A 57,413-nucleotide genomic window follows, 5' to 3' on the forward strand; every position below is an offset into this window, starting at 1 on the left:
TGTAACCGTCAACCTGCAACTGAACGCCGGCGATACCGAAGCCGACGACCTGGGCGCGGTACGCGTGACCCTGGCCGATGGCACCACCGTGGTAACCGCCAACGCTGACGGCAGCTACACCATCCCGGCTGGCCAGACCCAGCTGCTGGTGACCGTGCCGACCGAACAGAACACCACCTACGAAGGCGACGAAGCCTTCAGCCTGACCGTCAGCGGCGGCGAAGGCAGCGTGGGCAGCGACACCGGTAGTGCTGTGATTGTCGACTTGGCGGATCTGCCGAAAGTAAGCAGTGTTGTTGGCGACAGCGTAACCGAGGGTCAGAGCAACACCTTCACCGTTACCCTGAGCAACGACAGCACTACTGCAACCAGCGTCAGCCTGACCCTGGCCGGCGACAGCGCCACCAAGAACGTGGACTTTGAAGGCCAGAGCGTAACGGTAGTGATCGCTGGCAAGGAGCAGACCGTAGCGGTAGCCGCGGACGGCACCTTCAGCGTCTCGCTACCGGCGGGCGAGACCAGCTTCCAGGTGAAGGTGGCAACTACCAACGACAGTGCGCTGGAAAGTAGCGAGCAATACACCCTGCGTGCCGAAGCCAATGCGGTTGGCAAGACTGGCACTGCCACTATCGTTGATAACGACATGGCCGTTTCGGTGGCCAGCGGCCTCGTGGATGAGGATGGCCTGGCAGGTGGTAATGCCCAGCTGCCGGCCGATGCGGATGCCGGCCCGGTGAGCGTCAGCAAGTCGCTGGTGGTGACTGATGGTGATGGCAATGCCGTTAGCGGCGCGCACCTGACTCTGACCACGATCAGCGGCCCGCTGCAGTTGCAGACTGCCGCCGGCGAGCCGGTAGATATCGTGTCGGATGGCAATGGTGGTTTCCGTGGGGTGGCCGGTAACGAAACCGTGTTTACCCTGACGGTAGACAACACGACTTCGCCTGCCAGCTACAGCTTTACCCTGCTGCAACCGGTGAATCACGGCGTGGATGGCGATGCCAGCCAGGTGAGCAGCCAGGATGCGTTGTCGTTCGAGATCGGCTACACCGTGACCGCGGATGGCCATGAGCAGGCCAGCGGTAGCTTTGAAGTGACCGTGCGTGATGATGTACCGACCATGACGACTGCCGATGCAGTTGCCGTGACCCAGCAGTCGATTCCGGTGGTGCTGAACGGTACCGTTGATTTCACCGGTGCCAATGGCAACTTCTCTACCCTGGAAGTCAGCGGCGTGAAGGTAACCGCTATCGGCTTTACCGGCACCGAGTCGGTTGCGCTGGGCGCGGCTGATGTCAATCGCGGTAGCGAAGGTATCGGTGTCAAGAGCAGTGGTAACAACGGTTTCGCGCTGGATAACGAAGTGGATTACCGTTTTGCCGGCACTGGCGCCAGCGCGGAAGGTGTTTCCGAGCAGCTGGTGATTGACCTGAACGGCAAGGTGGCCTACGGCGCCAGCATGGACTTCGCCAAGATGTACGGTGGTGAGGCAGAAACCGGCGTGGCCTACTTCTATCGCAATGGCGTGCTGATCGCGACGCAGACCTTCAGCTCCGATGCCAGCAGTGGTGACTTTGCGGCCAACTTCAAGGTGCAAGAAGGTGGCTTCGACAAGATCGTACTGGCTGCTACCGGTAACGGTAATGGTGCCGGTTCCGAGGACAACAGCGACTTCACGCTCAAGTCGATCACCTTCTTTGGCTCCGAGACGCAGCAGGCAATCGCGACTGCCAGCGGCACCCTGGCGGTGGATTGGGGTGCAGATGGCAAGGGCGCGCTGGAGTTGGTGGGCGGTGAAGCCGGCCTGCGCACCGCATCCGGCAGCCTGATCACCATCAGCAGCGATGGCAGCAACCACCTGATTGGTATGGATGCCGATGGCAAGCTGGTATTTGAAGTGCAGCTGACCCCGGCTACCGGCAAGTGGGAGTTCTTCCAGTACCAGAAAGTGCAGACTCCGGCAGGCGATGGCGACATCGACTTCACCGTGAAAGCAAGCGATGCCGATGGTGACTACATTGGCGGCGGTTTCTCCGTGAAGCCGGTAGTGGCGGTGGCGCTGGTAAGCAGCACCACGGCGGATGATGACGAAGTGCGCTTCAACATCGATGCCAACGCCGGCAACAATGTGTCGCACACGGCGGATATCCAGGACGTGGCGCACGATGCCAAGGTCGAGGTGGCGGGCATGACCTCGGGCTACGACTACAGCTGGGACAGCAGCAGCAAGACGCTGACTGCCAAGCTGGCCGGTGTGACGGTATTCACCGTGACCGTGAACGCCGATAACACCAGCTACAGCTTCACCCAGTACCAGGCACTGGCACACTTGCCGGCGGCACAGGGCGAAGCGGACAGCACCTCGCTGCAATTCCAGCTGCGAGTGGATGGTGCCAGCAGTGGCCCGGCGTTCTCGGTGGTGGTGACTGACGATGCACCGGTGGTAAGCAGCGCACTGAATCTGACCCTGGACAACGCGCCGGATCAGTCCATGAGTGGCGCCGCACCGTTCTCGGTGTCGATGGATGCCACCGATTTCCGCTGGACTACCGCTGCGACCGATACTACCAGCCTGCCCAAGCTGTATGCCGATGGCCAGGTAGTGCAGTACGACCTGAACAGTGGCAGCGACAGCTTCAAGGGCTACATCGTTGAAAACGGTGTGCGCAAGGATGTGATCTCGCTGAGCTTCAATCTGCAGACCGGTAGCTACCAGCTGCAGACTTCCGGTGCCATGTTTGGTAAGGAGTCGACCAGCACCAACTTTGTTGGTACCACCGGTGGTAACCAGTACTCGGTACTGATTTATGGCGATAGCAACAATAACGGTAAAGTTAATGCCGGCGAGCTGCCGCTGGTAGAAGCGGTTGCCCGCACCGGCACTGCCGGTACGCTGACCAAGGTGAACTACTCGTCCGAAGGGCTGGGGGTTGCTGGCGGCCAGGGCAACTGGATTGAGGCTTCGGGGAAAGAGCAGCTGATCCTGAACTTCCGTACCGATGCCAGCAGCGCTACCTTCAGCCTCGAGTCTCAGGGGGGTAGTAGTGCAACTATCAGCTGGATTGCTTACCGTGATGGCGTGGAAGTTGGCCGTGGCACCAACATTACCTTTGATGCTGGCGGTAGCAACGAATACCCGCTGACTATCTCCACCAGCCAGTCTTTCGACCAGATCGTGTTTAACACCACGTCCGGCTCCTGGCGTCCGGAGATCAAGTCGATTACCACTATCGACTACAGCTCTTCGGCCACCCTGAACCTGGGCTATGTGCTGGAAGACGCTGACAAGGACACCGCAACTGGTTCGGTTGCTATCAGCCTGACTGGCAGCACCGCCACCGAGATTCTGGGCCGTGATGGTGATGACCTGATCAGCGTGCAGTCTGATGGCAAGACTGTTGATCTGCAGCTTGGTGCCTACGGGCAAGTTGTTTCTGCCCAGACGACCCAAGTTAGCGCTAGCGTCGATCAGGTGATCGATAGCGGTGCCGGCAATGATTATGTTGAGTCTGGCAGCGGCAACGACGTCATCTACCTGGGTGACTCGGGTAGCAGTCTGCATCCGGTGACCGGCCAGGCGCCGACGCTGGCGGATATCAATGCCACCAAGCTGATGGCGCTGGATGTAGGTAATCTGCTGAATTCGAGTGACACCCTGCGCACCTCTGCGCTTGAAACCAGCAGCAACAGTTCCAGCAGTGTTACCCAGTGGGCGGATGTTGCCCATGGTGGTGCCGGTAATGACAAGATCTACGGCGAAGCCGGTAGCGATCTGATCTACGGTGGCTCTGGCAATGACAAGCTGTATGGTGGCGCCGGCAATGACGGCCTGCGTGGTGGTTTGGGTGACGACCTGCTGGTAGGTGGTCAGGGCAATGATGTGCTGCGTGGGGATGACGGTATCGACACCTTCCGCTGGCAGCTGGGTGACCAGGGTACCGTGGCCAATCCGGCACAGGACGTCATCAAGGACTTCCAGCTCAAGACCCCTTCGTTCAGTGGCGATGTGCTGGATCTGCAGGATCTGCTGCAGGGTGAGAACAGCAGCAATCTGGGCAACTACCTGCATTTCATTGCGGACCCGGCCAACAGCAACAACACCGTGGTGCAGATCAACAGCAGCGGCACTGGCAGCGGCTATGATCAGACCATCACGTTGCAGAACGTGCAGCTGAGTGCACTGGGCTCTGGTGATGCCGACATCATCAACAAGCTGCTGAGCAACGGCAATCTGAAGACCGATCTGTAACAGCGGGCATACTGTCAGTGTGCTCAAGGGCCGGGGTTTCCCCGGCCCTTTTTTCGTCTGCAGGGCAATAAATCGGTCGCGAAGATTGGGCTTGCGGCCAACCTCACTTACACTGGAACGGCAATTGCTAATTTCAGACCATCACCTGATGGAGGAATGTTGTGGATAAGCGACCGGTACGGGATTCCATGCTGCTGGATTCTCACTTTCAGCCCATTTACAGCCTGGCGCATCGCCGGACTGTCGGCATGGAAGCATTGTTGCGGGCAACGGAGGCCGGCCAGGCATTGAGCCCGCTGCAAGTGTACGAGCGCTATATCCGTCGCGATGAGCGGGTGGCGCTGGATCTGGCGGTGTGCGAGGCGCATTGCCGTCGCTATGCCGACATGCCACAGCAGCAGCCACGCTGGCTGTTCCTGAATGTGGACGCCATGACGCTGTCGGATGCCAAACAGGCCTGCGAGCTGGGGCGCATCATCTCCGATTCGGGCATTGCGCCGCAGCGGGTGGTGCTGGAGGTGCTGGAGCAGGCCATCGAGCTGGATGCCCGCCTGATCGAGGGCGTGGCGACATTGCGCGAGCAGGGCTGTTTGCTGGCGATAGACGATTTCGGTGTCGGCCATTCCAATCTGGACCGGGTGTGCAGCCTGGAGCCGGACTTCGTGAAGTTCGATCGCAATCTGCTGCGCAGCGCGGTAACGCAGCAGCGCACCCGCAATCTGCTGTCGCGTTTGGTGCGCCTGATGCACGAAATCGGTGCACTGGTGGTGGTGGAGGGGGTGGAAACCGATTCCGATGTGGTGGTGGCGCTGGATTCCGGTTGTGATCTGGTGCAGGGCTTCTACGTGGCCCGCCCGTCGGCGGTACCGGATGCGGATACGCTGATCACGCCGCGCCTGGATGCCAAGTGGGACGAGCTGATGAACCGCGAGATGCTGCGGCGCAAGCTGAACCGCCGGCAGCTGGAGCTGTCGCGCCAGGCCTTCGTGCAGACCGCCATCGCGCTGATGCAGGGTAGCGAATTCCGCTTTGCCGCCCAGCCGATGATGGCGCTGCCGGACGTGATCCGCTGCTTCCTGCTGGACGACGAGGGGCGCCAGAAAGGGCCGAACCTCAATGTGCGCCAGCTCAGCGAGGCGGACACGCTGCGCTTCGCGCCGATCGAGGACACCACCGGCGCGGTGTGGTCGCGGCGCAGTTACTTCCAGCACGCCATTGATCAACCAGGTGTGCTGTACATGAGCGAGCCATACCTGTCGATGACCGATACCCGCACCTGTGTCACGCTGTCGATGTCGATCGAGATCGACGAGGCGATGCATGTGCTGTGTGCCGATGTGCTGCTGCCGCGCTGAGCGGCGGTGGTTCCGTTGCACCTTGTTGTAGGGAAAGCCCTGTAGCCCGGATAAGCCGCAGGCGCATCCGGGGAAGCGAACATGAAGCCACTCCGGATATTCGGGCATCAGAAACAAAAAACCGGGCCAGGCCCGGTTTTTTGCTTGTGTCCGCCGGTTTACGGCGTAGTGCTGATGGTTTCGAACAGGGTCACCACCTGCAGCACGCCGGAGGTGCTGGCGGCCACCTTGGCGGCAGCATCGCCCTCTGCCTGGGTCACCAGGCCCAGCAGGTAGACCACGCCTCGCTCGGTTACCACCTTGATGGCATTGGGCGGGTAGCCGTTGCCTTCCAGCAGGCGGGTGCGCACCTTGGTGGTGAGCCAGGTATCGCCGTTGCGCTGCGGCAGGCTGGAAGCGGGGGCGATGACCAGGTGGTTGTAGATGCGGCGCACATTGGGCATGCCGCGCAGCTGCAGTTCGATGGCGCTGCGCTGGGCTTCGTCGGCGGCCTCGCCGGTGAGCAGTACCGCGCGGTTATAGCTGGTGACGTTGACATGGGCGGACGGGTAGCGCTCGCCGATTACCTGCGCGGCTTTCAGTTCGATACCCTGGTCGTCCACATAGGTGCCACTGGTGCGGCGATCGGTGGCGACCATGGCGCCGGCGGCCACGCCACCGGCTACCAGCGGAAAGCAGGCCGTCAGGTTGGCCGCAGCCAGGGTGGCCAGCAGCAGGGCAGTTACGCGTTGTTTCATCATTCACCTCCCAACAGCATGTAATCGATGGCGTCGCACAGTGCGTGCAGCAGCAGCAGGTGCACTTCCTGCACGCGGGCGGCGCGGGTAACGGGGACATTCAGGTGCAGGTCTTCCGGCGACAGGATCTCGGCCACCTGGCCACCATCGTTGCCGGTGAGGGCAATCACGTTCATGCCGCGCTCGTGGGCGGCGTAGATGGCCTCGATGATGTTGGCGGAGTTGCCGCTGCTGCTGATCACCAGCAGCAGGTCGTTGTGGTGGCCAAGTGCCCGTACCTGCTTGGAGAAGATCAGGTCGAATTCGTAATCGTTCCCCACCGCCGTCAGCGACGGGCTGTCGGACGACAGCGCGATGGCGGCCAGGCCGGGGCGTTCCTTCTCGAAATGCCCCAGCATCATGGTGACGAAGTGGTGGGCATCTGCCGCCGCGCCGCCATTGCCGCAGGCCAGAATCTTGCCCTCGTTCATCAGGCTGGCCACCATGCGTTCCGCTGCCACGGCAATGGCGGGCGACAGCTCGTCCATTACCAGCTGCAGGGTGGCGATACTTTCCCGGAAATGTCCGCCAGCGCGGTCAATCAGGTCCATGCTTGTTCCTCGAATCCTGCTGGCCGTTACGGCTCAGCTGATGATGTTTTTCAGCCAGCTTGCCGGCGCGTCGCCGTCGAACAGCACGGCGTCGAAACGGCAGGGGGCGTTGCTGCGCTGCTGGCTCAGGTACAGGTTGGCCGCAGCGGTGAGTTTCTGGCATTTGGCGTGGCTGATGCTGGCGGCGGCACCGCCAAAGCGGCTGTCGCGCCGCGCACGCACTTCCACGAATACCAGGGTGGCGCCATCGCGCATGATCAGATCGATTTCGCCGACGCGGCAATGCCAGTTGCTACATACCAGCTGCAAGCCTTGTTGCTGCAGCCAGCGGGCGGCCTGCTGCTCGAAGGCACTGCCGGTGTTGCGGCTCACTGGGTGCCGCCTACCACGCTGCTGGGCAGATCGCGCTGTACCTGCCAGCCCTTGCCCAGGCGCAGGTCGCCAGTGGCGCCGCCAAGCTTGATCTGTGCCGGTGCCTTGCCGCTGGCCAGGGCGCTTGCCAGACGATAGGCATCCACCCCCAGCGCATACAGCCGTTCTGTAGCGCGGGTCAGGTTGCCGCTGGGGCGGGCAATGCCACGGGTTTCCGGGTGTTCCGGCATCAGGAACCACGGCATGTCCACGAAACGCACGCCTTGCAGGCTGGGCACCGGTTGCTGGGTGTTGACCAGCGATACCGCATAGCTGGCCAGGCTAGCCGGCAGCAGGGCGCGGTTTGCCGCTGCCTCCTTGCTGTCCAGTGCCAGGATCACGGCATCGGCGCCGGACAGCGCGGCGTTCAGCTGCTCCGGGTCCGGATTGCTGACATCCACCTCGCGCAGCGGTTTGCCGCCGCGGGCAGGCCAGGCCTCGGTAAACGCCGTGCGCAGGCGCTGCGATAGCGGTTCGGCATTGAACAGCAGTACCGGTTGCTGACGGCCATCATCCTGCAGCAGACGCACTACCGGTGGCGCCTCGGTTTCCACTGCCAGGCTCAGGCTCCACACCTTGCTGCCGGCAGGAGGGGCTTGCTCCAGCGTATTCAGCACCAGTGCCGGCAATTTGCTGTGCTGCGCCAGTCGCGCCGCGCCCTGGCGTGTCATCGGGCCTACGATAAAGCTGGCACCGGCCGATTGCAGCTGCTGGTAGCCGGCCTCGATGGCGGCATCGTCTGTCAGGCTGGCTACGCTGATCTGTGTATTACTGTCCAGGTTGGCCGCGGCGGCGGCGTCGAAGCCGGCTTTCAGCACCTGTGCCGCTTCCTTCAATTGCGGAGAATCCAGTGGCAGCAGCAGCCCCAAATGCACGGCCTTGCCGCTGCGGTTGCTGGCTTGTGGCATGGCGGGAGTGGCCACGGCGGTAGTGGTGGCCGGCTTGCTGCCGGGGGGCGGCTGCAACTGCTGCTGATTTTGCTGCAGGATGTAGCCGGAGGGTTGGGCAATCGCTACACTGGCCGCCAATAAAACGGCAGTGCCGGAAACCCATGGAGCCAATACGTGCAGACAGCGCTTGATCACTTGATGAATTCTGCTCGGGAAACGTTTATCAACGGGGCATTATATGTGGTGGCCACGCCCATTGGAAATCTGGCGGATGTGACCGTGCGCGCCCTGGCCGGGTTCCACGCGGCGGACATTATCCTGGCCGAAGACACCCGGGTGACCGGCAGTTTATTGACCGCGTACGGTATCCATAAAAAGCTGATCAGCCTGCGCGAACACAACGAGCGCGAGATGGCAGCCAGCGTGCTGCGCTGGCTGGAAGAAGGCAAGATCGTACTGCAGGTGTCCGATGCCGGCACGCCGGGTATCTCCGACCCCGGTACGCGCCTGGCCGAAGCGGTATGGGCTGCCGGCCTGCGCGTGGTGCCTGTGGTGGGCGCCTCGGCCGTGGTTGGCGCCATGTCCGCCGCCGGGCTGGAAACCGGGCAGTTCCACTTTCACGGCTTTCTGCCGCCCAAGAGCGGCGCACGCTGCAAAACCCTGCAGCAATGGCAGCAGGCCGAGTACGCCGTGGTGTGCTACGAAGCGCCGCATCGCATTCTGGAGTGCGTGGAAGACATCGTGGCCACGCTGGGAGCCGAGCGCCAACTGGTGCTGGCGCGCGAACTCACCAAGACCTTCGAAACCTTCCTGCGTCTGCCCGCCGCCGAGTTGGCCGCACGCATCCGTGCCGACAGCAACCAGCAGCGCGGCGAATGCGTGCTGATCATTGATGCCGCACCGCGCATAACACAGGCAGACGACGCACTGCCGGCTCCGGCGCTGGCGCTGCTGGCCCAGCTGGCAGAGCTGCTGCCCACCAAGCAGGCTGCGGCCGTTGTCGCCAGTCATTACGACTTGAACAAGAAGCAGCTGTACGATGCTGCGCTGCAGCTGAAGGCCAAGGAATAAGGTTTACAGCGCCATGGCGGCCCGATTATAATCCGCAGCCTTGATGCAAATGTCGCCCGGGTGGCGAAATTGGTAGACGCAGGGGACTCAAAATCCCCCGCCGCAAGGCGTGCCGGTTCGAGTCCGGCCCCGGGCACCACGACAATGCATCAGGAAGTCCAAGACAGTCCATCAAACCCGCACAGCGCAAGGCTCTGCGGGTTTTTTGTTGTCCGGTTGGTATTGCTCGCCGCTGGCAAATGCGACAGCTTGCAGCTACCTTGCAAGCGTTGTTACTCCGGTTTGTTTCCATGTTCATCGACACCCACCTGCATCTCGATGCTGCCGAATTCGACCCCGACCGTGCCGCCCTGTGGCAACAGGCGCGGCAGGCTGGCGTCTCGCAAGCGATTGTGCCGGCGGTGTCTGCGGCCAACTTTGCCGCGGTTGGCCGCATGCGCAGCGAGTTTGGCGTGGCGGTGGCCTATGGTCTGCACCCGATGTACCTGGCCGAGCACCAGGACGAGCATCTGCTATTGCTGGCGGAATGGCTGGAGCGCGAGCGGCCGGTGGCGGTGGGGGAGTGCGGGCTGGATCTGTTCGTGCCGGGCCTGGACCCGGTGCGACAGCAGGCGCTGTTGCTGGCGCAGCTCAAGCTGGCTCGGCGCTTTGATCTGCCGGTGATCCTGCATGTGCGGCGCGCGCAGGATCAGGTGCTGAAATGCCTGCGGCAGGTGAAAGTGCGTGGTGGGGTGGCGCATGCTTTCAATGGCAGCGAGCAACAGGCACAGGCATTTATCGACCTGGGCTTTTGCCTCGGCTTTGGCGGGGCAATGACCTATCAGGGTTCACAGCGCATCCGCCGCCTGGCGGCCAGCCTGCCGCTGTCGGCGCTGGTGCTGGAGACCGACGGGCCGGACATTCCGCCGCAATGGGCGCAAGGCGTGCCGAATCAACCCGTCAATCTGGCGCGCATTGCCGCGGAACTGGCGGCATTGCGCGGCATGCCGCTGGAAGACATCGCTCACGCCACGACTGCCAATGCGCGGCGTATCTTTCCCGGGCTGTAGCTCGTCAAGCTTGCCAGCTAGCATGACAAAGCCCCTTCGCAGAGCGAAAGGGCTTTGAGGGTTGCCGCAGCGCGCCGGTAGACCGGCGCATCCGTGCTGGCGCTTACTTCTTGACGGCTTTTTTCGCCGGCTTTTTCACTGGCAGCGGGGCTGCTGGTGCCGAGCTGTCCTGGATCACCACCACTACGCGGCGGTGGGTCGGATCGGTCGGTGCCAGGTTGGGCAGCAGGCGGGTGCTGCCGTAGCCTTCGCTATCCATGCGGCTGGCGGCAATGCCCTTGCTTACCAGGTAGTCACGCACAGATTGGGCGCGGCGCTTGGACAGGTCCAGGTTGTGGTTGAAGCTGCCGGTGGTGTCGGTGTGACCCTCCACGCGGTAGCGCTTGTTGGCCAGCTCCGGTGCGCTCAGGGTAGCTGCCAGCTGGTCGAGTGCCGGCAGGCTTTCCGGACGCAGCTTGGCGGAATCCAGGTCAAACTGCACCTGTACGCGTACGGTCATGTCCTTCTGTACCGGCTGCGGCTGGGTGTTGGCCACTACGGTGCGCGAACCGATCTTGTCCTTGTCCAGGGTCATCGGCGCGGTGTAGTCGGTCGGGCAGCTCGGGTAGGTCAGGTCGTCCACCTGGTTCAGCGCGCTGTCCTGCGGCACGATCTGCAGTGCCTGCAGCAGGCGGCCGGATTCACCCAGTACGCGGTAGATGGCCAGTTGCTGGTTCATCTCGCCATTCAGCTGCTCGCGGCGGGCATCGAACAGTTCGTTTTCGCTGTCCAGCAAGTCAAGCAGGGTACGCTGGCCGATATCGAACTGCGCACGGTAGGCATCGCGTGCCTTTTCGGTGGACAGTGCGTGCTGGCGCAGGGCATCCAGCTGGCTGGTGATCTTCACCACGTCGTTGTTGGCGATGCTCACTTGCTGGCGCATGTCGCGGCAGGCCTTCACGCCCAGCGCTTCGGCTTCGCCCTTGCGCTCGGTGGCTGCCAGCAGACGGGCACGGTCGGCACCGCCACGCAGCAGGTTCATGCTGAATACCAGGTCGACAGCGGTATCGCGGTACTTGTTGTCGGTGTTCTGGTAGTTGGAGGTTTCCACGTGGGTGGCACGCAGGTCGACGCGCGGCGAGAAGGCGCCCTTGCGCACGTTGATGTCATGCTCGGACGCGCGGTAGAACGAGCGTGCGGCCAACAGGGTCGGGTTGTTCTTGTCGGCCAGCGGAATCAGCTCGTTGCTGTTCGGCACCAGCGACATGTCCAGCGCCGGCAGCACCAGTTCCTGCGGCGGACGGCTGCCCATGATGCGCTCGTAGCGGGCGGACACATCGTGCAGGTTGGACATCTCGTTGATCAGGTTGGATTCGGCCAGGCTCATGCGGCCGTTGATCTGCTCCAGGTCCACGCGACGGCCCACGCCCTGCGATACGCGCTGCAGGATCTGCTCGTAGATGCCCTTGTGTACCGCGTAGTTTTCCTGGGCGATTTCCACCAGTTTGCTGTAACGCACCACGTCGATGAAGGCGCGAACCGCTTCCAGGCCCTGGGCTTCGGCGGCGGCAAGGTATTCGTAGTAGCGGGCGCGTGCGGTGTAGTCCAGCTGCTTGAGCTGGTTCACGGTCTGGAAGCCCTGGAACAGGTTCTGGTTCAGGGTGGCTTCGTAACCATGGCGGTTGAAGCTGGAGGTGGTGGCGGTGGTGCTGTTGATCGGGTCACGCAGGTTTTCGTGGCCGGTGGTATAGCTCACGTCGATCGTCGGGAAAAAGTCTGCCCGGGCGATACCTTTTTCTTCCGCGCTGGCGCGGAAGTTGTACCATTTCATGCCGATTTCCGGGTTGCTCTTCACGGTTTCGACTACGGCATTCTTCAGGTCAAGGCCGTAGGAAACAGCAGGAATGGACATGGCCAGTAATGCCATGAGCGTATACCCATGCAGATATTTACGACGGAAGTTCATGATAGCCTCGCAATTGCCTTCAGATTGTGAAGTGTTTGGTTCGAAGTATTTTAAATATAACCTATAGTATGTGAATTCTCGGAACTGCCCATGGCAGTGTCAAGTAAAAAGATAGGACGCTGTTGTTACTACAACGGTATTTTCCACAGGCCCGCCCCCGTATGCTTGGTATAGAAGCTATTCGCCGGTTTGCTGCGACTTTTATCGCGAACGTCCTGCCCCGCTGCCTGCTACTGGCTGGCAGCGGGGTAGTGGTGTTGCTGGCGGGGATGGTGCTGGCCAGTGTCAGCGCGGATCGCGCAGAGCAGCTGTATGGCCCGCAAGTGTTGCGTATTTATCGCGACTGGCAGCAGCTGGTACTGCGTCTGGGGCGTGAAGGGACGGAGGACGGCAGGATCCGCGAGGTGAATCAGTTCCTGAACCAGCGGCTGCGCTACATGGAGGACAGCATGCTGTGGCGGCAGGAGGACTACTGGGCCACGCCGCTGGAATCCATGAGCCGGGGCGCCGGCGACTGCGAGGATTACGCCATAGCCAAGTACTTCACCCTGCGCGAACTGGGGGTGGCGCCGCAGAAGCTGCGCATGGTCTATGTCAAGGCACGTATCGGCGGCCCGTCCAGCACCATTACCCAGGCGCATATGGTGCTGGCCTATTACGCCACGCCCACGGCCGAGCCGCTGGTGCTGGATAGCCTGGTCACCAGCATCCTGCCGGCCTCGCAGCGTAATGATCTGCAGCCGGTATTCAGCTTCAACGCCGATGGCATCTGGGTGGGTAACAGCACGGCGCCGAATGCCAATGTCGACCGGTTGACCCGCTGGCGGCAGCTTATCGATAAAATGAAATCCGAAGGCTTTATAAATTGAGAGCGCCAATATGAAACGCGTTTCCCTGATACAGCAGCTATGGTTCCTGGTGGTGGCGGCGGTGGTGCTGGCAGCGGCCGGTAGCCTGGCGGCCAACCTGTACAACGCCCGCGACTACCTGGAACAGCAACTGGCGGCGCAGAGTGCCGATGCGGCCAACTCGCTGGCGCTGCTCATCACCCAGAACCAGGCCGACAAGGCCATGGGCGAGACATTGATCAATGCCGCCTTCGACCAGGGGCACTTCCGCCGCATCACCTGGCTGGATCCGGAAGGCAAGCCCAAGATCCAGCGCATCAACGCCGCCCAGTTCGGCGGTGCGCCGGACTGGTTCCGCCAGGTGCTGCCGCTCAGCTCCACCCCGGCACGCGCCATGATCAGCAGCGGCTGGATGCAGGCCGGGCTCATCGAAGTGGAGAGCGAGGCCGGTTACGCCTATGCCTCGCTGTGGCAGGGGGCGCTGACGGTATCGTTCTGGGTGCTGATGGCCGGCATCGTGGTGGGGCTGATCGGCTCCCTGGGCGTCAATACCATCCGCCGCCAGCTGCTGGCGGTAGTGGACCAGGCCAAGGCCATCACCCAGCGGCGCTTTGTCACCATCCCCGAGCCGGAAGGCCCGGAAATGGGGCGTCTGGCACAGGCAATGAACGCCATGGTGACGCGGGTGAAGCTGATGTTCGAGGAAGAGGCGGCGCGGCTGGAGGAAATGCGCCAGCAGATCAACTTCGACAAGGTAACGGCGCTGGCCAACCGCGATTACTTCATGGGCCGGCTGGGTGCCACCCTGGGCGAGCCGGATGTGGCGCAGGAAATGCTGGTGCTGATCCGCATTGGCGGCCTGGCGGAGCTGAACGCCCAGCTGGGGCGCCCGCTTACCGATGAAATGCTGGCACAGTTTGGTCAGGCGCTGCGCAACCCACGGCGCTTCGGCGACGACAGCATTGCCGCCCGCCTGAATGGTGCCGATTTCACCCTGCTGGCCCTGCAAAGCCATGTCGATGCCGACAAGATAAGCACCCTGCACGACGAGTTGGCCGCACAGCTGAGCAGCTTTGCCGGCCAGCCGGTACTGCTGGCCATGGCCGCCACCGATCTGCGCCAGGGCGACAGCGTGCGCGACGTGATGTCACGGCTGGATGCCGCGCTGGCGCTGGCCGAGGTCAACGGCGGTCGCCGGGTGGAGGTGGCTACCAGCAATGTCAGCAAGCAACCGGCGCTGACCGCGGAACGCTGGGGCGGCTTGCTGGATCAGGCGGTAGCCGAGCGCGGCTTCAAGCTGGTGCGCTTCGCGGTGCGCAATGCCCAGGGTGGCATGCTGCACGAAGAAGCTCCCCTGCGTTTGCGCCAGGGCGAAGAGTGGCTGCCTGCCGGCCAGTTCCTGCCGATGGCTATCCGTACCCGCCGCGTGGCGGGGCTGGACCTGGCAGCGGTGGCCATGGCGCTGCAGCAGCTGGCGGATGATCCGGGCTGCGCCGGGCTGGGGGTGAACCTGGCGGCGGAATCGCTGGATGACGACAGCTTCATTACGCAACTGGCGGCGCTGATACGCGGCCAGCGTCAGGCTGCTGGCCGCCTGTGGATGGAAATGGCCGAGGCTGGCGTGATGCCACGCTTCGAGCGCTTCCGTGCGCTGTGCCTGGCGCTGGAAGATCTGCCCTGCAAGATCGGTATCGAGCACTTTGGCCGCCAGTTCAGCCTGATCGGCCAGCTGCATGACCTGGGTATCGATTACCTGAAGGTGGATGGCAGTTTCGTGCAGCAGATCGAGCAGCACAGCGGCAACCAGAGCTTCCTCAAGGGCGTGTGCAATATTGGCCACAACATCGGCCTGGGCGTGATTGCCGAAGGGGTGAAAACAGAAGCAGAGGCTAGCATGCTGTTCTCGCTGGGCTTTGATGCGGTTACCGGGCCGGGCGTGAAATAAGGGTTTTAGCGAGTGGATTGGGTAAAGCAGTACTGAATCCGCTGCGCGGATGATGATTTAGGTGCCGGTTCCGCCCGGCGAGCAGGTTAAGGGGGCCACCTCGGCCCCCTTAACGATCCCCGGCTCCGGCTGGCTCTATCTGGGGCTGCTCGAAACCCCGTGCAGAAAGGCACGCCCCAGGCGCCGCCGAACTCGCCGCGCGCGAACGTCGCACGGCTCAAACATAGCGGCGCCTTAAAACCTGGGGCGCACCCTTTTGCCCGGCTCGCGCCAACGGGTTCAGGGCACATCGATATTGTTTTAGCGCCAGATACGGATGGGCAGATTCTAAAAGCGCCCACCACCGGTGGCCGGGTTGGCCGCATTACCATCAGCCACGAAAAAAGGCGCCTTGCGGCGCCTTTTTGCTGGTTACAGTCCGGATTAGTTCTGCTGGATACCAGCTACCAGCCACTTGCCGTTGCTATCGTCTTTCAGGTAGTGCCAGGTTTCGCTGAACGGCACAGCCGCCGCGCCCACGCTTTCGCTGACCTGGCCATGAAAGCGCACGCTGCAGATCATGCGGCCTGCCTCGACGGTAGCTTCCACCACCTGGCAATCCAGCTGCGGGAAGTCGGCCGGCTCGGTATTGGCGGCAATGTCTTCCTTCAGCGCCTGGAACAGGTCCGGAGTCATGTACTTGCGCACTTCCTCCAGACTGTCGGCAGAGTTCAGGTTCTGCAGGTGCAGGAAGGTGGCCTTGGCCTGACGCAGGAAGTGCGGTACCTCGGTGCCATCCGGCAGGCGTTGCAGGCTGGCTGGCGGCGGGGTGATGCCGCTACCGCCAAACTGCTGGTTGCCGGAACCGATCGGCGGAATATTGCCGGCACCGGCCGGCTGGAACTGCATCGGCTGCGCGTTCAGCGGCTGCGGTGCGCGGCGCATCTGCTGGTTGGCCGCACGGCGGCGCAGGAAGGACAGCAGTGCCAGACCTGCCAGCGAGCCGCCAATTACCGCCAGCCACGGGAAGCCGCCATCGTCGTCGCCCAGTGCCGAGCTGAGCAGGTAGCCGGCAGCGGCACCCGCGGCGCCGGCGGCTACCATGCCACCGATGCCGGAGCCTTTCTGTTGCGGCGCGGCCTGTACCGGCGCCTTGCCCGGAATGGCATTCTGTTGCTGGAAGGTCTGGGTGGGTGTGCTGCGTTGCATACCGGCGCTTTTGCCTTTGCCGATGCGTGCGGCCTCGGCAAACGGGCTGGCCAGTACGGTGATGAGGGAGAGGGCCACTACGGTCGTCTTCACTCGGGAATTCATTGTTTTTTCTCCAGTGTGGGCTGCTTGCAAAGGCAAGCAGCGGCTCGGACAGTGCCGAACCAGCATTAGTTCTGGGCGGGGGTGACAATTTCAAGCACGGTGACGACATCTCCCTGCACGCCGAAGCGTACATCGCAGTGCGCGAGGCGGATGCCATACACCCGTGCCGGGTCGTCCTGATAGGCCGGGCGCGGGTCTTGCGCCAGCACTTCGTCTATCAGTGCGGCCAACCACGGCGGGGTGTCGGCCCAGGAGGCCAGGTCGGCACGGGCGCGCGGGCTCCACTGCACCGTCAATTGTGGCGGTGGGCCGTCGACAAAGCCGCCACGCGCTTCCGGCCTGGCTTCCACGAACGGGATATAGGGCTTGATATCCAGTACCGGCGTGCCATCCAGCAGGTCGGCGCCGGCCAGCTGCAGGGTGACACCAGTGCTGGTGTCGATGCCCTTTAGCTCCACCAGTGACAGACCCAGCGCGTTGGGGCGGTGGGTGGCGCGGCTGGCGAACACGCCCACCTTGGCATTGCCGCCCAGTCGCGGCGGCCGCACCAGCGGCTGCCAGCCGCGGGCGGCGGTTTCATGGAATACGAAGCTCAGCCAGACGTGCGAAAACGCTTCTAGCCCGCGCACGCAGTCGGGCTGGTTGTAAGGCGGCAGCAATTCCAGCGTTACCGGGGCCGAGGGCGCCAGTGCCGGCTGGCGTGGAATGCCGAATTTTTCCTGGTACGGCGAGTGGATCACGCCGATGGTGTCGAGTTCGAAGCGCATGGCGCGATTGTAGCCGATGCGCCGCTACGCCAAGACAAGGTTGGCCGCAGGGCATGCGGCCAACGTTTGTCAGCAGATCGTGGGCTTCAGGCGGCGAAGTGCTTCTGGTGGCGTAGATCCAGCCGGCTCATCGGCAGCAGCATGAAGAAGTCGGCGCAGTTGAAATCCGGGTCCCAGGCCGGCTCGCCGCACACCCAGGCGCCGGCGCGCAGGTAGCCCTTGATCAGCGGCGGCAGCGGCACCGGGGCGGAATCGTCCACCACCTTGTCCAGCGGCAGCGCCAGGTGTGGCGTCACGTGCCATTCCGGCGGTGCCAGGTGCTTGCCTTCCAGTTGGCGATACAGGCTTACTGCCTGGTGGCCGCCGTCGGCCAGGCTGACGCTGGCGCAGCCGGCCAGGTACTGCCCGCCCTGCTGACGCACGTAGTCGGCAAGGCCGGCCCACAGCATGGCGATCACCGCGCCGCGGCGGTAGTCCTTGTGCACGCAGGAGCGACCCACCTCGATGATGTGGTCTCGGATGCCGGCCAGGCGGGCGAGGTCGAATTCATGTTCGGAATACAGGTTGGGCAGTGCGTGCGCCTTGGCCGGCGACAGCATGCGGTAGGTACCCACCACCTTGCCGCTGGTGTTGTCTTCCACGATCAGGTGGTCGCAGTGGGCATCGTATTCGTCGCGGTCGATGCCGTCGGCGGCGCTGGCCAGCTGTGCGCCCATTTCCCCGGCAAACACCTGGTAGCGCAGCTTCTGCGCGCGGCGGATGTCCTTGTCGCTGCGGGCGAGGCGGACGCTGAGTTTGCCGGCCGGAGCCAGCAGCTGCTGTTCGCTGAGATGTTGCATGCGGCTTTCCCGTAATGAAGGTGCCGGTTCATGCTAGGGGGCGCTGTTGACAGCCACATGTCGTGACGGTGACGGTTCGATGACGCCGCAGAATGCCCATGAGGCGGGCATGGCAAAGAAAATCAATGACTTACAATGTGCAAGATTTGGCGTACAATGCCCGGTTCCGTTTTTTGTCTTTGCCTGTACACAGCTTATGATCTACCCGACGACCTTTGACGTGATTGTGGTGGGCGGCGGCCACGCCGGCACCGAAGCCGCGCTGGCAGCAGCGCGCATGGGTTGCAGCACCCTGCTGCTGACGCACAACATCGAAACCCTGGGCCAGATGTCGTGCAACCCGTCCATCGGCGGCATCGGCAAAGGTCATCTGGTGAAGGAAGTGGATGCGCTGGGCGGCGCCATGGCACTGGCCACCGACATCGGCGGTATCCAGTTCCGTACCCTCAACGCTTCCAAAGGCCCGGCGGTGCGCGCCACCCGCGCCCAGGCCGACCGCATCCTGTACAAGGCAGCCATCCGCGAGATGCTGGAAAACCAGCCCAATCTCACGCTGTTCCAGCAGCCGGTGGACGATTTGCTGATCGAAGGCGAGCGCGTGGCCGGTGCCATCACCGCCATCGGTCTCACCTTCCGCGCCAAGACCGTGGTGCTGACTGCCGGTACCTTCCTGTCCGGCAAGATTCACGTTGGTATGGAAAATTACACTGGCGGCCGTGCCGGCGACGAAGCGGCTTCCACGCTGGGCGCGCGCTTGCGTGAACTGAACCTGCCGGTGGGCCGCCTCAAGACCGGCACCCCGCCGCGAATTGATGGCCGCAGCATCGATTTCTCGGTGCTGGAAGTGCAGCCGGGCGATACACCGGAGCCGGTGTTCTCCTACCGCGGCAGTCGCGCCATGCACCCGAAACAGCTGCCGTGCTGGATTGCGCATACCAATCAGCAGACTCACGACATCATCCGCAGCGGCTTTGACCGCAGCCCGATGTTTGCCGGTGTTATCGAAGGTGTCGGCCCGCGCTACTGTCCGTCGATCGAAGACAAGATCAACCGCTTCGCCGACAAGGACAGCCACCAGGTATTTCTGGAGCCGGAAGGCCTGACCACCCACGAGTTCTACCCCAACGGTATTTCCACCAGTCTGCCGTTCGACATCCAGCTGGCGGCGGTGCGCTCGATTCGCGGCCTGGAAAACGCGCACATCCTGCGCCCGGGTTATGCCATCGAGTACGACTACTTCGACCCGCGCGGGCTGAAATCCACGCTGGAGACCAAGTCCATTCAGGGCCTGTTCTTCGCCGGCCAGATCAATGGCACCACCGGCTACGAAGAGGCGGCGGCGCAAGGTCTGCTGGCCGGCCTTAATGCCGGCCTGTACGCCCGCGAGCAGGACGGCTGGTGTCCGCGTCGCGACGAAGCCTATCTGGGCGTGCTGGTGGATGACCTCTCCACCATGGGCGTGTCCGAGCCGTATCGCATGTTCACCAGCCGCGCCGAGTTCCGCCTGCAGCTGCGCGAAGACAACGCCGACCTGCGCCTGACCGAGGTTGGCCGCAAGCTGGGTCTGGTGGGCGATGCGCAGTGGGACGCCTTCTGCCGCAAACGCGACGCAGTGGAAGCGGAAAAGCAGCGCCTGGGCAGCACCTGGGTGCATCCGGCCAAGATCCAGCCGGGCGAGGACGAGCGCATCGTCGGCCAGAAGCTGACACGCGAATATTCGCTGGCCGACTTGCTGCGCCGCCCCAACGTGGCCTACAGCGAGCTGATGACGCTGTCGCTGGCAGGGGAGGGCGTCAGCGACGAGGTGGTAGCCGAGCAGGTGGAGATCCAGATCAAGTACCAGGGCTACATCGACCGCCAGAACGAGGAAGTGGCGCGCCGCGAGCAGCTGGACGATGTGAAGCTGCCGGCCGACATCGACTACGCGCTGGTGAAGGGGCTGTCCAAGGAAGTGTCGCAAAAGCTCAACCAGCATCGCCCGGAAACCCTGGGCCAGGCATCGCGCATCCAGGGCATTACCCCGGCGGCGGTGGCGTTGCTGCTGGTGCACCTGAAGCGGGGATTTGCCGACGCGCGCAGCGCTGGTTGATTCAGAAAAAATGCTGCAGTGCGCTCCGAAGTGCCGACTTCGGGGCGCATTTGTTTTTGATACCCGTTACAATCGGACGATCCACGAATTCCGACATTCATTGCAAACGACATGACGCACCGCGCAGACATCAACGCCGGCCTGGCCGCCATCGGCCTGGCACTGAGCGAACAGCAGATCGACCAGCTTGAAGGCTACCTGGGCTTGCTGGCCAAGTGGAACCAGACCTACAACCTCACCGCCATCCGCGAGGAAGAGCGCATGGTCAGCTACCACCTGCTGGATAGCCTGACCCTGGTGCCGCAGCTGGATGGAGGCACCCGTCTGCTGGACGTAGGTTCCGGTGGCGGCATGCCGGGAATCCCGGCTGCCATCGCCCGCCCGGATCTGCACGTGGTGTTGCTGGATGCCAACCACAAGAAAACCACCTTCCTGCGCCAGGCCGTCATCGAGCTGAAGCTGCCGAACGTGGAAGTGATCACCGGCCGGGTAGAGGCCTACCAGCCGGAACAGAAATTCGATCGCATCACCAGCCGCGCCTTTGCCGAGCTGGCCGATTTCGTCAAGCTTTCGCGCCACCTGCTGGCCGACGGCGGCCAGTTCGTGGCCATGAAGGGCGTGTACCCGTACGAGGAAATCGCCCAGCTGCCGGAAGGCTTCGGCGTGGCGGAAGTACGCCCGCTGCTGGTGCCGGGCCTGGAGGGCGAACGTCACCTGGTGCGCGTGGTAGCAAAATGACAGCCCGCATCATCGCCGTTGCCAACCAGAAAGGTGGAGTCGGCAAGACCACCACGGTGGTCAACCTGGCGACCGGCCTTGCCGAACAAGGCCGGCGGGTGCTGATCGTCGACCTCGACCCGCAGGGCAATGCCACCATGGGCAGCGGCATCGACAAGAGCGATCTGCCGCTGTCGGTGTATCACGTGCTGCTGGCGGAAAACAGCATCGAGGAAGTGCGCCGCCCGGCCAAGGAAGGCGGCTATGACGTGCTGCCGGCCAACCGCGACCTCTCCGCTGCCGAAGTGCAGCTGGTGCAGGAACTGGCACGCGAGGCGCGGCTGAAGAATGCACTGGAGCTGGTGGCGGATCAGTACGACTACGTGCTGATCGACAGCCCGCCGTCGCTCAACCTGCTCACCCTCAACGGGCTGGTGGCGGCGCAGGGCGTGCTGATTCCCATGGTGTGCGAGTACTACGCGCTGGAAGGTCTCACCGACCTGGTGGGCACGTTGCGCAAGGTGCGAGCTGCCGTCAATCCGCGTATCGAGATCATGGGCCTGCTGCGCACCATGTTCGATGCGCGCAGCAATCTGTCACAACAGGTATCGGAACAACTGGCGCGCCACTTCGGCGACAAGGTGTTCGATACCGTGGTGCCGCGCAATATCCGGCTGGCGGAAGCGCCCAGCCACGGGCTGCCCGGCATCGTCTACGACCGCACCGCCCGGGGCTCGCAAGCCTATCTCGCGCTGGCCGGCGAACTCATCGCCAGGCTGGAACCGCAACCCGTTTCTACCGAGCAATAACCATGGCCAAACTGAAAGGACTCGGGCGCGGCCTGGACGCGCTCCTCTCCACAGTGGAAGCGGCGGACGACCGCCTCACCACGCTGCCGCTGAACCGCATCCGCCCCGGCAAATACCAGCCGCGCAGTTTCATCGCCGACGCAGCGTTGCAGGAGTTGGCCGCATCCATCCGGGCACAGGGCGTGATTCAGCCGGTGGTGGTGCGCGAGGTCGGTCTGGGGGATTACGAGCTGATTGCCGGCGAGCGTCGCTGGCGTGCCAGCCAGCTGGCCGGGCTGCAGGAGATTCCGGCGGTGGTGCGCAGCGTGGCCGACGATGCCGCGCTGGCGATGGCGCTGATCGAGAACATCCAGCGCGAAGACCTGGACCCCATCGAAGAAGCGCGCGGCATCAAGCGCCTGATCGACGAGTTTGCGCTGACCCACGAAGCCGCAGCCGAGGCGCTGGGCCGCTCACGCAGTGCGGTGAGCAACCTGCTGCGCTTGCTGGCGCTGCCGCAACCGCTGCAGGACATGCTGCACCAGGGGCAACTGGAAATGGGGCATGCCCGCGCGCTGCTGCCATTGCCGGTGATCGAGCAGGTGGCGCTGGCGCAGGAGATCGTGGCTGCGGGCATGACGGTGCGCGAGGTGGAGCAGCGTGTGCAGCAGCAGCCGGAAATGGCAAAGCCAGGTAGCAAAACCGCCATGGCGGCACGTCGCGATCCGGATATCGACCGCCTGGCCGAACTGCTGTCGGACCGCCTGGGTATGTCGGTGTCGTTTCGGCATTCCGGCAAGGGCCGCGGCAAGCTGATCATCGATTATGCAAGCCTGGATGAACTTGACGGGCTACTGGAAAAACTTCAAGCAAAATCAAGCGGCTGACAGCTTGGTTACAATTATCCAGATGACGGGCGGCAAAGTTGACGCTCTCGTCACCCCAAGCCTATAATCGCTCGATTTTTTCAGATTCAGACATGATTAATCCGGACGCCAAGCGCGTACTGCGCGCGCAGGTCAGACTAACCCTGCTGGCCATGCTGGTGAGTGTACTCATCGCCGGCGCAGTGCCCAGTGTTCCGATGTCTGTGCTGATCGGCGGGCTATGTGCTATCTTGCCCGCCCTGCTTTATGTGCGGATTGCCGGCAAGGTGCAGCGGGCAGCGCCGCCGGAACTGATGCGGGCGCACTACCAGGCAGAGGCACTGAAGTTTGTTGCCACTGTTCTGTTATTTGCGGGTACGTTCGCATTTTTCAAGGATTTATCCGTAGCGGGACTGTTTGGCGGCTATATCGCCGCGACATCCGGCTACTGGTTCGGGCTTTTGAGCAATAATCGAGACCAACGCAATGGCAAGTAACGCAACTGAGTACATTCAGCACCACTTGACGTTCTGGAACTCCTCGCACGAGGGCGGTTTCTGGAGTCTGCACGTCGACACCTTCTCCATCTCCCTGCTGCTGGGCTTCCTGTTCGTGGGCATCTTCGCCAAGGTTGCCCGCAACGCTAAACTGGAAAACCCGGGCCGTCTGCAACTGTTTGTAGAGTCCATCGTCGAGATGGTGGATACCCAGGTGAAGGAAATCTTCCACGCCAAGAGCAAGGTTATCGCCCCGCTGGCGCTGACCATTTTCTGCTGGGTGTTCCTGATGAACGCCATGGACATGCTGCCGGTGGACCTGCTGCCGTGGATCGCCGGCAATATCGGCGCCGCACTGGGCCACGACCCGCACCACGTGTACTTCCGTGTGGTACCGTCCGCCGACGTGAACGCCACTTTCGCCATGTCGCTGTCCGTGATGCTGTGCATCATCGGCTTCTCCATCGCAGCCAAGGGCCTGGGCGGCTGGATCAAGGAGCTGTTCACCGCACCGTTCCATGCCGAAAGCCTGCCGATGATCATCATCCTGGCACCGGTGAACTTCGCGTTCCAGCTGGTGGAACTGGCGGCCAAGCCGATCTCTCTGGCGCTTCGTCTGTTCGGTAACATGTACTCCGGCGAACTGATCTTCATCCTGATCGCACTGCTGCCGTGGGGCGTGCAGTGGCTGCTGGGTGCGCCGTGGGCCATCTTCCACATTCTGGTTATTACCCTGCAGGCCTTCGTATTCATGATGCTGACCATCGTGTACCTGAGCCTGGCTGTAGAGCATCACTGATTTTAGTTGTTTTTTTTAGTACCTTTTCTCAAACCATCCTTGCATTAATTTTTAGGAGAATTAAATGGAAGCTCTCGTTTCTCAGATCCAGTCCATGACCGCTCTGGCTGCTGCCCTGATCATTGGCCTTGGCGCTATCGGTACCGCTCTGGGCTTCGCCATCCTGGGTGGCAAGTTCCTGGAGTCCTCCGCTCGCCAGCCGGAACTGATCCCGGTTCTGCAAACCAAGCTGTTCATTATCGCTGGTCTGCTGGACGCCATTTCCATGATCGGTGTGGGTGTTGCCATGCTGTACACCTTCAACAACCCGTTCCTGACCGCCGCTGTAGCAGCTCTGAAAGCTGGCGCTTAATTTTTCGGAAACGGTTGTTGTCGTAACCACACTGGAGGAAAACAAGCGTGGAATTCAACGTAACACTACTGGGCCAGGCGATCACTTTCGCCATCCTGGTATGGTTCACCATGAAGTTTGTTTGGCCTCCGCTTACCAACATGATGGAAGAGCGTGCCAAGCGAATCGCTGATGGCTTGGCCGCTGCAGAACGCGGCAAACAAGATCTGGAAGCTGCTGAAAAGCGCGTAGCTGACGAACTTCGCCAAGCCAAGCAACAGGCTACCGAACTCGTACTCGCTGCTGAAAAGCGCGCTAGCCAGATCGTGGAAGAAGCCAAAGACGCAGCCCGCACCGAAGGTGCGAAGCTGGTGGCTGACGCCAAGGCGCTGATCGATCAGGAAGTGTTGCGTGCCAAGGAAGCCCTGCGTGAGCAGGTTGCTGGTCTGGCCGTAGCCGGTGCGGAAAAAATCCTGCGCAAAGAGATCGACGCTGCCAAGCACGCGGATCTGTTGGCCTCCATCAAAGCGGAGTTTTAATTAACTCATGGCAGAACTCATTACCGTAGCAAGGCCCTACGCCGAAGCGGTATACAGCCTCGCCACCGAGCAGCAGACCCTGAATCAGTGGTCGGAAGCTCTCGCGTGGCTGGCTGCCATGGTGGCGAACCCGGACGTGGCGAAAGTCGTCACCAACCCGAAACATACCGCGCAAGAGATTGAGGCGCTGTTGTTTGACGTGCTGGGTGATAAGGCAAGCGGCGAAGTGCGCAACTTCGTAGTGACCCTTATCGACAACCGCCGTCTGACGCTGCTGCCGGAAATCGCCGCACAGTTCGAAGAGCTGAAAGCACAAGCTGAAGGTGCCCTCGACGCCATCGTCGAATCCGCCTTCCCGCTGAACGACGCCCAGCAAGCCGAACTGGCCGCAAGTCTCAGTCAGAAATACGCCAAATCCGTACGTGTAGACGTGCGTGAGGTGCCGGAGCTTATCGGCGGCGTACGTATCCTGATTGGTGATGACGTGATCGATGCATCCGTCAGCGGCAAACTGCAGGCAATGGCCGCAAGCCTCAAGAACTAGGAGAGATCATGCAGTTGAACCCCTCTGAAATCAGTGACCTGATCAAGGCCAAGATTCAGAACCTGTCCGAAGGCGTAGAGACCCGTACCAAAGGTACCGTGATCTCCGTAACCGACGGCATCGTTCGTATCCATGGTCTGACAGACGTCATGCAGGGTGAAATGCTCGAATTTGCGGGCAACACCTTTGGCCTGGCCATGAACCTGGAGCGTGACTCCGTAGGTGCCGTGATCCTGGGCGAGTACGAGCACATTTCCGAAGGTCAGGAAGTGAAGTGCACCGGCCGCATTCTGGAAGTGCCGGTTGGCCGCGAACTGGTTGGCCGCGTGGTAAACGCGCTGGGTCAGCCGATCGACGGCAAGGGCCCGATCAACGCGTCCGCAACTTCCCCGATCGAAAAAATTGCTCCGGGCGTTATTGCCCGTCAATCGGTTTCGCAGCCGATGCAAACCGGCCTGAAGTCCATCGACTCCATGGTTCCGGTTGGCCGCGGTCAGCGTGAGCTGATCATTGGCGACCGCCAGACTGGTAAGACCGCTGTTGCACTGGACGCGATCGTTAACCAGAAGGGCACTGGCGTTATCTGTATCTACGTAGCCGTAGGTCAGAAAGCGTCTTCCATCGCCAACGTGGTACGCAAGCTGGAAGAGCACGGCGCCATGGGTCACACCATCGTTGTTGCCGCTACCGCTTCCGAAGCTGCCGCCCTGCAGTTCATCGCTCCGTACTCCGGTTGCGCGATGGGCGAATTCTTCCGTGATATCGGTGAAGATGCCCTGATCGTATACGATGACCTGTCCAAGCAGGCTGTTGCCTACCGTCAGATCTCCCTGCTGCTGCGCCGCCCGCCGGGCCGCGAAGCTTACCCGGGCGACGTTTTCTACCTGCACTCCCGTCTGCTGGAACGCGCTTCCCGCATCAATGCGGACGAAGTAGAGAAGCTGACTGCTGGCGCCGTGAAAGGCAAGACCGGTTCCCTGACCGCACTGCCGATCATCGAAACCCAGGCTGGTGACGTTTCCGCATTCGTTCCGACCAACGTAATTTCCATTACCGACGGTCAGATCTTCCTGGAAACCGATCTGTTCAACGCAGGTATCCGTCCGGCGATTAACGCCGGTATCTCGGTATCCCGCGTGGGTGGTGCCGCTCAGACCAAGGTAATCAAGAAGCTGGGTGGCGGTATCCGTCTGGCCCTGGCTCAGTACCGTGAACTGGCAGCGTTCTCGCAGTTTGCTTCCGATCTGGACGAGGCAACCCGCAAGCAGCTGCAACACGGTGAAGTGGTTACCGAGCTGATGAAGCAGAAACAGTTCTCCACCCTGTCTACCGCCGAAATGGCGCTGACCCTGTGGGCGGTGAACAAGGGTTACTACGAAGACGTACCGGTGAAGAAGGCTCTGGCTTTCGAAGCAGCCTTCCTGGCATACGTTCGCGCTAATCACGCCGACGTGCTGACCGCTACCGACGCTTCCGGTGACCTGTCTGCCGACAACGAAAAAGTACTGGCCAAGGCGATCGAATCGTTCAAGGCTGGCTACAGCTTCTAAGCTGAGTCTTTCGGATACCTCGAGTTAAAGAAAGGTTCAGGATATGGCAGTCGGTAAAGAGATTCTCACCAAGATCCGAAGCGTGCAGAACACGCAGAAGATCACCCGCGCTATGCAAATGGTGTCGACCTCCAAGATGCGCAAAACGCAAGAGCGTATGCGCGCTGCCCGTCCTTACGCCGAGAAGGTGCGTTCCGTTATGGCGCACCTGGCTTCGGCCAATACGGATCTGGAGCACCCACTGCTTGCCCGCCGCAGCGAGATCAAGCGTGCCGGCATTATCGTTGTTACCTCGGACAAGGGTTTGTGTGGTGGCCTCAACGCCAACATCATCAAACGCTTCTACGGCAAGGTAACCGAACTGCAAGCACAAGGCGTGGATGTGCAGGTATGTGCACTGGGCCAAAAAGGCCTGGCTGCCAGCCAGCGCGCCAAGCTGAACGTTGTGGCAAGCGCAGTGCATCTGGGCGATGTGCCCAAGATGGACAAACTGATTGGCCCGCTTACAGTGCTGTTGAAACAGTACGCTGAAGGCGAACTGGATGCGGTTTATCTCGTGTACTCCCGTTTCATCAACACGATGAAGCAGGAGCCGGCGCTGGAACAGTTGCTGCCCTTGAGCGACGAGCACATGGTTGTAGAGCACGCCCATGCTTGGGATTACGTGTACGAACCTAGCGCCGTCGATGTCATGGAGTTTCTGGTCAAGCGTTACCTGGAATCCGTCGTGTATCAGGCTGTGGCCGAAAACATGGCTTCCGAACAGGCTGCCCGTATGGTGGCCATGAAGGCAGCAACGGATAACGCCGGTAACGCGATCAAGCAACTGCGTCTGGTTTATAACAAGTCACGTCAGGCGGCAATTACCAAAGAGCTGTCGGAAATCGTGTCTGGCGCCGCAGCGGTATAACCGTCGCAGACTGTAAAAGTTTATTGAGTTAGGAACCGATAATGAGCCAAGGCAAAATCGTACAAATCATTGGCCCGGTGGTCGACGTGGAGTTTCCGCGCGACGCCATGCCAAAGGTTTATGATGCCCTGAAGCTGGTTGACGCCGACCTGACGCTTGAAGTCCAGCAACAGCTGGGCGACGGCGTGGTGCGCACCATTGCTATGGGTAGCTCGGACGGCCTGAAGCGTGGCATGGCAATCACCAACACCGGTGCACCGATTTCGGTACCGGTTGGCGCCGCCACTCTGGGTCGTATCATGGACGTACTGGGCAACCCGGTTGATGAAGCCGGCCCGGTAGCTGCCGAACAGACCCGCGCCATTCACCAGGCTGCACCGAAGTTCGACGAACTGTCCGCCGCCACCGAACTGCTGGAAACCGGCATCAAGGTGATTGACCTGCTGTGTCCGTTCGCCAAGGGCGGTAAAGTTGGTCTGTTTGGCGGTGCCGGTGTGGGCAAGACCGTGAACATGATGGAGCTCATCAACAACATCGCCAAGGCGCACAGCGGTCTGTCCGTGTTCGCCGGTGTGGGTGAGCGTACCCGTGAAGGTAACGACTTCTATCACGAGATGAAAGAGTCGAACGTTCTGGACAAAGTGGCCATGGTTTACGGCCAGATGAACGAACCGCCGGGTAACCGTCTGCGTGTTGCGCTGACCGGTCTGTCCATGGCCGAGCACTTCCGCGACGAAAAAGACGCCAACGGCAAAGGCCGTGACGTTCTGTTCTTCGTGGACAACATCTACCGTTACACCCTGGCTGGTACCGAAGTGTCCGCGCTGCTGGGTCGTATGCCGTCCGCGGTAGGCTACCAGCCGACCCTGGCGGAAGAAATGGGCCGTCTGCAGGAACGTATTACCTCGACCAAGGATGGTTCCATTACCTCCATCCAGGCCGTATACGTACCTGCCGATGACTTGACCGACCCGTCCCCGGCTACCACCTTCGCCCACCTGGATGCGACCGTGGTTCTGTCCCGTGACATCGCGTCGCTGGGTATCTACCCGGCCGTTGACCCGCTGGACTCCACTTCCCGTCAGTTGGACCCGCTGGTTGTAGGCGACGAGCATTACTCCGTTGCCCGCGGCGTGCAGTCCACCCTGCAGAAGTACAAGGAACTGCGTGACATCATCGCGATTCTGGGTATGGATGAACTGTCTGAAGAAGACAAGCTCACCGTATACCGTGCGCGTAAGATCCAGCGCTTCCTGTCGCAGCCGTTCCACGTAGCTGAAGTATTTACCGGTTCCCCGGGCAAGTACGTTCCGCTGAAGGAAACGATCAAGGGCTTCAAGGCGATTCTCAGCGGCGAATACGACCACCTGCCGGAACAAGCGTTCTACATGGTTGGCGGTATCGACGAAGCTGCGGAAAAAGCCAAGACCCTGTAATCAAGGAGACGGCTCATGGCCAAGATGCATGTGGAAGTGGTCAGCTCCGAGCAGCAGATCTACTCCGGCGAAGCCGAGTTTCTGGTTGCGCCGGCGCTGGAAGGCGAAATCGGTGTTTACCCACGTCACGTGCCGCTTCTGACCCGTATCAAGCCTGGTGTACTGCGTCTGACAGTACCGGGCAGCAAGGACGAAGTGTTGGTGGCTGTTTCCGGCGGTCTGCTGGAAGTACAGCCCACCCACATCACCGTTCTGGCCGATACGGCGATCCGCGGTGAGGATCTCGACGAAGCTCGCGCCAACGAGGCCAAACGTGCTGCCGAGGAATCCCTCAAGCACGCTACCGACGACCTGGATACGGCGAAGGCTCACGCTGCTCTGGCAGCCGCCATCGCCCAGCTCAAGGCGCTGGAATACCTCCGCAAGCGCGTGCACTGATAACGCGAAAGCGTTGGTGTATAGTCGCAGGCTGCCACGCAAGTGGCAGCCTTTTTCATTTCTGCAAAGCCCCGCATAATGTCGGGCTATCTACATAGAATTGTCGCGGACGCATTCATGGAATCCCTCAGCGTAGTCATTCTTGCTGCCGGTAAAGGCAAGCGCATGTATTCGGCCCTGCCCAAGGTGCTGCACCCGATTGGCGGCCAACCCATGCTGGCACGGGTTATCGCTACCGCCCGCCAGCTGCAGCCGGCCAAGATCGTGGTGGTGTACGGCCACGGCGGCGAGCAGGTACGCGCCACCATTCAGGATGCCGACGTGGAATGGGCGTTGCAGGCCGAGCAGCTGGGCACCGGCCATGCGCTGAAGATGGCATTGCCGCACCTGCCCAAGGATGGCCATACCCTGGTGTTGTACGGCGATGTGCCGCTCACCAGGCTGCAGACCCTGCAGCAACTGTTGGCAACCGCAGAGGGCGGCATGTCGCTGCTCACCGACGTACTGGCCGATGCCAGCGGCTATGGCCGCATCGTGCGTAATGCCGATGGCGACATCGTGGCCATCGTGGAAGACAAGGACTGCAACGCGGAGCAGAAGGCGATCCGCGAGATCAACACCGGCATGCTGGTGCTGCCGAACGCGCGGCTGGAAGGCTGGCTGTCCGAGCTGCGCAACGGTAACGCGCAGGGCGAGTATTACCTCACCGACGTGATTGCGTTGGCAGTGCGCGACGGCATCGCGGTACCGGGCGTGACCGTGGCTGCCAGCTGGGAAGCTGCTGGCGTGAACAACAAGCTGCAACTGGCAGAGCTGGAGCGTCAGCTGCAACTGAACCAGGCGCGTGCGCTGCTTACTGCAGGCGTTACCTTGGCCGACCCGGCGCGCATCGATATCCGCGGCCAACTTGAGCACAGCGAAGACGTCAGCATCGACGTGGGCTGCGTGTTCGAAGGCAAGGTAACACTGGGTGCCGGCGTGCAGATTGGCGCCTACTGCGTGCTGAAGAATGTCACGGTTGCTGCTGGTACCCGCATCGCGCCGTACTCGCATCTGGAAGATGCCGAAGTGGGTGCCGGCTGTCAGCTGGGCCCGTACGCGCGCCTGCGCCCGGGCGCCAAGCTGGCCGATCACGTGCACATCGGCAACTTCGTGGAAGTGAAGAAGAGCACCATTGGCAGCGGCTCCAAGGTGAACCACCTTACCTACATTGGCGATGCCGACATCGGCAGCAAGGTGAACGTGGGTGCCGGCACGGTCACCTGCAACTATGATGGCGTGAACAAGTTCCGCACCACCATCGGCAACGGCGTGTTCGTTGGCTCCGGCAGCATGCTGGTAGCGCCGGTAACGCTGGAAGACGGCGCTACCATCGGTGCCGGTTCGGTGATTACCCGCACCGCGCCGTCCGAGCAGCTGACCGTGGCGCGCGCCAAGCAGCTGACCGTGCCCGGCTGGCAGCGTCCGCAGAAGAAGAGCTGATACTGCTCAGCGCCATAAAAACCGCCCAGGCTAATGCCGGGCGGTTTTTTCTTGCCTGCTTTATCAGCAAAGGTTGGCCGCAGAACAGCTGTCCACAAAGTCAGCAAACCGGACTTGTGCCGGTCAAATTTCGCTGATATATTTCGCAAAACTTTCGAAACGAAACATTGCATGACCAAGCGAAACACACAGCAACGTCGTCACGCCATTGTCGCCCTGGTGCAGGAGCGCGGCGAAGTCAGCGTCGAAGAGCTGACCCGCAGCTTTGCTACCTCCGAAGTGACTATCCGCAAGGATCTGGCGCTGCTGGAAACCGGGGGCCTGCTGCTGCGGCGTTATGGTGGCGCGGTGTCGCTGCCGGCGGAAATGGTCAATGCCGGCGACCCGAGCAAAGTTTCGCAACGAAAGCTCGCCATCGCCCGCGCAGCGGCGGAACGCATCCGCGACCACAACCGCATCATCATCGATAGTGGCACCACCACCAGTGCCATGATCCCGCTGCTGGGTCATAAACGCGGGTTGATCGTGATGACCAATTCGCTGAACGTAGCCGGTGCGCTGCGCGAGCTGGAAAACGAACCCACGCTGCTGATGACCGGCGGCACTTGGGACCCGCATTCCGAATCGTTCCAGGGGCAGGTGGCCGAACAGGTGCTGCGCTCCTACGATTTCGACCAGCTGTTCATCGGTGCCGACGGTATCGATCTAGCGCGCGGTACCACCACCTTCAACGAACTGGTTGGGCTGTCGCGGGTGATGGCCGAAGTCGCGCGCGAAGTGGTGGTAATGGTGGAGTCCGACAAGATCGGCCGCCGCATTCCCAACCTGGAGCTGCCGTGGGAGCGCATCCAGACCCTGGTGACCGACGACGCGCTGTCGCCGGAAGCTCGGGACAGTATTCAAGCCAAGGGGGTGACACTGATCTGCGCACCGTCGCACACCCCAATGCAACCAGACTCTGTTAGGAGATAAAACATGTGCGGCATCGTCGGCGCCATCGCCAACCGTAATATCGTTTCCGTACTGGTAGAGGGCCTGAAGCGCCTGGAATACCGTGGCTATGACTCGTCCGGCATCGCCGTGCATGCCGGCAGCCAGATCACCCGCGTACGCAGGGTTGGCCGCGTGGCCGAGATGGAAGCCGCCGCACAGGCTGACAATGTGCAGGGCCAGCTTGGCATCGGCCACACCCGCTGGGCGACCCACGGCGGCGTGACCGAATACAACGCCCACCCGCATGTGTCGCACGGCCTGATCGCCGTGGTGCACAACGGCATCATCGAAAACCACGAAGTGAAGCGTGCCGAACTGAAAGCCGCTGGCTACCAGTTCGAATCGCAGACCGACACCGAGGTGATCGCCCACCTGGTGCACCAGTACTATCTGCAGGAAAAAGACCTGTTCCGCGCCGTGCACAAGGCCACCCGCGAGCTGACTGGTGCCTACGCCATCGGCGTTATCGCGCTGGACCGCCCGGACGAGCTGGTATGCGCGCGCATGGGCTGCCCGCTGCTGATCGGCCTGGGTGAGGGCGAGAACTTCATCGCCTCCGACGTCTCTGCCATTCTGTCCGCTACCCGCCGCGTACTGTTCCTGGAAGAGGGTGACATCGGCCACCTCACCCGTGACGGCGTGAAGCTGATCGACAAGGACGATCAGCCGGTGGAGCGCAAGGTGCATGTGTCCGACGTGTCGCTGGCCTCGCTGGAGCTAGGCCCATACAGCCATTTCATGCAGAAGGAAATCCACGAACAGCCCAAGGCGCTGTCCGACACCATCGAAGTGGTGCTGGACGACGGCTTTGTGCCGGAGCTGTTCGGCGCCGCTGCGGCCAACGTATTGCCGGCACTCACCGGCGTGAAGATCCTGGCCTGTGGCACCAGCTACTACGCTGCCCTTACCGCCAAATACTGGATCGAAAGCATTGCCGGTGTGGTGTGCGATGTGGAAATCGCCAGCGAATACCGCTACCGCGCCGCCTTCGCAGACCCGCAGCACCTGGTGGTGACCATCTCGCAATCCGGCGAAACACTGGACACCATGGAAGCGTTGAAATACGCGCGCAGCCTGGGCCACCAGCACGCGCTGTCCATCTGCAACGTACGCGAATCGGCGATTCCGCGTGCCTCCGACCTGGTGTTCTACACCCGTGCCGGTGCCGAAATCGGCGTCGCTTCCACCAAGGCCTTTACCACCCAGCTGGTCAGCCTGTTCGCGCTGGCTGTTACTCTGGGCAAGGTGCGCGGCCGTGTCAGCACCGAGCAGGAAACCCAGTACCTGGAAGAACTGCGCCGCCTGCCGGGTAGCGTGCAGCACGCGCTGAACCTGGAACCGCAGATCACCGCCTGGTCACAGCAGTTCGCCGCCAAGAACGATGCACTGTTCCTCGGCCGTGGCCTGCACTACCCGATCGCGCTGGAAGGCGCGCTGAAGCTGAAGGAAATCTCCTACATCCACGCCGAGGCTTACCCGGCCGGCGAACTCAAGCACGGCCCGCTGGCGCTGGTGGACGAGAACATGCCGGTGGTGGTGATCGCCCCCAACGACGTGCTGCTGGAAAAGGTGAAGTCCAATATGCAGGAAGTGCGCGCCCGCGGCGGCGAGCTGTTTGTGTTTGCCGATGCCGATAGCCACTTCAGCGAATCCGACGGCGTACACGTGATCCGCACCCCGCGCCACGTCGGCATCCTTAGCCCCATCGTGCACTCCATTCCGGTTCAGCTGCTGGCCTATCACGTGGCACTGGCGCGCGGTACCGACGTGGACAAGCCGCGTAACCTGGCAAAGAGCGTGACGGTGGAGTAAATGCTTGTAACGGTGCTGACTACACCGAATGAAGTCTGTCGGATCCGAATAAAGTTCGTCGGAGTCTGAGTAAGTAGAGGGGGCCATCGGCCCCCTCTACTTTTTTGGGGGGGGGGGGCACGGTGTGGGGAGGCCGGAGGGTGGCATGCGGGGCTGCTGTTTTTCAGTCATGGCAGACTTTGGGCCGGCAGTCAGGTACTGGCTCCTAAAGCGTGAGCGCACTCTTTCAACCTGGCTGTTCAAATCTTCAAAATAACTGCTTCGAATTCTTCCGATTTGTTCTAATGAATATAATAACTATAGTTACTACATGGCAGTGCAGAACACGCAGGCCTGAGCAGTCCGACCCAAGACTTATGGATTGCATGCAAGACAAAACAAGCTTGGCAACTGAATACATTGGCACCTGAGCTTGAAACCAAATATTGATTACAAGGATATGACCATGAACAAACTGGTACTGATTGCTTCTATTTTTGCTGTGTTTACCACTGCGGCACAGGCTGAAACCGTTGCCCAACGCGAGAACGGTGGCAACCTCTTCATCGCCAAGCGTGACGGTGGCGACACCCCGTACATCGCCAAGCGTGACGGTGACGACACCCCGTACATCGCCAAACGTGATGGTGACGACACCCCGTACATTGCCAAGCGTGACGGTGATGACACTCCGTACATTGCCAAGCGTGACGGTGGCGATACCCCGTACATCGCCAAGCGTGACGGTGACGACACCCCGTACATTGCCAAGCGTGACGGTGACGACACCCCGTACATCGCTAAGCGTGATGGTGACGACACCCCGTATATTGCCAAGCGTGACGGTGATGACACTCCGTACATTGCCTAACGCGGAGCAGCTTTTGATAGTGGCGGATTAAGTGAGCAACAAAAGGAAAAGCCCGCACATGCGGGCTTTTCCTTTTTGAGTGCCACGAGCATATCGCCAACAGACTGCTGCAAGTCTGATGGACCCGACGATATCCTGGCAATCTAGGAGTGAATCACTTCCTTAACTGCCTTCTGGTCGCCGACATCAAGCTGTAACTTTTTCTCTTCGAGTTTGATGTGCATCCCGAGGCCGGTCAGCAACAACGCCACGACCGCCATCATCAGATAACTGCCTTGCAGCGAGCCGGTGCTGTCGCGGATGAGCCCTGTCAACAGGTTACCCAGGGTACCGCCCAGGCCGAACGTCACCATGCAGAATCCGCCGATCTGCATGGTCGCGGTTGACGAGTAGTGTCGGTTGACCCAGCCGGCCACAATGCCCCACATCGGGAAATACATCAGGCCATAACCGAAACTCGCGATCAGCGCGAAGTTCGCAGGGTTGTAGGCGAAGGCCAGTAGCCCAGATGCGAAACAGGCGAAAATCAGCAGCAAAGCACTGGCGTGCCCTTTTCTGTCGGCCAGCTTGCCGATCAAAAAACCGGCGATCATGCCGGTGAAGCCGACAATCGACCAGCAGTACCCCCCGAGGGAGCTTGGCAGATCTAGTTCCTCCAGGTAGCTGTTGAGCCAGTTCGAAAACGGCATGGTGCTGAACCCCACCAGAAAGCAGATCAGGCAGGCGAGCAGTGCCGTTCGCTCGGTGAGGATGGTGCGCAATAGTTTCGAGGCCGGAATCGCGGCGGCGCTACTATCCGCACTGTCCGGTACCGGCGCTTTCAGTCCATGCAGCATCCGCCATGTCCAGGCAACTACCAGCGTTCCCATCAGGCCAGCAACTATCCAGCTGCTTTGCCAACCCCATGCCGGCACGACCCAGAGCAGTAACTGACCGCTGAGGGCGTAGCCCCAGGCTGTGCCACTCGAAATACAGGAAAGATAGGTGGAACGCTTATGCGGCTGGGCGCAGCGGCTGACGATCTCGACGATTGCACCCCAGCTCATGGCGGCGCTGGTGGCAAGGCAGACCAGCGCCACAATCATCGCCAACGGGTTCTGCAGCTGCGACATGGTAAACAGCATCAGTGTCGATACCGTACCGGTTGCCAGCGCCAGCGATGCGGTCTTCAGCCTATGCCCAACCAGGCCAAGCAGCATCGCCCCGCCAAGGTAGGCAATCTGTGTCAGCGCACCGGCCAGTGCAACGTGCCAATGGCTGATGGCGATTGACTCACGCATCAGCGGCACAATCGCTGCAAACAGGAACAGGCCAAAGCCATGACTGATCACCTGATTCATTCCAAACACTATCGCCATGTGCATGCAAAACTCCTCGTATCCGCTCCGAACAGGGCTTATGCATTCCTGTTGCCGCCCGGTAACGTTAGGCCCTTGCCATCGTTCAGTAAATCAATAAATATTGATAGCTGCGTTCAATTACCTTGAATTCTGGACATGGCAGATATCCCGATACCCCTGTTGCGTACCTTTGTCGTTGTTGCCGAGACACTTAATCTCACCACGGCGGCGAGCCAGCTGCACCGGGCACCCTCCACCATCAGCATGCAGCTGAGCCGGCTTGAGGCAATCGTAACGGCGCAATTGCTGGAACGCGGCCAGTACGGTGTCCGGCTGACGGCCGCCGGTGAGCAGCTCCGCACGCAAGCGCATCAACTGCTGAGCATGCATGACCGCATTCTCGGTGCATTTCAGAACGCCGATATCAGCGGCAAGGTACGTCTTGGCACTCACGATCTCTATGCCACCCGAGCGCTGACCCCGCTGCTTGAGGCTTATATGCTCTGGTACCCAGAGGCTTGGCTGGAGGTGACTTGTGACCACCGCCCCCACTATCTCGCCTCTCTAGTCGAGGAAGGCAAGCTGGATCTGGCATTGGTAGAGATGCCGGCAGTGTCGGACGGCGGCCAACGTCTCTGCCGCGACCAGCTGGTCTGGGTGCGGGCAGAGGCCCATCCCGTCCACCAGCAGGACCCTATGCCGCTGGTGCTCTTTCCGGAAGGCTGCTACTACCGGGAGATGGCTACCCAGGCGCTGCAGTTGAGTGGCAGACCATATCGTGTCGCTTTTACCAGCCATAGCCGTGGCGGGGTTCTTGCAGCAGTGAAGGCCGGCATTGGCGTAGGTATTACGCCGCGAACGACTATCGAGGACGGCCTGGTGATCATCGGCGAGGGGCTTCCCCCGCTACCCCAGACCGACACCACCATATTCGTAGCAGACAATGTCAATGAAGCCACTGCGCGGCTGGCGCAGACGATAGCGAACAGCCCGCTGTTCCAGCCTAACAGTCGAAACGTCCCGAACGGATCAGAGTAACGGCAGGGCCTGAAATACGGTGTACAAGCTCGCGGTAAAAGTGATGGATCGCTGCTGGCTCAGGGCCAGGAGTGATGCGTTAAGGTCTTGACGTTGAGCTGATCGGTGGCGAGTGGGGCCGAGATGGATCAGCAATTCCCGACCGCAGGCGCAGTCCGGACAAAACAACGCCCTCCGCTTGGGAGGGCGCTGTAGGCATGGGGCGGAGAGGCTTAGTGCTGATGCCCGTGTTCGCCATGTACATGCTGGTGGGCGATTTCCTCGGCACTTGCCGCGCGTACGTCCACAACTTTGAGGGCGAAGCGCAGGGTTTTGCCGCACAGCGGGTGGTTGCCATCCAGTAATACGGTTGGGCCCTTGATCTTGGTAACAAAGTAGTAGCGCGGGTTGCCATCCGGGCCGATACGCTGGATCTGGCCGCCTACCTTGATGCCGGGCGGGAAATCGGCCTTGGGCATGGTGGTGACCAGGGCTTCGTCGCGTTCGCCGAAGGTATCTTCGGTAGCCAGTTCCAGCGTGGTTTGAAAGCCGGCTTCCTGACCTTCAAGTGCGGCTTCCAGTTTGGGGAACAGGTTGTCGTAATCGCCGTGCAGGTAGGACACAGGATTCTTGCCGTCGTCGTAAATCAGACCCTGGCTATCTGTGACTTTCATGCGCAGGGTGACGGCGGCGTTCTTGGTGATTTTCATGGCAGGCAGTGGCAGATAAATGAAAGCGAGGAGGTTCGCAGTTCAGTTGGGGAGTGTCAACTGGTGGGCGAGTTACCGCATTGGCGCCCGAAGTCAGCGGCTTGGACGGCCTGCTGCCCTTATCTGCGACGGCATATTGGCTAGTCGCTCTGGCACTCTGCCGCCACTCGTGCGGGCCTCTGGCCCCGGAGCCAGGCGCGGGCAGGGGCTGGCAGTGGAGTGGCGCGGAGTGGCCAGGCGGGGCCGCCTGACGTTGGCCGCATGGACGCGGTATCGCCAGCGCTATCTCCTCAGCGATAGCGCTTCAGTTGTACGCGGCCTTCCGGGGTGAACCAGGTGCCAAAGCGTACCAGCCCGGCTTCCTGCAGGTGGCATACCAGGGTGTAAGCCAGCGTGGCGGAGGCATCCACCGGCTGCAGCTCGATCTCGATGCTGCGGATGCGCGGCTCGTAGTGCAGCAGGGTGGCCTGGATGATGTCGCGCAGGCGGTGCGCACTGGCCGGCAGCTCGCGGTAGATCACGGAAAGATCCGGCAGGCCGTAGTCCGGCAGATGCGACAGGCTGCCGGCGCGGCTGTTGAGGATGCGCTGGATGTTGTCCATCACGCTGACGATGGTCTGGGTGCGCACATCGAAGGCATCCACCGGGCTGCCATCGGCAAAATGCCCGGTGAGCATTTCAAACAGCGAAGTGCCGCTCATGCTTATTTACCCTCGGCCGGCGGCTCGCGGCGGATGTGCTCGCGATCCACGTTCAGGCGCAGCGCCTGGTCGTCGGACAGGTCGTCACGCGGGATGATCACTCGCCAGTCTTTGGTCTTGTTCTCGGCGCGGAAGAACACCGCCACCGCCACCTGTTTGGTGGCCTTGTCCAGCGGCTCGTCCAGGCTCAGCGTGGCACCGGGGCGCAGCAGCAGGCCCTTGCTGCTGATCAGCTCGCCTTGCAGCACGGTTTCATCATCGGCCAGCAGCTGTTCATAGCTGGCTTTCTCCAGGCTGGCACTGCTCTTGAGCTGGTACAGCCGCACCACTACCGAGGCCGGCTGGTCTTTTTCGTCGCCATTCAGCGCGGCGCGTGCTACCAGGTCCAGCTTCAGGCGCAGGGTCTGGCTGAAGAAGATCGCCTTGGTGGTATTGACGGTGGCTTCCTTGATGGTTTGCATGGCGCCGCAGCCGGCCAGCAGCAACGGACACAGCAGCACGGCAAGTAGTCGGGTGCGGGAAGAGTGTTTGGGCATGGTCGAGGCTTTCTTGATTCAGGATGGTCAGGCAGCCAGGCCACGGTAGCGGCCAAGGCGGATGTCGATGGGGTGGCTGCCACGCGCGCGGCCAGCCATGGCGGTGAGCCCGAGCCGGCCCTGGCCCTGCCGCCCCAGGCGGGTGGCAGGCAGTTGCGCCGGGTCCAGCCGCAGCACCAGTTCGGCATCGAACTTGAAACCTAGATAGATACGCAGCATCGCCAGCAGGTCGGTGTGGTCGCATGCACCGGGCAGCAGTGCTTCCGGCGCGTTCTGTGGCTGGATCACTACCCGTACCGTGCTGTTGCGGTCGATCACGCTGCGGCCCAGTACCAGCTCGCCGGCGCGCAGGGCGGCGCTGCCGGTGGCGGCTACCGTGTCCAGCCGGTGGCGCACCGGGTGGCAGGGCTGCACCAGTACCCGCGCATCCGGCCGTACCTGGCGCACCATGGCGGCCAACCCTTCAGCGGTACGGGTACGTTGGCCGCCTTGCCCCAGCAGCGCCATGCAGCGCTCGGCCACGGCGGCCTGCTGCTCGTTGTGCTCGCCGATGCCCAGGCCAACCAGGCCCAGCAACGAACGCGAAACCTTGTCGCGGGCGCCGCTCTGGTAGCCCACCGGGTAGCGGTATTTGCTCCAGCTGCGGTAGTACAGCGTGGCGATGCGGTGGCTGAACAGGTCCAGGAAGCCCGCCAGTGCCTCGTGGCCATCGCGGCGGGTGGCCATGTGCTCCGGCACATGCCAGGGCATGCGCGCATCCACGCCGTACAGGCCGAGGAAGGTGGTGCGCACCACGGGTGGCGCCTGTGGCCGTTCCGGGTCCAGCTCCACCCGTGCCAGCTCGCAGCCGGGAAAGCCTAGCGACGGCAGCGGGCAGAAGCGCACCGGCTCCTGTGCCGGGCTGTCGCAGCTGCCCAGCGCTGCCTGTTGCGGGGTGGCGCGCTCCAGCAGCTGGCAGAACTGGTAGAAGTTGAACTGCGTCGCCTGGCGCAGGATGGCCGGCAGCAGGCCGCTACCGCTTATCGGCGGGTAGAGCGTGCGCCAGCTCTGGCGGCGCGGTGTCAGCGGCGCGTTCATAGCGACACCGCCGGCGAGCTGGTCGGCGCCCAGGAGAGGCGCTTGCCGGCCGGCTGGCACAGCAGCACCAACTGGGTGAACAGATTCATATCGGCATAGGCGGCAAAGAAACGCTGCAGCAGCTCGCCAAACAGGTCGATATCGCCATCGCCGGCAAAAAAGGCGCTGTCCAGGGTGACGGTGATCTCCACCCCGCGCAGCACGCAGCCGCCGACCATGCGCGACAGCGGGCGGTGGCTTACCGCCTGGATGCCCTGCAGGCGGCGGCGGTTCATCTCGTCATCGGTCCAGTCATACAGCGCCAGCGTGCCGCGCAGCACGTCGGCATCCAGCAGCGACAGATAATTGGGCGCCAGGTGCGATAGCACCCGCCAGTGGAAGCGGTCTTCCAGCGGCGGGTACACCGGCAGGGTGGGGGCGGTGACATTGCGCACCGCGGTAACGCAGGGGTAGCCCACCGCCATTTCCAGGATCTGCGATTCGCGCAGCGCCTTGCGCGGCAGCAGGCCGTTGCAGCCGGTAACGCGCAGCGACAGCGTTTCCGCCGGCAGCTCGCCCTGGCTATCCCACACCCGGCCGCCCAGCACCAGCCAGGTTTCGTGCAGGCCGGAAGCGCCGCGTTGCACCCGGCTGTGGTAGTAACGCTCCGGCGCATCGTGGCGCAGCATGCCGCCACGGTGGCGGAAGTGGCTGAACGGCGTGTACTCGTGGCGGCTGCTGTCGCCATGCTCGAACGACTGCACCGCATCCACCGACCATGTCTCCACCTGGCCGCTTTCGTGCAGCACCGGTACCACGCGGTATTCCGGCTCGCGGTGATCCACCCGTATCGGCTCCGCTTCCAGCTCGAACAGGTTGATGGCCGGCGTGCAGTGCAGGCGGATGTTGCTGGCGTCGAATGGCATGTCCGCCGGGTAGCGGCTATCCAGCACCACGTCCACTTCCAGCCAGTCGGCGGCAGTGGGTACGCGGGCGATGTCCAGGCCGCACAGATCGAGGAACATGAACTTGTCGCGGAAGGTGAAGTATTCCAGCAGCAACTGGTAGCCGCCAAAAGCGTTGTCGGCCTTGGGCCATAGCCGCTCGCTGCTGTCGAAGCCGGCGGTTTCGATATGCATGCCGGCGGATAGCGCCGCCACCGCCAACTCGTCGCTGGCGCCGGGGGCGCGTACCTCGATGCGATGCACCTGCCGCGTCAGTGCCAGCCGCAGCGCGGAGGCCACCGGGGTATCGGCATGCAGGAACAGGCGGATGCGCGAGAAATCCATCTGCTCGCGCTTGCCCTGCGCCTCCAGCCCGAAGCGCAGCCGTATTGCCGAACGGCCATCGTTGCGCAGCACCGCGCCGGCTTCGCGCAGGTGCAGCGGCAGTAGCGGCACCGGCTGGGTGGTGCGGTACAGGCAGCGCACCTGCTGCGGCCCCACCGGCGTGCCGCGCAGCACCAGCCCCGGCGGCACCGCCTCGCCGTGCTGCAGCGCGTCCATCTGCGGCTGCAGCTCCACCACGGTAAGCGAGGGGATCATGCGCAGGTAATGCGGCCACAGCAGGCTCATCAGCCCTTCGGTCAGCTCCGGCAGGTCGTCGTCCAGCTTTTGCCGCAGCCGGCCGGTAAGAAAGGCAAAGCCTTCGAACAGCCGCTCCACGAAAGGGTCGCGGTCGCCGACGCGGTCCAGGTTGAGCAGCGCCGCCCGGTCCGGGTGGGCCTGGGCGAACTCGCGACCAGCCTCGCGCAGGTAGCGCATTTCGGCTTCGTAATATTTCAGGGTCAGATCATCCATGTTTGCTCCCCTCAGCTGCTTGCCTGGCCCAGCAGCAGCGCGCGTACCGGGTCGATGCTGGCCAGCGCGCCCAGCAGCGCATCGATGCGCGTCTGCAGTGCGGGTTTGTCCACGTCCTTGCGCTGTGCGCGCTGGCGCCAGATGCGCAGCTGCCGCTCCTTGATGTCGAATACCAGTGCCGGCTCCCAGTCCTGCAGGCGGAAATGCCCGGCCTCGGCATCCAGTTGCGCCAGCAGGTGCAGCGCCATGTCGCTGCGGCCATGCTGCTCCGCCAACTGGGCCAATAGCAGCCGCTGGCGAAAGCGCTGGCGGGCGCCGGGCTGCGGCGGCAGGGTTTCCACCCAGGCAAACGCCGCTTCCAGCCCCTTGTCCAGCGCCAGTTCCACGGCCTGCCGCTCTGCTGTCTGCCAGTCGCTGTCGCTGCTGCCGGGTGGCGGCGCTAGCGCCGGCTCACCTGCATCCAGGTCGCGGATTACCGCATGGCGGGCGATCCATTCCAGCGTGGCATCCTCGGCAAACGGGGTGCCGTCGCTGAAGCTCAGCCGTTCGATGCCGGCCAGCCGGTCGCGCATCTGGGCAAAGTCAGTGAGCAGAATGTCCTGGCTGATGGCGTACTCCGGCCCGCTATGGCCCTGCGCCTGCCAGGCGTAGCACTGCAGGTCCAGCCAGAAGTGGTTGGCGCCCTCGACAAAGGCCAGCTCCACCCGCTCCAGCAGCTCGTGCCACTGCTGCTGTAAGGCAAGCCGGCGCAGGTGCTGCTGCAGTTCCGGCCGTGGTGGCGGCAGCCTGGTGCGGCCCTGGGCATCGGCCGGCGGCGGGCTGCTTACCGTATCCCAGCGGATGCAGCGCAGCAGCCGGTAGGCGGGCAGGTAGCCGCTGCTCTGGCGGCGCAGGTACACCGCCATCTCGCGGGCACGCTCCAGCAGCTCGCTGCTGGATGCCACCTCGCCGTGGCGGCCAACGGCGGGCAGTGCATCGCCGGCGTTGGCCGCAGCCTGCACCGGTGCCGCCCGGTGCTCGCCGGCTTCGCCCATGGCCTCGAAGCGACCCAGCAGCGGCTGCAGATCGGGCCGCTGCGCGGCATCCCAGTCACCCACCCGCTGGCCGATCAACGCCAGTGCGGCGCAGGCGCGCTGCAGGTCTTCATCGCTGCTGTTATGCGTGCCGAGGAAGGCATCGAAGCGTTCGCCGTTCAGCCATTCCAGTGCCGCCTTGCGGCTTTCGGCGCGTAGCGGCAGCACGCTGTGCGGGTAGCGCTCCAGCAAGGCGGCCAACAGCTCCAGGCCGTCGGCGAAGCCGCGCAGGCCATCGGTGCGCAGCCGGGCGTAGGCATAGTAGGCGGCCGGGCGCAGGTCCTTGCACACATTGCGCAGCAGGCGTTCGCTGGCGGCCAGGATCAAGGCGTCGTTGAGGCCGCCCAGTTTGGCGACTTCTTCGCGTAGCGCCTGGAAGTCGTCTTCGTAGGCCGGGTCGATGCCTACCGGGTTGTCGCCGGGAATCGGCGCCACCCACTCGCGCCAGCGTTCCAGCCGCGAGCGCGCCAGGCTGGCCGGATCATTGCCGCCAAACAGCGACTTCAGAAAGGTGGGCAACAGATTGCTCATGGCTTAGGGCCTCGTGGTGGGGGCGGTTGCCGCCGCTGGTTTGGCGGCGGGCTTGCTTGTCTTGCTGGTGTTGGCCGCAGCCGGTTTTGGTACCTGCTGCGCCAGCCCGCCGGTATCGAACACCCGCGCCGGCAGTTTGAAGTGATCCAGCTGCAGCAGCGCCAGCGGGCCGCTGCCGGCCTGGGTGCGCAGCGTGTAGCGCAGCTGCGCGCCGTCATCCAGCGGCCAGACGAGGCGCCAGTCGCTGTTGTTCAGCCGCTCGGCCTTGGCTTTGGCCAGCAGGCGGATGAAGCCCCACGGGCCGGGGTAGTCCTGCTGTTTGCGCAGGCCGCTGTCCAGCGATTCCCACAGCAGGGTGCCGCCGGCTTTCAGCGGCTCGCCTGGCCAGGCCAGGTTCTGCCATACCGGGCGCTGATTGAAGTAGCGCACGCTCTGGCCGTCCAGCTGCAGCTGGCTGTCGGTGACCTTGGGGTGGCCCAGCGCCATCAGGCTGAAGCGGGTCTTGAGATCGCCCTCGGCATACAGCTGCCCGGCCAGCCAGGCCAGCTTGTTCAGGCTGTTGAGGAAGTCCACGTCGAAGCGCAGCGCCTGCGCGTACAGCGGGTTCGGCACCCACTGGTCGCCCTGTTTCTGCAGGATGCCGGCCAGCTCGTTGCCGGCGAAGCGCTGGATATTGCCCTGCGGGCCGATGAAACGCGCCAGCTCGGCCAGGCTGGCGTCGCTGTCGCTGTCGTTGAACGGGTAGCGGCCGGCGAAGCTGCTGTTGAACGGCCGCACCACGCGGGCATCCCACAGGCTGTTGAGGCTGGCGGCGGCCGGGCGCATCAGCGTGCGCCAGCCCTGGTCCAGCGGCTCCAGCAACAGGTTCTGCCCCATGCCGGCCCAGGCGCTGCCCAGGCTGGCGGCCACCAGCTGCGCGTAGTCGCGGGCGTCCACCAGCTCGCTGGCGCGGCCCTGGAACAGGTTCTGCGCCAGCTGGCGCGCGTAGGCGTCCGGGTCGGCGGCGGCGTTGACCTGGTCCAGCTTCAGGCGGGTGGCACTGGCGCGGTCGAGGTAGCGCTGCAGGCTCAGGCTGTCAGCAGGGGTGGCCGCAGCTTTGCCACCGCTGTCGGCCGCGCCTTCGATACTGCCGGCCAGGCGCAGCAGCGGGCCGAAGGCCTCGGCCAGCGGTGCTGCGGCGGCTTTGGGCTGGGTTGCCTGCGCCGCCGGGTCGGCATCGTCGCTGTTGAACACGTTCTTGGCCTTGTCCACCAGCGAATCCGCCAGGCTGCGCTGCTGTGCACCAGCCTGCGCCTGCCACACGATGGTCTGCATCAGGCCGGCCAGCGGCGACTGCTGGGCATCGGCATATATCCGCAGCTGCTCGGCACTGGCCGACAGGTTGGCCGCAGGCTGCCACTGGATGCGGTTCAGATAGCCCTGCCAGGCATGGGCGAAGTCGGCAAAGTAGCGGCGCTGCAGCGCGGCGGCGATATCGGCCGGCTTGTCACTGCTCTTGATCGCCTGCTGGCCCAGCACCCAGTCGCCATTGCTGGCCGTCTGTTGCGACAGGCGGCTGATCGCCTCCTTCACAAAGCCATCGTAGGCCTGGCGGGTGTAGACGCCGGGCAGGTTGCCTGCTACTCGCCACAGCCCGCGCGGATCGCGGCCGCCGGTCAGCGTGGCCAGCGGCAGATCGGGGAAGCGGGCGCGGCTGTCGGCCAGCAGCTGGCGGTACAGCGTATCGGAGGCCTGCTCCACGTCGATCAGCCCGGACAGCGTCTGGCGCGAGGCCTGCAGCAGCGCGGCATTACCGGGCAATGCCCACGCCGGATGCTGCGCCAGATGCGCGGCATAGAAGCGTGCCACCTGTTGCAGCCGGTCCGGCGACTGCTGGCGCCAGGCAATGGCGCCGCCTGCGGCCAACCGTGGCGCCAGGAAACCTGCATCGGCATGCGCCGGTTGCACCAGCATCAGCCAGGCTTTCAGCGCCTCGTAACCCTGCTGACTGATAGCGGCGGTGGTGCTTGCGGCGGGAGTGGAGAGTGGGGAGTAGGGAGTGGGGGACGTGGTACCGACTTGCACTGTGCCAACGGCCTCAGCACTTGTCGTAGTGCTGGGAGTATTGGCCATCGAGAGCGGCGCGATCAGCCCGCTGCCATCCAGCGGTACCGCGCTCAATGCCTGCAACTGCAGCGCCAGCTGTGCCTGCACCGGCGCCGCCAACCACTGCCGCGCCGCCGCGCCATACGGCGCCCAGGCGCTGGCCAGCAGGTCGTCGTCGCGGTTCATGCCGATCCGCAGCAACCACGGCGCACCACGCTGCTGATGCGCCTCCAGCACTGCGATATCCTGCTGCACCGCCACCAGTGCGGCCAACCCGGCCTCCGGCGTGCGCGCCGCCTGCAGCGTGGCAAGGTTGCCGTGCAGCTGGCGCACGAACGCGCGGTTGGCCTGGTAGGACAGAACTATCCACACGGCGGTAACCGCCGCCAGCAGGAGCACGCTCCAGCACAGCCAGAACTTCAGCCCCGGCCGGGTGCGGCGCGCATAGCTGTGACGGAACTGCCGCAGCCAGGCGGCAGGCAGTTGTACATTCAGCGCGCTGTCCAGTGCCGACTGCGGGGCGGCGCGCGTCGCATCGGGAGCTGAGCGTGGGGGGTCAAACCCGGCCGCAATGCCGGCGCCGGCTCCCGCCCACACCGGCGCCGGGCAGAACCACATTCCCACCAGATACTGCTGGCGGTGCAGGCGCTGCCCCAGCCGCTCGCAACCGGCGGCCAGCGCCGCGCCCTGGCGCTGCAGCCATTGCGACAAGGCGGCATCGAAATGCCACGCCAGGCCACCGGCCATCGCCGTCACGCCGGATGCTGCCAATGGCGCCTCCAGCTGGTTGAACAGGGCCAGGGTAATTTCGGCGCGGTTGGCCTGCTCGCGCCAGCTCAGCAGAATCGGCGGCGCCGCCTCCGGCCGCTGGCCGCTGACCTGTGCCGGGCTCAGCAGCAACTGCACCGGCAAGGCCACGCCACACTCTGCGGCCAACCCTGCCAGCGCCGCGCCACCATCTGGCGCCGAGCTGTGACTGACGAGCACAATGCCATCCGCCGGCTGCCGCCACCGCCCACGCAGCCGCGCCCAGCCACCGTCGGGCGGCGTGGCGCCACTCCAGACCAGCACCGCCTGCCGCGCATCCAGCCAGCCCTGCTCGATCAGCCACGGGAAATGCGCCCGCACCAGCGCCTCGTCGCCGGCCACCAGCAACCATAGCTTGCGCCGGCGCTGCCACCAGGTGTGCTGGGCGGCGAGGTGGCGCTGCAGGGCGGGGTGCCAGGCGGGGGACGTGGGGGGGTGATCCTTTTGCGTGCCGTTTGTGCTGAAATCTTCTGGCGGCTTTGCCTGTAAAAAAGGCAACAGCAATTTTTTGACGAAACCATTACTTACCGCGCGGACAAGCGGGATGATCAGCAACGCAGCCAGGGCTGCCATGGCCACTACGCGCCATGGCCCGGAAAGATGCATTGCGTCAGTAAAGTGCATGGCATTGCCGCCTAGCAGCGAATAAAAGCTGATAGCAATGCCGAAGATGGCCGCAACAACAAGGATGATATTCATCATGGGTAAGATTCACTGGAGGAAAAGGCAGTAATCCTGACCAGCGTCTGGCTGGCCTCGTTCTTTACTGCACATAACGCGGTGGTGTCGGTGTTGATGCTGGCCGCTTCAGCTGCCAGTGCCAGGCAAGTCCACTCCCGGAGTGGGCCGAGCTTGCCAAGCAGGGTATCCAGTAGCAATGGTGGTTGTTGAGCAGTGTTTTGCCCGGCAATGTCAGCAAACCGCGCTAACAATTCCCCTTGCTGCTGCGAAGAGTAGCCTGTGATCCACCACTGGCTGTTGCCTGGCATGCCGTGTTGATGCAGTAACCAGGTCGCCATATCGTCTTGGCCACCATCTGTTGCAATTTGCATTGGCCGGTACAAGCGGGCGATGGGTTGTGGGCTTATTTCTGGCCGCATGTACTCTGGTACCAGCAACAGGGCTACACCACACTCGGTGAATGCGGCTTCGCTTTGGGCATCGTGTAGCTGAGTGACAAGAACCAGCAGACAGTTTTTCTCTGTGCCGTCCAGCCACTGTGCAATGCTGGCTGCCGGGTTGTGAGGCGTAGGTGCTGTTTTACCGCTTAGCCAGTGATTGCTGAGCGCCAGCAACCGAGTTTGCACCAGATGGCTGTTGTCGCTCGCTTGCGTACCCACTATTCCCAGGCTGGCGATATCAAATAGCTGAGTGGGTACCCCCATCAACCCTTCTCCCACGGCAATGATCAATTGGTCGATGAGTTGCTGTTCGCGAGCTGATACTGCGGCCCCCGGATCAATACTCTGCAATGGTCGGCAACTGTCAGGGCGGGCGGTAAGCGGGCCAGAGGGGTGTTCGGCCGGCTGCATCAGTCGCTCGGCAACATACTCATCCGGCAGCATCACGGCGCTTGCCAGTATGGTGCCGCTGCGTTTTGCCCAACCAGACCACTGCCCCAGTATTTCTGCATTGCTGGCGTTATAAAGCTGCACGGCTTTGCTGGCGCGCTGCAGCAGATAGCGCTGGGTACCGAACAGCAGCAACCATAGCCAGAGCGGAAACAAGGGCGCAGGAACCCAGGCAGACAAGCTCAGGATTGACTGTCCGGCAGGCAACAACAATAGCGCCAGACCAGCACAACACAGCAAGCTCAGCACGAACAAGCTGCTCCAAAGTGCAATGCGGATTGGCGCAGGTGCTGGTACCACTGGAGGGGTCACAAAAGGCCAGGCCATGCTTACTCGCCAAAGCCATTGCTGCTGGCAAGCAGCATGCAGCCGCAGCCAGCCCGGAAGCCATGCAGGGCTACCTGGCGGTTTTCGGAAAGGAAGTGGCCATCTCCCGGCAAGATGGGGCTGATGCTGTGGCCTTCCTTCGGGCAGGACACCAAGTCGCCTACCAATGCGGCTGGTAGATTGTCGATCAGTATCGTTGAACTGGCAGTGATCACCCGCCCACCGTGGTCGGTGCTGTCGTTGAGTCGAATAACGCCTCGCATGCAAGCTCCTCCTAAGAAATAGAAAACATAGCCCCCCGGTTACTGCTGCGCGGGTGGCTGCCCCCCATAAAACCCCGCCGGTGGCTGTCCCTCGCCGTAACCCTGCTGCAGCGCCTGTATCTCCGGCAGAGCCGGCCAGGTTGGCCGCAGACGGATGCTGCGCAATATCTCCTCCAGCCGCGGCAGGCTGTGGGCGAAGGGGGACGGGTCTACCTTGAGTGCGCGCCTGGGCTCGGTTTCGTCGTTGTTTTCGTGCGGCACCTGGTCCTGGTGCAGGGTCTTCAGCTCCACCGACAGCCAGGGCAGGGCCTGCGAACCGGGTACTCCGCCGGTGCCGGTGTACAGCCGGTATACCTCGAAAGTGCCGCGCGCCTTGCGCTGGGCGACTACCCGCTTGCTGTGCGGGCTGCCGTCCAGATAGTTTTTGCTATCCCAGTAGCGCCACGGGGTGAGCGCGCCGACGGTGCCGCCCTGGCTGGCCGGGCGCGGCCCCAGCATGGCGCTGCGCGGGCCGATATGCTGCAGCGGCTGGTAGGCACCGGGGTCGCGGGTATCGCTGGGCGACAGGGTGGCCATGCGCAGGCTGTCCGTCAGCGGGGTATTGCCATCGTCACCGCCGTCCCCCTTGGGCAGCACGCCGGTGTCAATGCGGTACACCACGCCGGGCGCGTCGGCATAGCGCAGGTCGGCGGTGGCGGTATAGGCCAGCTCGCCGTTGTCGGCGATCAGGCCGTAGGGCACGCAGATGCCGGGGGTGGTGGGAATCTGGTACGGCGCGCGCGGCTGCAGGCGGCGGGCCATGTCGCGCAGGCCGTCGATCTGCCAGCCGCGCTCTTCCGGGGTGAGATCGTCCCAGCTGCGGCCATAGGTAAACTTGTACAGATAGGGCTGGCGATAGACATAGGCGGCGTTCTGGTAGCCCAGGCTGTCCGGTGTGTCCAGCGGGAAGCTGTAGTCGGTGTCGGCAGTGGCGAGCCGCCGGCGTGCATTATCCAGCTCCCGCTGATAGTAGTTAACCAATGTGGGGTCGGTATTGCTGGTCTGTTCGGCGGTGAGCTCCGCAATTGCCTGTGTCATGTATTTGACGATGCGGCGCTTGTCGCCTTCGACATGATTCACCGCGCTGAGAAAAGCCGCCTTGCCGGGGTCGTGGATCACTTCCAGCTTGATCCTTGCCAGCCACAGTTCGGTAATCACATTGTCTTGCAGGGTGGTGTCGGTGCCTTCACCATCGGGGATGGCATAGTCGGCATAGTCATGGCCGGGAGGGCCATCGCCTACCTTGAAAACGAGGCCATTGGATGCATGCAATGGCCAGATCAGCTGATCGCGGACGCTGAACACGTAGCGGCCCAGGCATTCCTGGCGGGTGGCGCCAGGGGCGGCATAGCTGGCGGCGGCCAGCTGGCGCAGTGCCTGCTGCTGCGTGTCCGGCGGTGGCTGGTCGGCGTGGCTGCAGGCGGCCAGCAGTGCCAGCAGCAGCGCTGCGCGTGGTGGCGGTTTCATCATGCCTGGTTCTCCTCGCTGTGACTGGCCAGGGCGCTGGCCGTGCCGGTATCGGCCGGGGTGTCGGTCTCGGCCAGCAGGGTGGTGTTGAGGCCGGAGAAGGCGTTTTCCCCGGCGGTCCAGGTCCAGGGCAGCGCGACGATGAAGCCCTCCAGCCCGCTGGGGGCGCTGGCGGGGGCACGGCTTATGGCCTTGGCGGGGGCGCTTGCCGGCTGGCGCAGCTCCCAGCTGCACAGTGGCTCATCGGGTGCTGGCGGGCGCCAGAACAGCGGCTGGAACGGCATGGCGCTGCGCAGCCAGCCGGGTTCGGCCAAGGGGTCGCCCGGCTGTTGCGGAGTGAGTCTCTTGCCAGGCTGCCAGGTTGGCCAGATGGAGGAGGCCAGCTTGACGGTGAACTCGTGTTGATCTTTCTCACTTGGTGCAGGCGGGGCTTTGGGTACGTAAGCGAAGGCTGCAGCATAGGCTTGCGCATTGTTGAAGGCCCGTTTCTGGATCGCCTGCCAGGTAGCCTTGGCGGCTGGTTGATCCAGCAGTGTCGCGTCCTGCAGGCCGAACAGTTGCTGCCATAGCTGCTTGCGCAGCGCCTGTATGCTGCTGCCGACCGATTGCAGCTGCTGGCCATCCAGCCTGGCCTGGCTGCTGGCAGTATCGCGGATCAGCAGTGCCAGCTCGGAGTCGCGGCCGCCTTCCAGGCTGCGGTCGTTGATATTGGCCGAGCCCAGCAGCATGGCGCGGTCGTCGGCGATCAACAGCTTGCTGTGCACGTAGATCTGCTCGGTCACCGGGGTGGGCTTGCCATCCGGCCCGGCCAGGGTGTCCCAGTGGCGCAGGTTGAGCAGGGTCAGGTATTGCTGCCAATCATTTGGCGCATTGCTGGCCAACTCGGCTGTTGACATGGTGGGCAACTTCTTTTTTTGGTCTGGCGTGCCATTTTTCTCCAGCCAGGCGCGTCGAATCTGGTTGACCAGGCTTGCGCTGCCGAATACCAGGCTCTGCATGGTGAGGTGTACCTGGCTCATCACTATCAAATCATTCAGCGGCCCTTCCGGATGCAGCGGCAGCAGCAGGTAGACGTGAAATGGCTGTTGATCCAGGATGGCGCTGCGGATCCGTGCCGCCAGTGCCTGCGCCACCGGGTTGTACAGCGCAGTCTGCTGCTTGCCCAGGGCCTGGGTCGCCTGCACCGTGGCGAAGTTGGCCAGGTTGGTGTTGAGGTCGTGCAGGAAGGCCTGGTCTTTGCCGATGAGCTTGCTGAGGCGCGGCAGCATGCCCCAGTGGATCTGGCGCAGTATCTGCTCTGGCGTGGTGTTCTGCCGTTTGATGCCCAGTGCCGTGGCATAGCGCTGAAAGGCGGGGGAGCAGCGCGGGTCGCGCAGGGCACCCATGGGCTGGCCATCCCAAGGGCGGGTGCTCTGCTGCGCATTGTGCTGCGAGTCGGTGCCAAAGGCGGACTGAAAGAACTGCCCCTCAATATAGAGAAAGTGCTGGGCGCTGCCGATGAGCTGGAGCATGGCGCGCAGGCAGTCGCGCTGCGCGGCGGTGGGCTGGGTGGTGCCTGGCGTGCCTTTGGCTTCATCGCTGCGCATCTGCTTAGGCGCGCTGCGTAGCACTTGTACCCACAGGCTGCCGTTGCCGGCTGGGACAGTCTCGGGCAGCGGCAATTTGGGCAGGGTCTGTACCGATAGCGTGGACAGCGGGGGCATGTCGCCAGCCTTGGTTTTGAACAGGGCTTGCAGCACGCTGTTGATGCCACGGGTGAGCTCGTCGCTCAGTTGCAGTTGGCGGTCTTTGTAGCGCTGGTGCAGCCCGTTCCAGCGCAGCACGAAATTGCGTGCCAGCTCGGTTGCCGCCGGGCCTTGCAACTTGGCGTGCACATCGTGCCAGGGCATTCTGGGCTGACGTGCCGGGTCGTGTGCCATGCCGCTGTGTGGGGCGCAGCGGCGCAGTTTTGCCGGGTCGAGCAGCGCGGCTAGCGGGGCGCTGCGGGTTTTGTGCGTCAGCGTGGCCAGGCTGGTGCAGGCTGCCAGTACCAGTGCTTCCACGGCACCGGCGGCATTGTTGTATAGCGCGGGCGGCAGGTCGTCTAGATTGTTGCCGCGCAGCCAGCCCAGCAACCAGCCCAGCGTGCTGGCATTTTGCGGATCCAGCCCCTGCAGGGTCTGGCGCACGCTTGCCGGCAGGCGTTGCCAGGCTTCAGTTGCCAGCCAGTTGATGGCCTCGCTGCCGGCTTGTTCGATGCGATTGCGTATGCTGTCTGGTACAAGGGCATCCAGTGCCGCGTCTTGCATGGCCAGTATGCCGTCCCCCATGCGGCTGGCTTGCGCCATGATGGCGTCCAGTGCCGCGCTGGCCCCGTCTTTGGTCTGGTTCCAGACTTGGATTTCCGAGGGGGAGGCCCACCACACCGGATCCAGCCAGCCGGGCAGGACTTCGTCACTGCCACTGCTGGCCCATAACAGCTCGCCAAGCGATATGTAGCGAGCCATGTCCTGGTTGTTAAGCGTGTTGATGCGTGGCACGCAGGGGTTGTAGAACTCATTGCCATGGCGACCGGCAGCCTGCAAGGAGAAATTGGTATCGTCGCGCCGACCATAGGCCAGATCCATGCCGCCGGCAAAGGCGGTGTGGTTATCGACAACCACCAGTTTTTGGTGATGGGAAAACCCCAGTGTGCCGAGTGGGGCGGGCAGGTCGCTCTGGCCGATGGCGGGCATGGTCCAGGCGCGCGGTGCCTTCAGGCCGGCATTCAGATGGTTGAGGATCAGTACTGTTTCCAGCAAGCCAACCTGAAAGGCGAGCGGCGGCGGTGCCAGCCAGGGCATGACATATATCTTGAGCTTGGGCTGGGCATGCAAGGCCCGGTGAAGCAACTGGAACAGGGTAGTGCCCTTGCTATCCATGCTGACGTCGGCATTGATTTGCCAGCCGGCAATGAAAATGCTGCTTTTGGCGGCGGCAATCGCCTTGGCTACCGCACTGAAATAGCTGACGCCATCAGAGAAGAAGTCCGCCTGATTGCCCTTGCTGGGCGGCGAGAATGGTGGTGGTGTTTGGGAGGTGCCATGCGTGTCGAGGTACTTTTCCAGTATGCCGCCCTCGGGAATGCGCATGCGGGGAAAGCTGTCCGCCATGCCTGGGCCGTGCAAAAACCAGCCAGGGATGGCCGCACTGTCGCTGGGGCCGCTAGGGCTGTGGATCTGGGTGGTTTGTCGCTTTGCCATAATGCTGCTCCGAAACGTTCAGCGCTTTAGCGCCTGGTAGAGTTGCGCGGCACGGGTAGAGAAGGCGTCCTGCGCGAAGCCGGTCTCCGGCTGCAGCGCATCGCCCCCCTGGCTTTCCGGCATATCTGCCACCACGCCACTGGCGTTGAGTGCGCGCTGCAGCTTGTCTTCATCCGTCCAGTTTTCTTGCTCGATTTCCACGTTGAGCCGAGAGCTCTGCCCTGGATACAGCAGCCAGGTATGCATGGGGTGCTGGCAGTATTTTTCCGACAGCAGCGCTTTCTGTTGTTTGTTGAGCTGGATGCGACCCTCTGCATCGCTGATGCCTTCGGCCAGTACATGCTCGGCAGCCACATCCATGGATTGCGGCTCCGGCCCGTAAACGATCTTCCATGGGGTATTCGCCAGCGCATGGCCATCCGGCCCAGGCGAGTCCGCCAGGCGTAGGCGGAAATCCAGTTTTTGCGGCGATAGTTCAGACTTGGGCAAGTTGGGCAACTGGGCGCTTTTGGCTTGAGGGGGACATTTCTGCAGGCTGATGGCGTGGCACAGGATGTTGTCTGGCGTGCCCAGGTGTACCTGACCGTCTTTCAACTGGATCCAGGCGCCGCCGCAGCTAAGCAGTAGTTCATCCTTGGCGGTGATCACTACCTTGTTTTCGGTGCTGGTAATGGTCAACTGTTGGCGTGCGGTCAGCTCCAGCGCATCGTTCTGGGCCTGCACTTGCACCTTGCCCTTGTTGGCCAGCAGCTTGATGCCGGCCTGATGGGCAAACAGGCTGATCGCCTGGCCGGCGGCGACGGTGAATTTCTTCCACACGCCATAGTTGGCATGCCCTTTGGCGGTGCATATCAGGTTGCCATCCGTGCTGTGCTGCACGCTGCCCCCTGCGGTTATCGCTACGCCAGATGGGGCGGAGAGCAGAATGGCGCTTTCCTGCAGTGCTTTGATTTTTTGCTGCAGCAGTTCGTTCTGGGTTTGCAAGTCTGCCAGCTCTGCCTGAGCGGTTTTGGCCAGTTCATTGAGCTGCTGCATCTGTTGTGCGGCGCCTTGCAGGCGTTGCTCCGCCTGGCTCATATCAAGCGACTTACCAAGTGCTTTTTCCTGGGCTTCAGCCGAAATAAAAATCCCCTTGCCCGCCCGCAGCGCCCCCCAGTGATCGCTACGCAGCTCGAAGCCTTCGCCGCGCGGCTGGCGCTGGGCGTCCACCAGGTGGCCGAGGTTGAGCTGGGTTTTGCCGTATTCGGTGGACAGCTTGATGTGCTGCTGATTGTCCTTGTCCTCCAGCCGGATCTTGTTGTTGCTGGGGGTGCGGATCACATTGCGGGTGTGGTTCTTGTTGGTGACCAGATCCGGCTTGGTCTGGTCGTGCAGCGAGGTCAGCAGGTAGGGGCGGTCGATGTCGCCGCCCTGGAACGCCACCTGCACCTCGGTGCCGTCGATCAGCGGGAAGTGGAAGCCGTAGGTATCGCCGGCATACGGTCGTGCCAGGCGCATCAGCCGGCTGCTGCCGGCCGGCGGCCACTGGCCGTTGCGTGCCTGCTGGTCGAACAGGTATTGCACCCGGTACAGGCCGTGTTCATTGAGGTAGGCGTTGGTGTAGCGGCTGGGGCTGGTGATGCGCGCCGGGATGGTGCCGCTGATGGTGGGCTTGGGCGTGGTCTGTGGCAGCCGGTAGATGCGCTCGGCGGGAATGGCGCTGAACTCGCTCAGCCAGGCGGCATTGCGCGCCGCGCGGTGGCGCACCTGGGTGATGACCCAGCCGAACTCAGCCTGTGGGTCCGGCGTGCCATCGGTGCGGAAGATCTGCGCCGGGGCGAAGGCCAGCACGTTGGCCGCACCGCTGGCCACCACCTGGCGGGCGAGGTTGATCTCCTGCTGCAGCCGCGCCGCCTCCAGCCCCTGCTGCGGGTCTTTCTGGTGCGTGCCCCAGCGGTAATCGCTGCCGATCAGCCCGCCCTGTTTGGGATTGGCCAGCTTGCTGCCCCGCAGATCGGCACCGCCGCTCGTGCGGTAGTTGTAATCCAGCCGCTGGATATTGCCGGTGACCGGCGTGGCGGTGACGCGCAAGCTGTGCACCGCCTCCTGCTGGCCGCTCTCCAGCCCGGCATCCGGGCGGTACAGCGCCACCTGCTGCGCTGGCAGGTAGTGGCTCTGGTCATCGGCGAACACCACCACCTCGTGGTCGTCCTGCTGGGTGAAGTAATAGAACAAGCCGGCGGCTTCGCAGCAGCGCTGCAGGAATGCCAAACCCGTCTCGTTCCAGCGGGTGATGTGTTCCAGCAACGGGTAAGAGTGCGTGGTGCGGATCTGGAAATCCTGGCCGGCGAGGCCGATGTCCTCGCGCAGCAGCTGATTGATCAGCGCCGGAATGTCCAGGTTCTGGTACAGCTTGCTGTCGGTGACATCCGCCAGCCGCGCCAGCCGTGGCGCCAACTCCAGCTGGTACACCGATTCCTCCACGCTGCTGCTGAGCCGCGTCGCCTGGCGAATCACCCCGGCCCAGGCGCGCACCGGCGCGCGGGTGGCCTCGGCGAAGGGCATGCCATCGGCCAGCGCAGCTTCATTGACCGGGCTGACGGTAAAGCGGGCGGGGCGGTCGAGCAGGGCGAGCAGATCGAGTGGGGAACGGCAGGTGACGGTGAGGGTGAGGCGGTAGGGTTGGCCGATGGCCTCGGTGATATCGAGCGTGCGCACCGACAGCGCCAGCGGCAGGCCACCCGGCCCCTTCACGCCTGGAATGGACAGGTGATATGCCTGGATGGCCATGGTGATTCCTCCGCGAAAAACGAATGGTCACCTCGGAAAATCCCAGCTTTCGTCGCGATACTGCGTTGCTCGCTTAGAAATCCGGGTTTTCCGAGGCGCCCTAGTGAAATGCACCGGGCAGCCTATGCCGCCCGGTGCCTGACTACCGGTTGTTACGCTTAGTTTTTGGCCTTGGGCATTTGCGAAACCAGCGACAGGTTGATGTCCAGCCCTTCGATCTGGAAGTGCGGCACCACGAACAGCTTCACGCGGAAGAAGCCCGGGTTGTCCTCGATGTCTTCCACGGTGACGCGGGCTTCGCGCAGCGGGTGCGAGGCCTGCAGTTCGTCACTGGGGTCGGTCATCTCGGTAACCAGGTTCTTGATCCAGTTGTTCAGCTCCAGCTCCAGCACGCGGCGGTCCTTGGTGGTGCCGATGTTTTCGCGCTGGATCAGCTTCAGGTAGTGCGCCAGCCGCGACAGCAGGAAGATGTACGGCAGGCGCGCGTTGATGCGGCTGTTGGCGGTGGCCTGCTTGGTTTCATACAGCGCCGGCTTTTGCGCCGAGTTGGCGGAGAAGAAGCAGGCGTAGTCGCGGTTCTTGTAGAACGACAGCGGCGAGAAACCCAGGTTGGCAAACTCGAATTCGCGGGTTTCCGGAATCAGCACCTCGGTGGGGATCTTCACCTGGTTGCCGGTACCCAGGTCGTACAGGTGGATCGGCAGGTCTTCCACCAGGCCACCGGCCTGCGGGCCGCGAATCTGTACGCACCAGCCGTTCTTGATGAAGCTGCGCACCATGTTGGCCGCAAAGGCGAACGAGGCATTGGCCCACAGGTAGCGGTTGTGGTCCGGGCCTTTTACCTGTTCCACGTAGTTGAAGGCGCGCACCGGAGTGGTGTCCGGGCCATAGGGCAGGCGAGCCAGGAAGCGGGGCAGGGTCAGGCCGATATAGCGGGCGTCGTCGCTGTCACGGAAGCTCTTCCACTTGATGTATTCGGCGCGGTCGAAGTAGTTGGCAATGTCCTGGATGGCGGCGACTTCTTCCATCGAATCCTTGCCGAAGAAGGCGGCGCCCACCGAGCCGATGAACGGCATGTGCGCGGCGGCGGAAACCTTGGACAGGTTGCGCAGCAGCGCGATGTCTTGCGGGCTGCGGTCGAACTCGTAATTGGAGATGATGGCGCCGATCGGCTCGCCGCCGGGGGTGTCGTATTCCTGGATATAGGTGTGGCGGTACAGCCCGCTCTGGATCACTTCCGGGGTGTCTTCAAAATCCTGGCGCAGCGCATCCTTGGCCACGTCCAGAATCTCGATCTTCACGTTTTTGCGGAAATCGGTGCGGTTCACCAGGAACTGCAGGCCGCGCCAGGCGCTTTCGATCTGCTGGAAGGTCTCATGGTGCATCACCGCATCCAGCTGGCGGCTGATCTGCTCGTCCAGCGCGGCGATGTGGAAGTCGAGCAGGCTCTTGTCCAGGCGATCCACCTGCT

General features: G+C 62.8%; 46 protein-coding genes and 1 tRNA gene (1 of these 47 running past the window's edge). 25 read left to right on the forward strand and 22 right to left on the reverse strand.

Annotated features, from left to right (window positions below; genetic code table 11):
- Both ACFOKJ_RS00445 and ACFOKJ_RS00450 read left to right on the forward strand, forming a co-directional pair.
- The coding region (locus ACFOKJ_RS00445) for a type I secretion C-terminal target domain-containing protein (RefSeq protein ID WP_390276014.1) at positions 1-4,249 on the forward strand (4,249 nt) is incomplete at its 5' end.
- Positions 4,250-4,437: 188 nt separating this feature from the next.
- Positions 4,438-5,604, forward strand: coding sequence for a sensor domain-containing phosphodiesterase (locus tag ACFOKJ_RS00450; RefSeq protein ID WP_390276015.1), 1,167 nt, complete (start codon positions 4,438-4,440; stop codon positions 5,602-5,604).
- Between the two features lie 158 nt (positions 5,605-5,762).
- Here ACFOKJ_RS00450 and ACFOKJ_RS00455 read toward each other — a convergent pair whose 3' ends face one another.
- The 4 genes from ACFOKJ_RS00455 to ACFOKJ_RS00470 are packed head-to-tail and all read right to left on the reverse strand — an operon-like array spanning position 5,763 to position 8,370.
- Positions 5,763-6,344 carry a BON domain-containing protein gene (locus ACFOKJ_RS00455; protein ID WP_390276016.1) on the reverse strand — a complete coding sequence of 194 codons (582 nt, stop codon included), beginning with the start codon at positions 6,342-6,344 and terminating at the stop codon, positions 5,763-5,765.
- The gene (locus ACFOKJ_RS00460) at positions 6,341-6,931 is read right to left on the reverse strand and encodes a phosphoheptose isomerase (RefSeq protein WP_390276017.1); all 591 of its coding nucleotides are present in this window, start codon (positions 6,929-6,931) and stop codon (positions 6,341-6,343) included. The genes ACFOKJ_RS00455 and ACFOKJ_RS00460 overlap by 4 nt, the downstream gene beginning before the upstream one ends.
- A 33-nt stretch (positions 6,932-6,964) precedes the next feature.
- Positions 6,965-7,303, reverse strand: a complete 339-nt coding sequence (locus ACFOKJ_RS00465; protein ID WP_390276018.1) for a YraN family protein — start codon at positions 7,301-7,303, stop codon at positions 6,965-6,967.
- Positions 7,300-8,370, reverse strand: coding sequence for a penicillin-binding protein activator (locus tag ACFOKJ_RS00470; RefSeq protein WP_390276019.1), 1,071 nt, complete (start codon positions 8,368-8,370; stop codon positions 7,300-7,302). The genes ACFOKJ_RS00465 and ACFOKJ_RS00470 overlap by 4 nt, the downstream gene beginning before the upstream one ends.
- Before the next feature lie 102 nt (positions 8,371-8,472).
- Between ACFOKJ_RS00470 and rsmI the strand changes: the two genes are divergently transcribed.
- The 3 genes from rsmI (at position 8,473) to ACFOKJ_RS00485 (ending at position 10,352) form a co-directional block, all read left to right on the forward strand.
- Entirely contained in the window at positions 8,473-9,303 is an 831-nt protein-coding gene (gene rsmI, locus ACFOKJ_RS00475) for a 16S rRNA (cytidine(1402)-2'-O)-methyltransferase (RefSeq protein ID WP_390276253.1), read from the forward strand.
- Positions 9,304-9,357: 54 nt separating this feature from the next.
- Positions 9,358-9,442 (forward strand) — tRNA-Leu (locus ACFOKJ_RS00480).
- Between the two features lie 151 nt (positions 9,443-9,593).
- Positions 9,594-10,352, forward strand: coding sequence for a TatD family hydrolase (locus ACFOKJ_RS00485; protein ID WP_390276020.1), 759 nt, complete (start codon positions 9,594-9,596; stop codon positions 10,350-10,352).
- Positions 10,353-10,455: 103 nt separating this feature from the next.
- Here the strand turns inward: ACFOKJ_RS00485 and ACFOKJ_RS00490 are convergent, their stop codons facing one another.
- Complete coding sequence (locus ACFOKJ_RS00490; protein ID WP_390276021.1) at positions 10,456-12,243, reverse strand: TolC family outer membrane protein; 1,788 nt, start codon at positions 12,241-12,243, stop codon at positions 10,456-10,458.
- A 305-nt stretch (positions 12,244-12,548) separates the two neighbouring features.
- Between ACFOKJ_RS00490 and ACFOKJ_RS00495 the strand changes: the two genes are divergently transcribed.
- Both ACFOKJ_RS00495 and ACFOKJ_RS00500 read left to right on the forward strand, forming a co-directional pair.
- Positions 12,549-13,166 carry a transglutaminase-like cysteine peptidase gene (locus tag ACFOKJ_RS00495; protein ID WP_390276022.1) on the forward strand — a complete coding sequence of 206 codons (618 nt, stop codon included), beginning with the start codon at positions 12,549-12,551 and terminating at the stop codon, positions 13,164-13,166.
- 10 nt (positions 13,167-13,176) lie between these two features.
- Positions 13,177-15,090 (forward strand): bifunctional diguanylate cyclase/phosphodiesterase, encoded by a 1,914-nt coding sequence (locus tag ACFOKJ_RS00500; RefSeq protein WP_390276023.1) that lies wholly within the window; start codon positions 13,177-13,179, stop codon positions 15,088-15,090.
- Positions 15,091-15,513: 423 nt separating this feature from the next.
- Here the strand turns inward: ACFOKJ_RS00500 and ACFOKJ_RS00505 are convergent, their stop codons facing one another.
- The 3 genes from ACFOKJ_RS00505 to ACFOKJ_RS00515 form a co-directional block, all read right to left on the reverse strand.
- Entirely contained in the window at positions 15,514-16,383 is an 870-nt protein-coding gene (locus ACFOKJ_RS00505; RefSeq protein WP_390276024.1) for a Tim44 domain-containing protein, read from the reverse strand.
- 65 nt (positions 16,384-16,448) lie between these two features.
- Positions 16,449-17,150 (reverse strand): tRNA (N6-threonylcarbamoyladenosine(37)-N6)-methyltransferase TrmO, encoded by a 702-nt coding sequence (gene tsaA / locus ACFOKJ_RS00510; protein WP_390276025.1) that lies wholly within the window; start codon positions 17,148-17,150, stop codon positions 16,449-16,451.
- Between the two features lie 86 nt (positions 17,151-17,236).
- Positions 17,237-17,989: a GNAT family N-acetyltransferase gene (locus tag ACFOKJ_RS00515; protein WP_390276026.1), complete on the reverse strand. Its 753-nt coding sequence runs from the start codon at positions 17,987-17,989 to the stop codon at positions 17,237-17,239.
- A 196-nt stretch (positions 17,990-18,185) separates the two neighbouring features.
- Here ACFOKJ_RS00515 and mnmG point away from each other — a divergent pair, with 196 nt between their 5' ends.
- The 17 genes from mnmG (at position 18,186) to ACFOKJ_RS00600 (ending at position 34,630) form a co-directional block, all read left to right on the forward strand.
- Positions 18,186-20,078, forward strand: coding sequence for a tRNA uridine-5-carboxymethylaminomethyl(34) synthesis enzyme MnmG (gene mnmG, locus ACFOKJ_RS00520; RefSeq protein WP_390276027.1), 1,893 nt, complete (start codon positions 18,186-18,188; stop codon positions 20,076-20,078).
- Between the two features lie 111 nt (positions 20,079-20,189).
- Positions 20,190-20,816 carry a 16S rRNA (guanine(527)-N(7))-methyltransferase RsmG gene (rsmG, locus tag ACFOKJ_RS00525; RefSeq protein WP_390276028.1) on the forward strand — a complete coding sequence of 209 codons (627 nt, stop codon included), beginning with the start codon at positions 20,190-20,192 and terminating at the stop codon, positions 20,814-20,816.
- On the forward strand, positions 20,813-21,604 hold the full coding sequence (locus ACFOKJ_RS00530; protein WP_390276029.1) for a ParA family protein: 792 nt from the start codon (positions 20,813-20,815) through the stop codon (positions 21,602-21,604). Before rsmG ends, ACFOKJ_RS00530 begins: the two co-directional genes overlap by 4 nt.
- Positions 21,605-21,606: 2 nt before the next feature.
- The gene (locus tag ACFOKJ_RS00535; RefSeq protein ID WP_390276030.1) at positions 21,607-22,470 is read left to right on the forward strand and encodes a ParB/RepB/Spo0J family partition protein; all 864 of its coding nucleotides are present in this window, start codon (positions 21,607-21,609) and stop codon (positions 22,468-22,470) included.
- A 92-nt stretch (positions 22,471-22,562) separates the two neighbouring features.
- Positions 22,563-22,946: an ATP synthase subunit I gene (locus ACFOKJ_RS00540; protein WP_390276031.1), complete on the forward strand. Its 384-nt coding sequence runs from the start codon at positions 22,563-22,565 to the stop codon at positions 22,944-22,946.
- Complete coding sequence (gene atpB, locus ACFOKJ_RS00545; protein WP_390276032.1) at positions 22,936-23,745, forward strand: F0F1 ATP synthase subunit A; 810 nt, start codon at positions 22,936-22,938, stop codon at positions 23,743-23,745. The genes ACFOKJ_RS00540 and atpB overlap by 11 nt, the downstream gene beginning before the upstream one ends.
- 64 nt (positions 23,746-23,809) lie before the next feature.
- The gene (gene atpE, locus ACFOKJ_RS00550; protein ID WP_174876065.1) at positions 23,810-24,097 is read left to right on the forward strand and encodes a F0F1 ATP synthase subunit C; all 288 of its coding nucleotides are present in this window, start codon (positions 23,810-23,812) and stop codon (positions 24,095-24,097) included.
- Between the two features lie 47 nt (positions 24,098-24,144).
- Complete coding sequence (locus ACFOKJ_RS00555; RefSeq protein WP_390276033.1) at positions 24,145-24,615, forward strand: F0F1 ATP synthase subunit B; 471 nt, start codon at positions 24,145-24,147, stop codon at positions 24,613-24,615.
- A 7-nt stretch (positions 24,616-24,622) separates the two neighbouring features.
- A complete protein-coding gene (locus tag ACFOKJ_RS00560; protein ID WP_390276034.1) occupies positions 24,623-25,159 on the forward strand; it encodes a F0F1 ATP synthase subunit delta in 537 nt (178 codons plus the stop codon).
- Between the two features lie 8 nt (positions 25,160-25,167).
- Entirely contained in the window at positions 25,168-26,709 is a 1,542-nt protein-coding gene (gene atpA / locus ACFOKJ_RS00565) for a F0F1 ATP synthase subunit alpha (protein ID WP_088966114.1), read from the forward strand.
- Between the two features lie 43 nt (positions 26,710-26,752).
- Positions 26,753-27,619, forward strand: a complete 867-nt coding sequence (atpG, locus tag ACFOKJ_RS00570) for a F0F1 ATP synthase subunit gamma (RefSeq protein WP_390276035.1) — start codon at positions 26,753-26,755, stop codon at positions 27,617-27,619.
- Positions 27,620-27,660: 41 nt separating this feature from the next.
- On the forward strand, positions 27,661-29,055 hold the full coding sequence (gene atpD / locus ACFOKJ_RS00575; protein WP_390276036.1) for a F0F1 ATP synthase subunit beta: 1,395 nt from the start codon (positions 27,661-27,663) through the stop codon (positions 29,053-29,055).
- A 15-nt stretch (positions 29,056-29,070) separates the two neighbouring features.
- Positions 29,071-29,493 (forward strand): F0F1 ATP synthase subunit epsilon, encoded by a 423-nt coding sequence (locus ACFOKJ_RS00580; RefSeq protein WP_088966117.1) that lies wholly within the window; start codon positions 29,071-29,073, stop codon positions 29,491-29,493.
- Between the two features lie 117 nt (positions 29,494-29,610).
- A complete protein-coding gene (gene glmU, locus ACFOKJ_RS00585; protein WP_390276037.1) occupies positions 29,611-30,975 on the forward strand; it encodes a bifunctional UDP-N-acetylglucosamine diphosphorylase/glucosamine-1-phosphate N-acetyltransferase GlmU in 1,365 nt (454 codons plus the stop codon).
- A 171-nt stretch (positions 30,976-31,146) separates the two neighbouring features.
- The gene (locus ACFOKJ_RS00590) at positions 31,147-31,947 is read left to right on the forward strand and encodes a DeoR/GlpR family DNA-binding transcription regulator (RefSeq protein WP_390276038.1); all 801 of its coding nucleotides are present in this window, start codon (positions 31,147-31,149) and stop codon (positions 31,945-31,947) included.
- Positions 31,948-31,950: 3 nt separating this feature from the next.
- Entirely contained in the window at positions 31,951-33,780 is a 1,830-nt protein-coding gene (gene glmS, locus ACFOKJ_RS00595) for a glutamine--fructose-6-phosphate transaminase (isomerizing) (RefSeq protein WP_390276039.1), read from the forward strand.
- Positions 33,781-34,225: 445 nt separating this feature from the next.
- Complete coding sequence (locus ACFOKJ_RS00600) at positions 34,226-34,630, forward strand: hypothetical protein (protein WP_390276040.1); 405 nt, start codon at positions 34,226-34,228, stop codon at positions 34,628-34,630.
- 143 nt (positions 34,631-34,773) lie between these two features.
- On the opposite strand, the gene ACFOKJ_RS00605 is transcribed toward ACFOKJ_RS00600, so the two are convergent.
- A complete protein-coding gene (locus ACFOKJ_RS00605) occupies positions 34,774-35,970 on the reverse strand; it encodes an MFS transporter (protein WP_390276041.1) in 1,197 nt (398 codons plus the stop codon).
- A gap of 156 nt (positions 35,971-36,126) precedes the next feature.
- On the opposite strand from ACFOKJ_RS00605, the gene ACFOKJ_RS00610 reads away from it, so the two are divergent.
- On the forward strand, positions 36,127-37,008 hold the full coding sequence (locus tag ACFOKJ_RS00610) for a LysR family transcriptional regulator (RefSeq protein WP_390276042.1): 882 nt from the start codon (positions 36,127-36,129) through the stop codon (positions 37,006-37,008).
- Between the two features lie 212 nt (positions 37,009-37,220).
- On the opposite strand, the gene ACFOKJ_RS00615 is transcribed toward ACFOKJ_RS00610, so the two are convergent.
- The 13 genes from ACFOKJ_RS00615 to tssC form a co-directional block, all read right to left on the reverse strand.
- Entirely contained in the window at positions 37,221-37,697 is a 477-nt protein-coding gene (locus ACFOKJ_RS00615) for an FKBP-type peptidyl-prolyl cis-trans isomerase (RefSeq protein ID WP_390276043.1), read from the reverse strand.
- A 290-nt stretch (positions 37,698-37,987) separates the two neighbouring features.
- Complete coding sequence (gene tssE, locus ACFOKJ_RS00620) at positions 37,988-38,398, reverse strand: type VI secretion system baseplate subunit TssE (protein WP_390276044.1); 411 nt, start codon at positions 38,396-38,398, stop codon at positions 37,988-37,990.
- Between the two features lie 2 nt (positions 38,399-38,400).
- Positions 38,401-38,934: a type VI secretion system lipoprotein TssJ gene (gene tssJ / locus ACFOKJ_RS00625; RefSeq protein WP_390276045.1), complete on the reverse strand. Its 534-nt coding sequence runs from the start codon at positions 38,932-38,934 to the stop codon at positions 38,401-38,403.
- A gap of 27 nt (positions 38,935-38,961) precedes the next feature.
- The gene (gene tssG, locus ACFOKJ_RS00630) at positions 38,962-40,011 is read right to left on the reverse strand and encodes a type VI secretion system baseplate subunit TssG (protein ID WP_390276046.1); all 1,050 of its coding nucleotides are present in this window, start codon (positions 40,009-40,011) and stop codon (positions 38,962-38,964) included.
- A complete protein-coding gene (gene tssF, locus ACFOKJ_RS00635) occupies positions 40,008-41,789 on the reverse strand; it encodes a type VI secretion system baseplate subunit TssF (protein WP_390276047.1) in 1,782 nt (593 codons plus the stop codon). The genes tssG and tssF overlap by 4 nt, the downstream gene beginning before the upstream one ends.
- Positions 41,790-41,800: 11 nt before the next feature.
- Positions 41,801-43,393 carry a type VI secretion system protein TssA gene (gene tssA / locus ACFOKJ_RS00640; RefSeq protein WP_390276048.1) on the reverse strand — a complete coding sequence of 531 codons (1,593 nt, stop codon included), beginning with the start codon at positions 43,391-43,393 and terminating at the stop codon, positions 41,801-41,803.
- Between the two features lie 3 nt (positions 43,394-43,396).
- The gene (locus ACFOKJ_RS00645; RefSeq protein ID WP_390276049.1) at positions 43,397-46,987 is read right to left on the reverse strand and encodes an ImcF-related family protein; all 3,591 of its coding nucleotides are present in this window, start codon (positions 46,985-46,987) and stop codon (positions 43,397-43,399) included.
- Entirely contained in the window at positions 46,984-48,105 is a 1,122-nt protein-coding gene (locus tag ACFOKJ_RS00650) for a hypothetical protein (RefSeq protein ID WP_390276050.1), read from the reverse strand. Before ACFOKJ_RS00650 ends, ACFOKJ_RS00645 begins: the two co-directional genes overlap by 4 nt.
- Before the next feature lie 80 nt (positions 48,106-48,185).
- Positions 48,186-48,446, reverse strand: a complete 261-nt coding sequence (locus ACFOKJ_RS00655; RefSeq protein WP_390276051.1) for a PAAR domain-containing protein — start codon at positions 48,444-48,446, stop codon at positions 48,186-48,188.
- A gap of 39 nt (positions 48,447-48,485) precedes the next feature.
- Entirely contained in the window at positions 48,486-49,955 is a 1,470-nt protein-coding gene (locus tag ACFOKJ_RS00660) for a hypothetical protein (protein WP_390276052.1), read from the reverse strand.
- The gene (locus ACFOKJ_RS00665) at positions 49,952-53,173 is read right to left on the reverse strand and encodes a hypothetical protein (protein ID WP_390276053.1); all 3,222 of its coding nucleotides are present in this window, start codon (positions 53,171-53,173) and stop codon (positions 49,952-49,954) included. The genes ACFOKJ_RS00660 and ACFOKJ_RS00665 overlap by 4 nt, the downstream gene beginning before the upstream one ends.
- Before the next feature lie 18 nt (positions 53,174-53,191).
- Complete coding sequence (locus ACFOKJ_RS00670; protein ID WP_390276054.1) at positions 53,192-55,942, reverse strand: type VI secretion system Vgr family protein; 2,751 nt, start codon at positions 55,940-55,942, stop codon at positions 53,192-53,194.
- Positions 55,943-56,100: 158 nt separating this feature from the next.
- Positions 56,101-57,413, reverse strand: the 3' portion of a protein-coding gene (tssC, locus tag ACFOKJ_RS00675; RefSeq protein WP_390276055.1) for a type VI secretion system contractile sheath large subunit. Its footprint extends 223 nt past the window's final position; 1,313 of the gene's 1,536 nt are visible here — the last part of the coding sequence; its start codon lies beyond the right edge, outside the window; its stop codon occupies positions 56,101-56,103.

The organism is Vogesella amnigena, assembly GCF_042648905.1.
Classification (GTDB): Bacteria; Pseudomonadota; Gammaproteobacteria; order Burkholderiales; family Chromobacteriaceae; genus Vogesella; species Vogesella amnigena.

What these genes read in the sequence shown, in the direction of transcription:
- atpE (WP_174876065.1), top strand. Translation starts at nt 23,810, where the DNA reads ATGGAAGCTCTCGTTTCTCAGATCCAGTCCATGACCGCTCTGGCTGCT.
- ACFOKJ_RS00660 (WP_390276052.1), bottom strand. Translation starts at nt 49,955, where the DNA reads ATGATGAAACCGCCACCACGCGCAGCGCTGCTGCTGGCACTGCTGGCC.
- ACFOKJ_RS00600 (WP_390276040.1), top strand. Translation starts at nt 34,226, where the DNA reads ATGAACAAACTGGTACTGATTGCTTCTATTTTTGCTGTGTTTACCACT.
- ACFOKJ_RS00500 (WP_390276023.1), top strand. Translation starts at nt 13,177, where the DNA reads ATGAAACGCGTTTCCCTGATACAGCAGCTATGGTTCCTGGTGGTGGCG.
- tssE (WP_390276044.1), bottom strand. Translation starts at nt 38,398, where the DNA reads ATGAGCGGCACTTCGCTGTTTGAAATGCTCACCGGGCATTTTGCCGAT.
- ACFOKJ_RS00670 (WP_390276054.1), bottom strand. Translation starts at nt 55,942, where the DNA reads ATGGCCATCCAGGCATATCACCTGTCCATTCCAGGCGTGAAGGGGCCG.
- ACFOKJ_RS00515 (WP_390276026.1), bottom strand. Translation starts at nt 17,989, where the DNA reads ATGCAACATCTCAGCGAACAGCAGCTGCTGGCTCCGGCCGGCAAACTC.
- atpA (WP_088966114.1), top strand. Translation starts at nt 25,168, where the DNA reads ATGCAGTTGAACCCCTCTGAAATCAGTGACCTGATCAAGGCCAAGATT.
- ACFOKJ_RS00490 (WP_390276021.1), bottom strand. Translation starts at nt 12,243, where the DNA reads ATGTCCATTCCTGCTGTTTCCTACGGCCTTGACCTGAAGAATGCCGTA.
- atpD (WP_390276036.1), top strand. Translation starts at nt 27,661, where the DNA reads ATGAGCCAAGGCAAAATCGTACAAATCATTGGCCCGGTGGTCGACGTG.
- ACFOKJ_RS00615 (WP_390276043.1), bottom strand. Translation starts at nt 37,697, where the DNA reads ATGAAAATCACCAAGAACGCCGCCGTCACCCTGCGCATGAAAGTCACA.
- glmU (WP_390276037.1), top strand. Translation starts at nt 29,611, where the DNA reads ATGGAATCCCTCAGCGTAGTCATTCTTGCTGCCGGTAAAGGCAAGCGC.
- tsaA (WP_390276025.1), bottom strand. Translation starts at nt 17,150, where the DNA reads ATGCGCTTCGAACTCGACACCATCGGCGTGATCCACTCGCCGTACCAG.
- ACFOKJ_RS00605 (WP_390276041.1), bottom strand. Translation starts at nt 35,970, where the DNA reads ATGAATCAGGTGATCAGTCATGGCTTTGGCCTGTTCCTGTTTGCAGCG.
- ACFOKJ_RS00540 (WP_390276031.1), top strand. Translation starts at nt 22,563, where the DNA reads ATGATTAATCCGGACGCCAAGCGCGTACTGCGCGCGCAGGTCAGACTA.
- glmS (WP_390276039.1), top strand. Translation starts at nt 31,951, where the DNA reads ATGTGCGGCATCGTCGGCGCCATCGCCAACCGTAATATCGTTTCCGTA.
- ACFOKJ_RS00530 (WP_390276029.1), top strand. Translation starts at nt 20,813, where the DNA reads ATGACAGCCCGCATCATCGCCGTTGCCAACCAGAAAGGTGGAGTCGGC.
- ACFOKJ_RS00590 (WP_390276038.1), top strand. Translation starts at nt 31,147, where the DNA reads ATGACCAAGCGAAACACACAGCAACGTCGTCACGCCATTGTCGCCCTG.
- ACFOKJ_RS00505 (WP_390276024.1), bottom strand. Translation starts at nt 16,383, where the DNA reads ATGAATTCCCGAGTGAAGACGACCGTAGTGGCCCTCTCCCTCATCACC.
- ACFOKJ_RS00610 (WP_390276042.1), top strand. Translation starts at nt 36,127, where the DNA reads ATGGCAGATATCCCGATACCCCTGTTGCGTACCTTTGTCGTTGTTGCC.
- ACFOKJ_RS00455 (WP_390276016.1), bottom strand. Translation starts at nt 6,344, where the DNA reads ATGATGAAACAACGCGTAACTGCCCTGCTGCTGGCCACCCTGGCTGCG.
- rsmG (WP_390276028.1), top strand. Translation starts at nt 20,190, where the DNA reads ATGACGCACCGCGCAGACATCAACGCCGGCCTGGCCGCCATCGGCCTG.
- ACFOKJ_RS00665 (WP_390276053.1), bottom strand. Translation starts at nt 53,173, where the DNA reads ATGGCAAAGCGACAAACCACCCAGATCCACAGCCCTAGCGGCCCCAGC.
- ACFOKJ_RS00450 (WP_390276015.1), top strand. Translation starts at nt 4,438, where the DNA reads ATGCTGCTGGATTCTCACTTTCAGCCCATTTACAGCCTGGCGCATCGC.
- ACFOKJ_RS00580 (WP_088966117.1), top strand. Translation starts at nt 29,071, where the DNA reads ATGGCCAAGATGCATGTGGAAGTGGTCAGCTCCGAGCAGCAGATCTAC.
- ACFOKJ_RS00655 (WP_390276051.1), bottom strand. Translation starts at nt 48,446, where the DNA reads ATGCGAGGCGTTATTCGACTCAACGACAGCACCGACCACGGTGGGCGG.
- atpB (WP_390276032.1), top strand. Translation starts at nt 22,936, where the DNA reads ATGGCAAGTAACGCAACTGAGTACATTCAGCACCACTTGACGTTCTGG.
- ACFOKJ_RS00460 (WP_390276017.1), bottom strand. Translation starts at nt 6,931, where the DNA reads ATGGACCTGATTGACCGCGCTGGCGGACATTTCCGGGAAAGTATCGCC.
- tssJ (WP_390276045.1), bottom strand. Translation starts at nt 38,934, where the DNA reads ATGCCCAAACACTCTTCCCGCACCCGACTACTTGCCGTGCTGCTGTGT.
- ACFOKJ_RS00560 (WP_390276034.1), top strand. Translation starts at nt 24,623, where the DNA reads ATGGCAGAACTCATTACCGTAGCAAGGCCCTACGCCGAAGCGGTATAC.
- ACFOKJ_RS00645 (WP_390276049.1), bottom strand. Translation starts at nt 46,987, where the DNA reads ATGATGAATATCATCCTTGTTGTTGCGGCCATCTTCGGCATTGCTATC.
- ACFOKJ_RS00535 (WP_390276030.1), top strand. Translation starts at nt 21,607, where the DNA reads ATGGCCAAACTGAAAGGACTCGGGCGCGGCCTGGACGCGCTCCTCTCC.
- mnmG (WP_390276027.1), top strand. Translation starts at nt 18,186, where the DNA reads ATGATCTACCCGACGACCTTTGACGTGATTGTGGTGGGCGGCGGCCAC.
- tssG (WP_390276046.1), bottom strand. Translation starts at nt 40,011, where the DNA reads ATGAACGCGCCGCTGACACCGCGCCGCCAGAGCTGGCGCACGCTCTAC.
- ACFOKJ_RS00485 (WP_390276020.1), top strand. Translation starts at nt 9,594, where the DNA reads ATGTTCATCGACACCCACCTGCATCTCGATGCTGCCGAATTCGACCCC.
- atpG (WP_390276035.1), top strand. Translation starts at nt 26,753, where the DNA reads ATGGCAGTCGGTAAAGAGATTCTCACCAAGATCCGAAGCGTGCAGAAC.
- tssA (WP_390276048.1), bottom strand. Translation starts at nt 43,393, where the DNA reads ATGAGCAATCTGTTGCCCACCTTTCTGAAGTCGCTGTTTGGCGGCAAT.
- tssF (WP_390276047.1), bottom strand. Translation starts at nt 41,789, where the DNA reads ATGGATGATCTGACCCTGAAATATTACGAAGCCGAAATGCGCTACCTG.